General features: G+C 61.3%; 57 protein-coding genes and 2 tRNA genes (1 of these 59 running past the window's edge). 24 read left to right on the top strand and 35 right to left on the bottom strand.

Annotation, left to right across the window (positions count from 1 at the left end; genetic code table 11):
• Both FJ942_RS17115 and FJ942_RS17110 read right to left on the bottom strand, forming a co-directional pair.
• On the bottom strand, nt 1-651 hold the beginning of the coding sequence (locus tag FJ942_RS17115; protein ID WP_140517146.1) for a valine--tRNA ligase. The gene continues 2133 nt to the left of window position 1, outside the view; the window shows 651 of its 2784 coding nt (coding positions 1-651); the start codon lies at nt 649-651; the stop codon falls past the left edge of the window.
• A 259-nt stretch (nt 652-910) separates the two neighbouring features.
• A complete protein-coding gene (locus FJ942_RS17110) occupies nt 911-1408 on the bottom strand; it encodes a MarR family winged helix-turn-helix transcriptional regulator (RefSeq protein WP_140517148.1) in 498 nt (165 codons plus the stop codon).
• Between the two features lie 43 nt (nt 1409-1451).
• Between FJ942_RS17110 and FJ942_RS17105 the strand changes: the two genes are divergently transcribed.
• Nucleotides 1452-2996 (top strand): FAD-dependent oxidoreductase, encoded by a 1545-nt coding sequence (locus FJ942_RS17105; protein WP_140517150.1) that lies wholly within the window; start codon nt 1452-1454, stop codon nt 2994-2996.
• Nucleotides 2997-3189: 193 nt separating this feature from the next.
• Here FJ942_RS17105 and FJ942_RS17100 read toward each other — a convergent pair whose 3' ends face one another.
• The 4 genes from FJ942_RS17100 to FJ942_RS17085 form a co-directional block, all read right to left on the bottom strand.
• Entirely contained in the window at nt 3190-4020 is an 831-nt protein-coding gene (locus FJ942_RS17100; protein WP_140495748.1) for a PopZ family protein, read from the bottom strand.
• 258 nt (nt 4021-4278) lie between these two features.
• Nucleotides 4279-5658 carry a TolC family outer membrane protein gene (locus FJ942_RS17095; protein WP_140521260.1) on the bottom strand — a complete coding sequence of 460 codons (1380 nt, stop codon included), beginning with the start codon at nt 5656-5658 and terminating at the stop codon, nt 4279-4281.
• 178 nt (nt 5659-5836) lie between these two features.
• A complete protein-coding gene (locus FJ942_RS17090) occupies nt 5837-6505 on the bottom strand; it encodes a protein-L-isoaspartate O-methyltransferase (RefSeq protein WP_140495747.1) in 669 nt (222 codons plus the stop codon).
• Between the two features lie 90 nt (nt 6506-6595).
• Nucleotides 6596-6669: transfer RNA gene (locus FJ942_RS17085), tRNA-Cys, on the bottom strand.
• A 221-nt stretch (nt 6670-6890) separates the two neighbouring features.
• Here FJ942_RS17085 and FJ942_RS17080 point away from each other — a divergent pair.
• Nucleotides 6891-7142, top strand: coding sequence for a hypothetical protein (locus FJ942_RS17080; RefSeq protein WP_140898331.1), 252 nt, complete (start codon nt 6891-6893; stop codon nt 7140-7142).
• 55 nt (nt 7143-7197) lie between these two features.
• Here FJ942_RS17080 and FJ942_RS17075 read toward each other — a convergent pair whose 3' ends face one another.
• Complete coding sequence (locus tag FJ942_RS17075) at nt 7198-7458, bottom strand: hypothetical protein (protein ID WP_140495745.1); 261 nt, start codon at nt 7456-7458, stop codon at nt 7198-7200.
• A gap of 220 nt (nt 7459-7678) precedes the next feature.
• Between FJ942_RS17075 and FJ942_RS17070 the strand changes: the two genes are divergently transcribed.
• Nucleotides 7679-7753, top strand: a tRNA-Asn gene (locus FJ942_RS17070).
• A 159-nt stretch (nt 7754-7912) separates the two neighbouring features.
• A complete protein-coding gene (locus FJ942_RS17065; RefSeq protein WP_140898329.1) occupies nt 7913-9181 on the top strand; it encodes a tyrosine-type recombinase/integrase in 1269 nt (422 codons plus the stop codon).
• Here the strand turns inward: FJ942_RS17065 and FJ942_RS28555 are convergent.
• Entirely contained in the window at nt 9163-9336 is a 174-nt protein-coding gene (locus FJ942_RS28555; protein ID WP_181169929.1) for a hypothetical protein, read from the bottom strand. The genes FJ942_RS17065 and FJ942_RS28555 overlap by 19 nt on opposite strands.
• A 93-nt stretch (nt 9337-9429) precedes the next feature.
• Entirely contained in the window at nt 9430-9645 is a 216-nt protein-coding gene (locus tag FJ942_RS17060; protein WP_140898327.1) for a hypothetical protein, read from the bottom strand.
• A 325-nt stretch (nt 9646-9970) separates the two neighbouring features.
• Here FJ942_RS17060 and FJ942_RS17055 point away from each other — a divergent pair, with 325 nt between their 5' ends.
• Nucleotides 9971-11182, top strand: coding sequence for a hypothetical protein (locus FJ942_RS17055; RefSeq protein WP_140898325.1), 1212 nt, complete (start codon nt 9971-9973; stop codon nt 11180-11182).
• Here FJ942_RS17055 and FJ942_RS17050 read toward each other — a convergent pair.
• From FJ942_RS17050 to FJ942_RS17035, 4 genes are all read right to left on the bottom strand, one after another.
• Entirely contained in the window at nt 11112-11627 is a 516-nt protein-coding gene (locus FJ942_RS17050; RefSeq protein WP_140898323.1) for a hypothetical protein, read from the bottom strand. The genes FJ942_RS17055 and FJ942_RS17050 overlap by 71 nt on opposite strands.
• Nucleotides 11628-11711: 84 nt before the next feature.
• Nucleotides 11712-12218, bottom strand: coding sequence for a hypothetical protein (locus FJ942_RS17045; protein ID WP_140898321.1), 507 nt, complete (start codon nt 12216-12218; stop codon nt 11712-11714).
• A gap of 162 nt (nt 12219-12380) precedes the next feature.
• Nucleotides 12381-13019, bottom strand: a complete 639-nt coding sequence (locus FJ942_RS17040) for a recombinase family protein (protein ID WP_140898319.1) — start codon at nt 13017-13019, stop codon at nt 12381-12383.
• 153 nt (nt 13020-13172) lie between these two features.
• Entirely contained in the window at nt 13173-13976 is an 804-nt protein-coding gene (locus tag FJ942_RS17035; RefSeq protein ID WP_140898317.1) for a hypothetical protein, read from the bottom strand.
• A 546-nt stretch (nt 13977-14522) separates the two neighbouring features.
• Here FJ942_RS17035 and FJ942_RS17030 point away from each other — a divergent pair.
• A complete protein-coding gene (locus FJ942_RS17030) occupies nt 14523-14798 on the top strand; it encodes a helix-turn-helix domain-containing protein (protein ID WP_140898315.1) in 276 nt (91 codons plus the stop codon).
• The gene (locus tag FJ942_RS17025) at nt 14795-16645 is read left to right on the top strand and encodes a DEAD/DEAH box helicase family protein (RefSeq protein WP_140898313.1); all 1851 of its coding nucleotides are present in this window, start codon (nt 14795-14797) and stop codon (nt 16643-16645) included. Before FJ942_RS17030 ends, FJ942_RS17025 begins: the two co-directional genes overlap by 4 nt.
• A gap of 54 nt (nt 16646-16699) precedes the next feature.
• On the opposite strand, the gene FJ942_RS17020 is transcribed toward FJ942_RS17025, so the two are convergent.
• The 3 genes from FJ942_RS17020 to FJ942_RS17010 all read right to left on the bottom strand — a co-directional run bounded on the left by FJ942_RS17020 (nt 16700) and on the right by FJ942_RS17010 (nt 19437).
• The gene (locus FJ942_RS17020; RefSeq protein ID WP_140898311.1) at nt 16700-17140 is read right to left on the bottom strand and encodes a very short patch repair endonuclease; all 441 of its coding nucleotides are present in this window, start codon (nt 17138-17140) and stop codon (nt 16700-16702) included.
• 12 nt (nt 17141-17152) lie between these two features.
• The gene (gene dcm / locus FJ942_RS17015) at nt 17153-18811 is read right to left on the bottom strand and encodes a DNA (cytosine-5-)-methyltransferase (protein WP_181169927.1); all 1659 of its coding nucleotides are present in this window, start codon (nt 18809-18811) and stop codon (nt 17153-17155) included.
• 299 nt (nt 18812-19110) lie between these two features.
• Nucleotides 19111-19437 (bottom strand): hypothetical protein, encoded by a 327-nt coding sequence (locus tag FJ942_RS17010; RefSeq protein WP_140898307.1) that lies wholly within the window; start codon nt 19435-19437, stop codon nt 19111-19113.
• Between the two features lie 57 nt (nt 19438-19494).
• Between FJ942_RS17010 and FJ942_RS17005 the strand changes: the two genes are divergently transcribed.
• A complete protein-coding gene (locus tag FJ942_RS17005; RefSeq protein WP_140898305.1) occupies nt 19495-19737 on the top strand; it encodes a helix-turn-helix transcriptional regulator in 243 nt (80 codons plus the stop codon).
• A gap of 120 nt (nt 19738-19857) precedes the next feature.
• Here FJ942_RS17005 and FJ942_RS17000 read toward each other — a convergent pair whose 3' ends face one another.
• The 4 genes from FJ942_RS17000 to FJ942_RS16985 form a co-directional block, all read right to left on the bottom strand.
• Entirely contained in the window at nt 19858-20262 is a 405-nt protein-coding gene (locus FJ942_RS17000; protein WP_140898303.1) for a hypothetical protein, read from the bottom strand.
• 641 nt (nt 20263-20903) lie between these two features.
• On the bottom strand, nt 20904-21590 hold the full coding sequence (locus tag FJ942_RS16995) for an ABC transporter permease subunit (protein WP_140631171.1): 687 nt from the start codon (nt 21588-21590) through the stop codon (nt 20904-20906).
• A gap of 1 nt (nt 21591) precedes the next feature.
• Nucleotides 21592-22314 (bottom strand): ABC transporter permease subunit, encoded by a 723-nt coding sequence (locus FJ942_RS16990; protein WP_140495743.1) that lies wholly within the window; start codon nt 22312-22314, stop codon nt 21592-21594.
• Nucleotides 22315-22387: 73 nt separating this feature from the next.
• Complete coding sequence (locus tag FJ942_RS16985) at nt 22388-23173, bottom strand: transporter substrate-binding domain-containing protein (protein ID WP_140495742.1); 786 nt, start codon at nt 23171-23173, stop codon at nt 22388-22390.
• Nucleotides 23174-23730: 557 nt separating this feature from the next.
• Between FJ942_RS16985 and FJ942_RS16980 the strand changes: the two genes are divergently transcribed.
• Entirely contained in the window at nt 23731-25026 is a 1296-nt protein-coding gene (locus FJ942_RS16980) for an amidase (RefSeq protein ID WP_181169925.1), read from the top strand.
• A gap of 153 nt (nt 25027-25179) precedes the next feature.
• Nucleotides 25180-26184, top strand: coding sequence for a LysR substrate-binding domain-containing protein (locus FJ942_RS16975; protein ID WP_140495740.1), 1005 nt, complete (start codon nt 25180-25182; stop codon nt 26182-26184).
• 6 nt (nt 26185-26190) lie between these two features.
• Here the strand turns inward: FJ942_RS16975 and FJ942_RS16970 are convergent, their stop codons facing one another.
• Together FJ942_RS16970 and FJ942_RS16965 are read right to left on the bottom strand one after the other, a co-directional pair.
• On the bottom strand, nt 26191-27396 hold the full coding sequence (locus FJ942_RS16970; protein WP_246676720.1) for an aminotransferase class V-fold PLP-dependent enzyme: 1206 nt from the start codon (nt 27394-27396) through the stop codon (nt 26191-26193).
• Nucleotides 27338-28432, bottom strand: a complete 1095-nt coding sequence (locus tag FJ942_RS16965) for an ornithine cyclodeaminase family protein (protein ID WP_140898298.1) — start codon at nt 28430-28432, stop codon at nt 27338-27340. The genes FJ942_RS16970 and FJ942_RS16965 overlap by 59 nt, the downstream gene beginning before the upstream one ends.
• 121 nt (nt 28433-28553) lie before the next feature.
• Between FJ942_RS16965 and FJ942_RS16960 the strand changes: the two genes are divergently transcribed.
• The 4 genes from FJ942_RS16960 to FJ942_RS16945 all read left to right on the top strand — a co-directional run bounded on the left by FJ942_RS16960 (nt 28554) and on the right by FJ942_RS16945 (nt 31535).
• Nucleotides 28554-29900 carry an FAD-dependent oxidoreductase gene (locus FJ942_RS16960; protein WP_246674704.1) on the top strand — a complete coding sequence of 449 codons (1347 nt, stop codon included), beginning with the start codon at nt 28554-28556 and terminating at the stop codon, nt 29898-29900.
• Nucleotides 29901-29970: 70 nt separating this feature from the next.
• Nucleotides 29971-30321, top strand: coding sequence for a RidA family protein (locus FJ942_RS16955; RefSeq protein ID WP_140898282.1), 351 nt, complete (start codon nt 29971-29973; stop codon nt 30319-30321).
• Between the two features lie 107 nt (nt 30322-30428).
• Nucleotides 30429-30860 carry a cupin domain-containing protein gene (locus tag FJ942_RS16950; RefSeq protein WP_140495738.1) on the top strand — a complete coding sequence of 144 codons (432 nt, stop codon included), beginning with the start codon at nt 30429-30431 and terminating at the stop codon, nt 30858-30860.
• Nucleotides 30861-31088: 228 nt separating this feature from the next.
• Nucleotides 31089-31535, top strand: a complete 447-nt coding sequence (locus FJ942_RS16945) for a hypothetical protein (protein WP_140495737.1) — start codon at nt 31089-31091, stop codon at nt 31533-31535.
• A gap of 69 nt (nt 31536-31604) precedes the next feature.
• On the opposite strand, the gene FJ942_RS16940 is transcribed toward FJ942_RS16945, so the two are convergent.
• Both FJ942_RS16940 and FJ942_RS16935 read right to left on the bottom strand, forming a co-directional pair.
• A complete protein-coding gene (locus FJ942_RS16940) occupies nt 31605-32060 on the bottom strand; it encodes a carboxymuconolactone decarboxylase family protein (protein ID WP_140495736.1) in 456 nt (151 codons plus the stop codon).
• A gap of 122 nt (nt 32061-32182) precedes the next feature.
• Nucleotides 32183-32611, bottom strand: a complete 429-nt coding sequence (locus tag FJ942_RS16935; protein WP_140495735.1) for an SRPBCC domain-containing protein — start codon at nt 32609-32611, stop codon at nt 32183-32185.
• 199 nt (nt 32612-32810) lie between these two features.
• Between FJ942_RS16935 and FJ942_RS16930 the strand changes: the two genes are divergently transcribed.
• Together FJ942_RS16930 and FJ942_RS16925 are read left to right on the top strand one after the other, a co-directional pair.
• Entirely contained in the window at nt 32811-33569 is a 759-nt protein-coding gene (locus tag FJ942_RS16930) for a copper homeostasis protein CutC (RefSeq protein WP_140555124.1), read from the top strand.
• On the top strand, nt 33566-34060 hold the full coding sequence (locus FJ942_RS16925; protein WP_140495733.1) for a GNAT family N-acetyltransferase: 495 nt from the start codon (nt 33566-33568) through the stop codon (nt 34058-34060). The genes FJ942_RS16930 and FJ942_RS16925 overlap by 4 nt, the downstream gene beginning before the upstream one ends.
• Before the next feature lie 155 nt (nt 34061-34215).
• Here the strand turns inward: FJ942_RS16925 and FJ942_RS16915 are convergent, their stop codons facing one another.
• The 5 genes from FJ942_RS16915 to FJ942_RS16895 all read right to left on the bottom strand — a co-directional run bounded on the left by FJ942_RS16915 (nt 34216) and on the right by FJ942_RS16895 (nt 40936).
• The gene (locus tag FJ942_RS16915) at nt 34216-35595 is read right to left on the bottom strand and encodes an OFA family MFS transporter (RefSeq protein WP_140495731.1); all 1380 of its coding nucleotides are present in this window, start codon (nt 35593-35595) and stop codon (nt 34216-34218) included.
• A 239-nt stretch (nt 35596-35834) separates the two neighbouring features.
• The gene (locus FJ942_RS16910) at nt 35835-36857 is read right to left on the bottom strand and encodes an acyltransferase (RefSeq protein WP_140898280.1); all 1023 of its coding nucleotides are present in this window, start codon (nt 36855-36857) and stop codon (nt 35835-35837) included.
• Nucleotides 36858-37049: 192 nt separating this feature from the next.
• Nucleotides 37050-37847 carry a xanthine dehydrogenase family protein subunit M gene (locus tag FJ942_RS16905; RefSeq protein ID WP_140623328.1) on the bottom strand — a complete coding sequence of 266 codons (798 nt, stop codon included), beginning with the start codon at nt 37845-37847 and terminating at the stop codon, nt 37050-37052.
• Between the two features lie 155 nt (nt 37848-38002).
• Nucleotides 38003-40354: a xanthine dehydrogenase family protein molybdopterin-binding subunit gene (locus FJ942_RS16900; RefSeq protein WP_140898278.1), complete on the bottom strand. Its 2352-nt coding sequence runs from the start codon at nt 40352-40354 to the stop codon at nt 38003-38005.
• 93 nt (nt 40355-40447) lie between these two features.
• The gene (locus FJ942_RS16895; RefSeq protein ID WP_140521053.1) at nt 40448-40936 is read right to left on the bottom strand and encodes a (2Fe-2S)-binding protein; all 489 of its coding nucleotides are present in this window, start codon (nt 40934-40936) and stop codon (nt 40448-40450) included.
• Between the two features lie 305 nt (nt 40937-41241).
• Here FJ942_RS16895 and FJ942_RS16890 point away from each other — a divergent pair, with 305 nt between their 5' ends.
• Both FJ942_RS16890 and FJ942_RS16885 read left to right on the top strand, forming a co-directional pair.
• Nucleotides 41242-42378, top strand: coding sequence for an FIST signal transduction protein (locus FJ942_RS16890; protein ID WP_140656516.1), 1137 nt, complete (start codon nt 41242-41244; stop codon nt 42376-42378).
• A gap of 8 nt (nt 42379-42386) precedes the next feature.
• Nucleotides 42387-43727: a hybrid sensor histidine kinase/response regulator gene (locus tag FJ942_RS16885; RefSeq protein WP_140495725.1), complete on the top strand. Its 1341-nt coding sequence runs from the start codon at nt 42387-42389 to the stop codon at nt 43725-43727.
• Between the two features lie 9 nt (nt 43728-43736).
• Here the strand turns inward: FJ942_RS16885 and FJ942_RS16880 are convergent, their stop codons facing one another.
• Nucleotides 43737-44420, bottom strand: a complete 684-nt coding sequence (locus tag FJ942_RS16880; RefSeq protein ID WP_140495724.1) for a response regulator transcription factor — start codon at nt 44418-44420, stop codon at nt 43737-43739.
• Nucleotides 44421-44644: 224 nt separating this feature from the next.
• Between FJ942_RS16880 and FJ942_RS16875 the strand changes: the two genes are divergently transcribed.
• The 3 genes from FJ942_RS16875 to FJ942_RS16865 all read left to right on the top strand — a co-directional run bounded on the left by FJ942_RS16875 (nt 44645) and on the right by FJ942_RS16865 (nt 47174).
• Nucleotides 44645-45343 carry a fumarylacetoacetate hydrolase family protein gene (locus FJ942_RS16875; protein ID WP_140656519.1) on the top strand — a complete coding sequence of 233 codons (699 nt, stop codon included), beginning with the start codon at nt 44645-44647 and terminating at the stop codon, nt 45341-45343.
• A 4-nt stretch (nt 45344-45347) separates the two neighbouring features.
• Complete coding sequence (gene maiA, locus FJ942_RS16870) at nt 45348-45998, top strand: maleylacetoacetate isomerase (RefSeq protein ID WP_140495722.1); 651 nt, start codon at nt 45348-45350, stop codon at nt 45996-45998.
• 135 nt (nt 45999-46133) lie between these two features.
• Complete coding sequence (locus FJ942_RS16865) at nt 46134-47174, top strand: zinc-dependent alcohol dehydrogenase family protein (RefSeq protein WP_140517186.1); 1041 nt, start codon at nt 46134-46136, stop codon at nt 47172-47174.
• Here the strand turns inward: FJ942_RS16865 and FJ942_RS16860 are convergent.
• Nucleotides 47171-48070: a DMT family transporter gene (locus FJ942_RS16860; RefSeq protein WP_140555108.1), complete on the bottom strand. Its 900-nt coding sequence runs from the start codon at nt 48068-48070 to the stop codon at nt 47171-47173. The genes FJ942_RS16865 and FJ942_RS16860 overlap by 4 nt on opposite strands.
• Before the next feature lie 108 nt (nt 48071-48178).
• On the opposite strand from FJ942_RS16860, the gene FJ942_RS16855 reads away from it, so the two are divergent.
• Nucleotides 48179-49579 (top strand): PLP-dependent aminotransferase family protein, encoded by a 1401-nt coding sequence (locus FJ942_RS16855; RefSeq protein ID WP_140517190.1) that lies wholly within the window; start codon nt 48179-48181, stop codon nt 49577-49579.
• A gap of 23 nt (nt 49580-49602) precedes the next feature.
• Here FJ942_RS16855 and FJ942_RS16850 read toward each other — a convergent pair whose 3' ends face one another.
• Nucleotides 49603-50493, bottom strand: coding sequence for a LysR family transcriptional regulator (locus FJ942_RS16850; RefSeq protein ID WP_140517192.1), 891 nt, complete (start codon nt 50491-50493; stop codon nt 49603-49605).
• 136 nt (nt 50494-50629) lie between these two features.
• Between FJ942_RS16850 and FJ942_RS16845 the strand changes: the two genes are divergently transcribed.
• Nucleotides 50630-52075, top strand: a complete 1446-nt coding sequence (locus tag FJ942_RS16845; protein WP_140898276.1) for an MFS transporter — start codon at nt 50630-50632, stop codon at nt 52073-52075.
• A gap of 35 nt (nt 52076-52110) precedes the next feature.
• On the opposite strand, the gene FJ942_RS16840 is transcribed toward FJ942_RS16845, so the two are convergent.
• The 3 genes from FJ942_RS16840 to FJ942_RS16830 all read right to left on the bottom strand — a co-directional run bounded on the left by FJ942_RS16840 (nt 52111) and on the right by FJ942_RS16830 (nt 54649).
• Nucleotides 52111-52608 carry a MaoC family dehydratase gene (locus tag FJ942_RS16840; RefSeq protein WP_140495716.1) on the bottom strand — a complete coding sequence of 166 codons (498 nt, stop codon included), beginning with the start codon at nt 52606-52608 and terminating at the stop codon, nt 52111-52113.
• 247 nt (nt 52609-52855) lie between these two features.
• Nucleotides 52856-53284, bottom strand: a complete 429-nt coding sequence (locus FJ942_RS16835; RefSeq protein WP_140495715.1) for a phasin family protein — start codon at nt 53282-53284, stop codon at nt 52856-52858.
• A 69-nt stretch (nt 53285-53353) separates the two neighbouring features.
• Entirely contained in the window at nt 53354-54649 is a 1296-nt protein-coding gene (locus FJ942_RS16830; protein WP_140898274.1) for a DUF445 domain-containing protein, read from the bottom strand.
• A gap of 398 nt (nt 54650-55047) precedes the next feature.
• Here FJ942_RS16830 and rirA point away from each other — a divergent pair, with 398 nt between their 5' ends.
• Nucleotides 55048-55509 (top strand): iron-responsive transcriptional regulator RirA, encoded by a 462-nt coding sequence (gene rirA, locus FJ942_RS16825; RefSeq protein WP_140495713.1) that lies wholly within the window; start codon nt 55048-55050, stop codon nt 55507-55509.
• The last annotated feature ends 137 nt before the right edge of the window (nt 55510-55646 follow it).

Here is a 55646-nt window from a genome sequence, read left to right as displayed (position 1 = left end):
CTTCGGGTTTTCCGGATCGAAGGCCACGCCTTCGACGGGATAGCGGAAGTGCCAGAGATTGCCGTTGACCTCCTGCTGCTCGACCTCGAGATCGGAGATCGCGGTGAGCAGCTTGGGATCCCAGTTCACAAGGCGCTTGTCCTTGTAGATCAGGCCTTCCTTGTAGAGCGTGACGAACACTTCGAGCACGGCCTTGGACAGGCCTTCGTCCATGGTGAAGCGTTCGCGCGACCAGTCGGCCGAGGCGCCGAGCCGCTTCAGCTGGTTGAGGATCGCGCCCCCGGATTCGGCTTTCCACTCCCACACTTTCTCGATGAACTGTTCACGGGTGAGGTCGCGGCGATGGATCTGCTTTTCCATCAACTGCCGCTCGACCACCATCTGCGTGGCGATGCCGGCATGGTCCATGCCCGGCTGCCACAGCACGTTCTTGCCGCGCATGCGCTCGAAGCGAACGAGAATATCCTGCAACGTGTTGTTGAGCGCGTGGCCCATATGCAGCGAGCCGGTGACGTTGGGCGGCGGGATGACGATGGTGAAGGCCTCGGCCCCCTCCTCGGCGCCGGCGCCGGCGCGAAACGCGTCGGCCTCTTCCCACACCTTGGCAATCTTCGGTTCGACGGTTTTGGCGTCGTAGGTCTTTTCAAGCATGGGAAAATGGTCCGCGCTGTCGGATTTTTGCTGGTCCGGTGTAAATCGGAAGGCTTTGACCGAGTCAACCGTAGGGGCCGCCTCGGCAACCGGCACAACAGAAAGAGGATCACCGTTCAGATAGTGTCTGTCCCGTATGCGACAATCCCTGGTGGCGTCGGCACTGTCACCGGCTCCAGCCGGAGAGGCATTGCACGCCTACGCCGCCCAATCCCAAATGCCAGCTCGGGTCGTACGAAACGAGGAATAGTGCGACGTCTCAGGACGCGCTGGAGTCCTCTGGTTTTTCTTTCAAAGCTTCGGCGAACTTGCGCATGAGCCGCACGAGTTCGTCGATGTCGTGTGCGTCCCAGCTTTCGAAAACGGCGCGAGCGTTTCTCTCTCGTGCTGCGTCGATCTTGTCGGTCATCGCCTTGCCCTTTGGCGTGACGACAGCCTCATTCACGCGGCGGTCTGTCTCGCTCTGCCGGCGCACGGCCAGGCCAAGGCTTTCGAGCTTCGCCACCTGACGGCTGACAGTGGTGTAATCGCGGCCAGCCCGGTCGGCGAGGTCCACTATCCCTATCGGCCCAAGCCGCTCTATCCCGACCAGCAGAGGAAACAGTGCGCGGTCGAGCGCAATTCCGGCCTCCTTTACCATCTGCTCATCGCGCTGAGGCCGGTTCATAAGGCTGGCAATCTCGATCAGCGCTCCGTGGAGTTCACGAATCTGATGACTCCCAATATGTGTATTTTTCACGCTTTTCATTGACAGCACTCCGACTCTCCATTATGTGCATTTTACACACAAGGAGATCGACATGACAAACGGTTTTGCGGCAGATGTGCTCATCTGCGGCGCAGGAGCGGCTGGCCTGACGCTGGGGATCGAGCTTGCACGGCGCGGTATATCCTTCCAGCTCATTGAGAAGATGAGCGAACCCTTCCGTGGCTCGCGCGGCAAGGGCATCCAGCCGAGGACACAGGAGATTTTCGAAGATCTTGGCATTCTCGACAGGGTCGTTGCCGCAGGCGGCGTCTATCCGCCGATGCGCGTGTATGGCGATGACGGCAGCTATATCGAAAAGGACACCGGCGAGCGCCCCGATCCGACGCCGGCAGAGCCTTACGCCATCGCGCTAATGATTCCGCAATTCCTCACCGAGCGGATCATGCGAGAGCGGCTGGCAGAACTAGGCCATAGGGTCGAGTACGGATGTGAGTTGGTTGGGTTCGAGCAAGGTGAGAACGGTGTCATGGCACGTCTTGCGGGGCCGAATGGCGAGCAAACCGTTCGCGCACGCTATCTTGTCGGGGCGGACGGCGGGCACAGCTTCGTGCGCGGCGCGCTCGGCTTGAATTTCCCCGGCAAGACGCTGGGCGTGCGTGCGGTCGTGGCGGATGTGCTGTTGACCGGGCTGGACCGCGATGCGTGGCACCAGTTCAACGACGGTGACATGGAGCGAATGGTCGCGATTTGCCCGCTCGCCGGAACCGATCTCTTCCAGATTCAGGCACCCATTCTGCTGGACGGCGAAGTGGACCTCTCAGCAGAACAGCTGGGGCGCTTGATTAATGAGCGGACCGGCCGCGGCGACGTGCGGGTGGATTCGGTCGCCTGGGCGTCGGCCTACCTGATGAACGCCCGGCTTGCCGATCGCTACCGGGTCGATCGGGTATTCCTCGTTGGCGATGCAGCTCATATCCATCCGCCAACCGGCGGCCAGGGCCTGAACACCAGCGTGCAGGATGCCTATAATCTGGGCTGGAAACTTGCCGCCGTCCTCGACGGCGCGGATGATTGCCTGCTCGACACCTATGAGCAGGAACGACGTCCGGTCGCAGAATCGGTTCTCGGCCTTTCGACCCGGCTGCTCGACACCCAGAAACAGGGTGGAATGCACCGCGGCCGCGAGGTGCGCCAGCTCGATATCGCCTATCCGGAATCGCCGCTCTCCAGGGAAATGGCCGAACGCAGCAGCGGCCCGCACGCGGGGGACCGCGCGCCGGATGCCCAAATCAGGGGCGCGGCGGGGCAACCATGGCGACTGTTCCAATTGCTGCAAGGGCCGCATTGGACACTGCTTGTTCATCAAGCCGGGAGAGAGACGGTTGGCCCACTCAAGGGGCTGCATGTCCACCACATCGGCCCGCAAGGCGATGTCATCGATGCCTGGGGACACCTTCGCGATGCTTATGCACTGGCACCGGGCGAGTGTGTGCTGATCCGGCCGGACGGATATATCGGTGTGATGGCGATTCTTGATGCAGACCGAACCGCGAAGCTCGAAACCTATTTGGCCCGCATGGGCCTAGTCCAACCCGGAGAAGACCCGAAAGACTGCCGAGATATGTTCGAACAATGAGGTTGGCGGGCTCTATGCTTGGGTCGGGCCTATATGAAGCGTGGAGCGGCGTGGTCGTGGCAATCGCCATCATCGGAGCTATTATTGCGGCCACCGCCTCCTTCGACGTGCCGATCCTGAGATTACCGTGCCTGCGCCAGGGTGAAGGCGCAGCGGTGTCCAACTAGCCACCTAAGGCGGCCCGGGAAAATCATTACGCGCCGCGCGCCACGCGCTCGATCTCCTCGCGCACCAGGCGCTCGACCAGCGTTGGCAGGTTGTTGTCCAGCCAGTCCTGCAGCATCGGCCGCAGCATCTCCTCGGCCATCTCGTCGAATGTCTTCTTGCTGCGGCTGGCAAAGGCGTCGGAGAGTTCGCCAAAGGCCGCGGCGACCTGCCGGCCCGTATGCTCGGAAAGGATTGCCGGACGGGCCGCAGGCGTTTCATCCGCCGCCTTGCGCGCCTCGTCGGTGCTCGCCGGGGCGGCGATCGAAGGGGTCCGCTCGAACGCCGGCTCCGGCATCGGCTCGTCCACCGGCGCTTCGGGCTGGACAACCGGCTTGCGAATGCCTGGTATCGCCTTCGCCTGCTCGCCGACCGCTGCGATCTCGCGGCGCCAATCGGCGACGATGGCATCGCTTGCCGCGCCGGCCTCGGGCGTCGCGGGCCTGTCGGTCCTTTCGGCGGGCAGCGGCTCGGCGGCGATCCGGGCGCTCACCTCGGCAAGCGTCATCGACGCCCTTGGTGCCACGGGATCGGTTCGCTCCGGCGCTTCCATGCGCGCGACCGTTGGTTCGGCCGCCGATGTCTGTGCCTGCACCTCCGCCAGCGTGACCGGCTTCCTGACCTCGGGAGCGGCATGCAATTCGGCGCGGAACGCATCGACGTCGGGAGCAGCGCCCGCCGCCGGCTTCAGATCCTGCCGCAAGTCATCGGCATCGTCCGGCTGCTTGCGGCCGCTGTCGCTGTCCTCGATGATCCTCCTGATGGAAGCCAGTATCTCTTCCATGGAAGGTTCGCGCTGTGCGCTGCTTGCCGTTGCCATCGTCACATCCGCCGCCCTTGTGACCTGTTACAGACTTCCGCTCCGGTAAACGCCGGATTCGAATCATGGCGACAGCGTAACCGACGGAGCGCCGTACGAGAATCCCCATTCTGGGGACATGTGGGATTTCAACAGATTAGCGCAATTCGTCGAAAAGCATGTGACGGGTTGCCGGCGCAGTTGCGCAAACAATGAAGCGACCCGGCGTTTCGATCGAACGCCGGGTCGCTTCGAGAGAACTACTCGAATCTGTGGAGTTTAGCGGCCATCCGGCGTGCGCAGGCCGATCCACTTGTCCTTGACGGCATTGTAGTGCTCTTCAGGCCTGTACTTCGTCGCCTGCAGCGCAAGGCGCTCGGCCGAGAGGCGGCCGATCGCCGACAGGATGGCATAACTCGCCACCACAACGTCGTGCTCGGAATTTGCCTGGTTGATCTTGGCGGTGATGACGGTGGCCTGCGCGTTGAGCACATCCAGCGTGGTGCGCTGGCCGACATTGCGTTCCTCGATGACACCGTTCAGCGCCAGTTGAGCGGCGTCGATCACCTGCCTGTTGGCAGCGACGCTCTGCTGCGCGGCGGTGTATTGCGACCACGCCGAGGCGACGGCCTGGCGCACCTGGTCGCGGCTGACGTCGACCTGGATGCGGGCCTCGCCAAGCGATTCCTTGTTCTGTCGCACGACCGCCGAGGTGCGGCCGCCCGAATAGATCGGGATCGTCAGTGTCGCACCGATGTTGGCCGAGGTCGAACCGCCGTTGCTCCCCTGGAGGTCGGGATTGCGATGCAGATAATCCTCCGAAATGCCGGCCGATGCGGAAAGCTGCGGCAGCAATGCGCCCTCGGACGACTTCACCGAAAACGCGGCCGCATCGACCAGATGCTGGGTGGCGAGGATCGCCGGATGCTCGGCCGAGGCGATGGCTATCGCCGAATCGAGGCTCGGCGGCAGCAGCCTGGCCAATGGCGAGGCAGGCCTGAGCTTGCCCGGCTCGTCACCGACGATCTGGTGATAGCTCGCCGCACTTGCCAGCGCCTGCGCGCGGGCGGCGCTGAGCGACGCCACGGCGGAAGCGCGCGACGCATCGGCCTGCGCAACGTCGGTGCGCGTGCCTTCGCCGACCTCGAACCGTGAGCGCGCGGCGCGCGCCTGCTCGGTCAGGAACTGCAGATTCTGCTCCGTCAGCACCGCGATCTGCCGGTCCCGAATCACGTCCATATAGGCCGTGGCCGCGCTCAACAGCGTGTTCTCCTCGGTGTTGCGCAGGCTTTCGACGGATGCCTTGACCCGCGATTCGGCTGCCGCCACATTGTTTCTCGTTTGGAAGCCGTCGAACAGGTTCTGGTTTATGACGATGCCCACACTGGCCGACCCCGTCTTGACGTTGGCGCCGCTGGCACGGGTATTCACATAATTCGTGTCGGCCGTCCCGGTGATGGTCGGGCGCCAGCCGGACTTGGCGATGGCCACGCTCTCATCGGTGACGCGTACGCCGGCTCGGGAGGCATTCAGCGAGGAATTGTATTGATAGGCCTTTGCAAGCGCGCCGGAGATGGTTTCGGCCGAGGCGGCCAGCGGGGAAAGCGCGGTCGCCGAAACGAGGACGGCGGTGAAAAGTGACTTGCGTAGAGACGGCACCATTAAACCCTCATTCGTTTTCCATGGGAACCACGCCGCACCGGCTTCTCCTTAGAGAACCGGAGCGGCGTGTCAGAATGTTCCCTGTCGCTCGGCCCAAAGTGCCCCCATTGGGATCAGCAACGATTGTTCAAATGCAAGCGACCATGACAAAGCCTCTGCTGCAAGGCCAAATCATTCAGAATTCGAAAGCATGCTCACGTTCGAACCCGGGTAGTGGCTTAATTGCCGCATTAAATGCCCGTCTACCGGTTACAACCCCCCCTGCTTTGAAAAAAAGCCGCGCCACGCCGGAATTGCCCTGCCCTTCGACCGCGACGAGGCGGCCGCCTTCGGCGAGCTGGTCGAGCAGCGCCGCCGGCACTTTGCCGACGCTGCCGCCGACGAAGACGACATCGTAGGGCGCCTTGGCGGCATATCCCTGCGGCAGCGGGCCCTGGACCACGGTCACATTGCCGCAGCCCAGCGATGAGAGCACCGACTTTGCGGTTTCGGCCAGCGCCGAATCACTTTCAAGCGCCACCACGGAGCCCGCCAGTCGCGACAGGATGGCCGAGGCATAGCCGGTGCCGCAGCCGACATCGAGGACCGAATCAGCCTGACTGATCTCGGCCAGTTGCATCAGCTTGGCCAGCGGCGAAGGCTCCATCAGATATCGCGCGCCGCCGGGGCCGTCCGCGATGCGGATGTCTTCGTCGATGTAGGCGAGATTGCGCTGGCGTTCGTCGACGAAAAGCTCGCGGGGCACGGAAAGCATGGCGTCGAGCAGCGGCGTGCTGGTCACGTCGGTGGTGCGGATCTGGCCATCGACCATCTTGACGCGAAGCTCGGAGAAATCAGCGCTCATGTCCCAACCAATCCGCTTGCCGCGCCACATCGCGGTTCATTTAGACGGGAACGGCGAGCTCCCTGCGCTGACGCGCGGGAGCCCGGAGATTGGAGGCCTCGCCCGGAATCGAACCGGGGTGCAAGGATTTGCAGTCCTCTGCGTAACCACTCCGCCACGAGGCCTCGTTACTCCCGGCGTTCCACCCGGTTCCAATAGGTTGCGACGAAAAAGCCGTCAAGCGGCGACAATGCATTCGCGACGGTTTCGCCTGCGCCAGTCCCCGCACCCCGCCCTAAATGCGAGACAGGGCGGTTCGAGCTGCGTTAGCAAGCCGTTAAGCATGGCGGATGATTGGGAGAAACTCCGCGCACCGGGCTGCGTTGAGGCCGAGGAGGACTGCGCCATGCAGCTGGCCAAACCGGACGAGTCGACCAACAACGCGGACAGCTCGCCGCTGCTGGGGTGCGAGGAGCTGGTGCGCTACGCCATGGATTGCCTCGAGATAGAAGGCACCGGCCGGCTTTCACCGCGCGACCGCGCGCGCCTTGCCTCGGCTTCCGCCGTCCTGAAGGAAATCAGCGAGGATCTGAGAGCAGGCCAGCAGGACGCCCCGGAGGAGGCGAGCACTGGAACGCAGGATAGCGCTGCGATTTGATTCGGGCCCCAAAGGCCGCCGCGACGAAGCCGGGCAAGGTCCCCGGCGTGGCCGATCAATCCGGCCGGCGCCGCCGTTCCCACCAGACGACGAACCGGCGCCGATGGCGGCGCACCATGGCGAATTCGTAGGAGAGCACCAAAAGTCCGAGCGGCACCATCCAGAAACCGAGAATCGGCAAGAACCCCAGAATGCCGCCAATCGTCAAAAGCACGCCGATTGCAATCCTGAGGCCGCGCGAACGCGGCATGGTGAACTTGCGCCCGAAGACCGATATCTTTCGCGCCGGTGCCTGGTTTTCTTCTGCTGCCGTCATCTCGAATGGCTGGTCCGTCTGGTGGCTTGAGGATGTCACTTGACGAAAGCCGCGACCGCGCATTCGGTTCCGCGCCCTCGCAAGACGGCTAATATGAGGACGAACGCCGCCGATTGCGAGAAACGCCTGAGCGAAAAAGTCTCGGAAAAATGCGAAATGGTTCTTTGCAAAGCCGAAAAGGGTTTGCTATAGGCTGCGCCACTCGCATGAGAGCCTCTGTTCCCCGGTAGCTCAGTGGTAGAGCAACCGGCTGTTAACCGGTTGGTCGCTGGTTCGAATCCGGCCCGGGGAGCCAATTTCTGTGCCTGTCAGCACATTGCCCAATCTCCCAACGCTCTGATTTAACTACATAATTCGCTCCGCTAGCGTCAAGAAATCAGTCCGCACGCGCAATTTTGCTAAACATCCTGCTACACATATTGCCATACACGGACGCGCCGCGCATGGTAGTGGCATGAACGTCAAGCGCCGCAATAAGACCTTCCACATCGTCCGCCGAGTGCCCAAGCGCTATGCTGCAATCGAGCCGCGCACTCAAGTCTGGATCAGCCTTCACACGGACTCCGAAACGGTTGCGCGACAGAAGGCCCCAACCGCATGGGCGCATATGGTCGAAGGCTGGGAAGCTAGTCTCGCCGGCGCTACCGATGATGCCGAGCGACGGTTTGCAGCGGCGAAGGAACTGGCCGCCGTGCGCGGCTACAGCTACCTGCCCGCTGATCGTGTCGCCCAACTCCCCCGGGAAAAACTACTTGAGCGTGTCGAGTCTGCCCTGAAGCTCAATGGCGATGCTGCCAAGATCGAGGCCCGCGCCGTGCTGGGCGGCGCTCGCGAACCGGGGATCAACATCAGCAAGGCGCTTGAACTGTATTGGGGCTTTGCCAAGCAGGACACGATAGGCAAGAGCGAGGATCAGCTTCGCCGCTGGGAGCACCCCCGCAAACGGGCCATTGCCAACTTGATTGAAGAGATCGGTGACAAAGAGCTTTCCGAGATCACGGGTGACGACATGCTCGATTTCCGCGAAACATGGATGGAGCGGATAACGGCAGGCGATGCCAAGCCCGACACCGCGAACAAGGATTTCCAGCACATCGGCAACATCCTTCGCACCGTGGTCAAGATGAAGCGGCTCGGGCTGGTTCTGCCGCTGGACGGCCTCACCTTCAAGGCCGACAAGGAGCGGAGCCGCCCGCCTTTCTCGGTCGACTGGATCAAGACCAAGCTGCTTGCCCCCGGCGCATTGGACAGCTTGAATACCGAAGCGCGGTGCATCCTGCTTGGCATGATCAACACCGGCTATCGACCCGGCGAAGCGGCCGGGCTCATGCCGCACCACATTCGGCTTGATGTAGACGTGCCGCACATATCGATTGAGCCGGAAGGCCGGCAGCTAAAAAACAAGGTCAGCCAGCGTGTCATTCCGCTGGTAGGCGTGTCGCTCGAAGCCTTCAAGCAATGCCCGCAAGGCTTTCCGACCTATCGTTTCAAGGACAAGATCAGCGACACGGTGAATAAGTACCTTCGGGAACATGACCTCTTAGAGACACCGGAACATGTGCTCTACAGCCTGCGGCACTCATTTGAAGACCGGATGATTGCCGCCAAGGTCGATGACCGTATCCGGCGCGACCTGTTCGGTCATTCGTTAGGCAGGGAACGCTACGGCGAAGGCGCGACACTGGCGCACAAGCGCGACATCCTTCAGAGCTTCGCCCTTTGAGCCGCGACGATTGCCCGCGCCCGGGCGATGGGGTCTCCCCTCGCCTCTTCGGCCGCGATTTCCGCCTCTAGCCGCGTGAAGATCGGCGCGTAGATTGCATCCTCGACCACAAGCCCCGCAACGAACGCATGGGCAGCTTTGAGTCGGGCCAGCATGGACCCGTGATCGTCGGCTATGGTCGAAGAATACAGCATGGCTGGGCGACTATTTTGAAACTGGGTGCAAACTCCCGCACGCGCGGCGGGGCTTCAGCGGATGTGCGCTGCAATCCAGACGGCCGGCCAGACCACCAAGAACAGCATCGCCGTGACCAATGCGGCTGGCCGGAGCCTTAGGAGATCATCGACCACGGCGCGGCTGTTAGCGGCCACGGCGCGGTTGGCGTTGGGATTGGTAATGATGGCTTGAAGGAAAAGAACGCCCCCGGCCAACCAGAGCGCCACAACCGGCAAAATCAAATCCATCGGAAAAGCCCCTTCCGTTTCTGATCACGGTCGGAGTATATGGCGGTTCGGAGGGAAGACAATCCCAAGTCAATACTGGTCTAATAGCCTTAGCACCAACATACGAAGTCTTCGTCAACAGAGTATTTAGCCGATATTTTGCACCCCGTTGCAAACTATTTCTGCAACCTAAACCTCCGAAATACTGGGCTAAGCCGGCCGAGCGTGCTATCGATGGGGTGCGCTGGTTCACGTTGCGCGACGTGAGCTTCTAGGAGGCGGTGCGGCTCCTTTTCCGTGGTTGGGAGGCCTGCATCGCCTCCACACCAAACCACGGAGTCAAATCATGTCAGTAGTCCCTTTGCGCCCGCATTCCGCCGACGCTAGCAATTCCCTCGACATCGACAAGACGGAGGAGCCGGCACAGAGGGACTGGCGAATGCACGCCCACCATAGGCCGGACAACAGGCCGTTGCGCGACCCGGTTTCACAACAGGGCATGATACGGCAATTCTTCCGCGAGTGGCGTTCTTATATGCCCTTGGCCGAACGCGACCTATTCTGCATCATCCTCGACAAAACCGTAAACTGGGGGGAGAGCAAGTGCCGGCTTACCTACAGGCAAATCGAACAGGCGAGCGGGCCGGGGGAGACACAAGCCCGAGTGCTCGTCAAATCGCTGGAGGCCAAGGGCTTCATTAAGGTAACGCGCTTCCCCGGCGACGCCAAAGGCATGCGCATTGAGCTTAACCTTGATTGGGAGCCGGTAGGCCAGCGCCAAGCCCAGAAGAGCGCCCCGACCGCCAAGCGAAAGCCCATCACGACGAGCGCAATCGATCACGCGTTGCACTACGCTTACGATGCCTACGTGTATGACGTTACACCGTGGCCGGATGAACTGCGGCGGGCGACCGCACAATGCATCGTGGCGAACTGCCTCAAAACCAAGATGGATCTGGAGACCGCCAGCGAGTTCACGCGCTGGCTTGTGTCCGTGTGGTCTCATCTGGTCAACCACTATGAAGCCCCGACCTACCCGGAACCCGGCTACATCAATCGCCACAGTGAATGGCTGTTCGACACGTTCCAGCAGCACCGCTCGACACCCCCACGGAAAACTGAGGGGGCAACCCCCACGGAAAGCCGAGGGGGCGCCCTGCCTGCCCCCACGGAAAACCGGCGGAGTAGCCCCACGGAAAACCGAGGGGGCACCCCCATGGAAAACCGAGGGACATTTAAGAAGAACATCTCAGAAGAAGACTCAGGAGAATTTCAAGACTCAGGAGAAAGATTACCGGTCACCTGCCGGCGACCGGGGGTCGGCCCCTCTTCGATTTCTGTCCGGGTACGTGTTCGCCAAGTCGCCAACGCCGCTTCCGGGGAAAAAGACGCCTCCGGCGAAAGAGAGAACCCCCCGGTTCCGGCCGCCCCCCTTTCCGAGATCAGGGTACGCCAGCGCCCCTCCCCTATCGGCGGTGCTGTCTCCCTCAGAAGTCGTGCGGGCTCCAATCCGTCCGGGCGCGTCCCGGTTGCCGGATCGGCGTGTCGCGGAACTTGAAGAAATGCGCCTTGTCGGTCTGGCAAATCTTATAGTCATCTTCACCAGTGATATAGCTGAAGAGCTTGTCGCGGTTCAGGCAAACCGGGCAAACGAAGTGGATGGGCTGACCGTGGGCGACATCCTCTTTCAGCTTGAACACCATGTCGCGTTCGCCGGTCTCGAAGAGCGAGTATCGAGCCTTTTCCTTCTCGAAGTCGTCTTGCCTCTTCAACTCACGGCTAAGTTCCCTCAGTGCTTCGCTGAGTTGGACATTCATCATGTTCACGGCAGTAAGTTCGGTCGCAAGCGTGTTGAGGAGGTTTGCCGCTTCGTTGTTGTCGTCGGGCTTCTTGTCGCCCTTCAACAGTTTCTTCACGGCCTCAACAGTGGACACGGCCTTTCCGGTCGCGCCCAAGGCAGTGCTCGCAAGCCCAAGCACGCTTTCAATCTGACTGAAGTCCATTCGCTATTCCCCCGGCAATTGTCGAAACACTACTCCGGCAGCACAGACGGTCACAACGGCTGGACGAGTGAGGAACGGTGGATGCTACAACTTTTTCGCATCCTTCAATTCTTTCTCGGGTTGACGCTTAGGTATTCGTGCCATGTAGGGCCGGTCTCTATCGGTTGTGTATATCGCCGCCCACATCCTACCTGTCTGAATATCTCCAAGGATATCGGGCCTGTGGTCTGCCATGCCCATCCATCTCTGTCCCGGCGAAAGCTGTTGCGGGATGACTGGCGGGCTTCCGGGCGGTTGAGGATGCGGAATGACGAAGGATCGGGCTGGCTTCCGCCGCCAACGCCCCCATGCGTTCGGGTAGTCGAGAAGGCCGAAATTGATGATCGTCGTAGGCGTATCGCCTCTGTTGACCACATTCACAACCAGAAGGTCGGGAGTCTCCTTCACGCCATCGAGCAAGGTCATGTTCGGGCTAGCTTTGACGTAAATCTTCGGTCCGGACTCAAACCAGCGTCGAACCTCCAACGCCAACGCACCGGTCGCCACCACCGCAGCATAGACCGCCACCAACGTCCCCGGATCAACAGCCATTCCCTGCCCCTGTTGCACGTGCCCAGATCGAATATGGATAGCCGGGGGGTAGCAATCAACTTTCCAACAATTCGCGGGGACCGGCGTGGGGAGCTTCGGGCACTTGACGCCCGAGTTTGCCACACACCTTGCAACCTGTTGCAAAGAATTGCTGCCCGGAAATTAAGCTTGGGGCATGACACCAGTCTTACCCGCCACTCGCCTTGACAGCCTCGCTAGCGTGGACCGGGAACATCCCGTTGCCGAGATGATAGTGCTCCAGCTTTGCCCGCTGGTGAGCATACTTTGGATCGCCTTGTTGCGTGCCTTGTCCTCGGGGCGACCCCGATATTTGCCCTCGCCCTTTGCCTTTTCGATACCCTGCGCCTGCCTCCGCCGGCGGTCCTCGTAATCCTTGCGGGCAATGGCTGCCAGCATGTCGAGGAGCATCGCGTTGATGGCCTCGAACATCCTTCCAGAGAAGTCGTCGGCATCTTTGACCATCATCATATGTGAGGTAGGCAAGTCGAGGGCGACAACTCGAACCTTGCGGTCGTAAATCTCACGCTTAAGCCGACCCCAATCCTCTGCATTCAGTCTGCTCAAGCGGTCGACTTGTTCGATCAGAAGAATATCTCCCGGCTGACAGTCCGACAGCAACCGAAACAACTCAGGACGCGCCAGCGACGCGCCGCTTTCATTCTCGACGTAGTTAGTCGCGATGGGCAGATCACGCTCCCTCGCAAACGCAAGTAAATCGCCCTTGGCACGAGTTGCGTCCTGCTCTTTGGTCGAGGCTCGGAGATAGGCGCGTACGAACATTATGAGACCCCAGTTCGATATGATTGGTCTCACATTGGCCGGTACGATTAGAGTGGTCAAACGTTATTATCGAACCAGCCTACAAAGCGGTCCGCTAAAGGCATACTCAAATGACGCCAAGTCGTCGGGGTATGCCGGCTCGCAAGGGGCATGTCAGGAAATCGCCCGAAGAACCTCCACGGGCGACATGATTGTTATCCCCTGCTGGTTCAAGTTTGCGCGGTTGCCGTGAAATAACAGGCTATTTGAGCCCGCACCCTTGCCCTCGTCCGCCGTGCAAAAAATATCGTTGCCGTATCCAACATGCGAACCCACGATCAGGGTGTCGCACCACTCCCCTATGATTGGACCGACCTGCCTGCGCAGTTTCTTTCTCCCAGCCTCGTCAGCGTTGTCCCACTCACGCTTAATCGCGATAGCCCAGCCTTGGGGGATCTCCACACCTAAAGAAGTGGGTCCTTGACTTATGGTGCGCCCGGCCGGCACAGGCGGCTGTCCTGCAAGGAGGCTATTGCCTAGCGTTATTAGGGGCTCGTGGCGCGGATAATTGCGACAAAACGCGAAAAACCGGCCCTGACGGTCGCTCTGGCTATAAACGACGTCTTGCGCCCATTCCATGTCCGGGATGAAAATTTCGGCTCCAATCAAAGGCGCATGGAGAAGTTTGATGCCAATGGACGCCAAATCCACAAAGACTGCTGCTCTGCGAGGATCTGGTACCGGCCGAGGGTTTCGAGTGCCGGCAACGGCCAAATACGCAAGCTTGTCAGCAAAACCGAGACACTCGACGAAGAGAGTCGCTTCCGAGACGAAGGCGAGCACTTCACCGTCCGCAATAGATTGACGGAGACGCCGCGCATCAGCGGGCGGCATTATCTCAGGCCGCTTGTCGGGATCGTGGATAATGTCGCAGGCGTTGGTGTCCAGCGTTATCCGTGGCGTGGTGCGCGAAGTCATTAGTAGCTCATGAGGCAAAGGGCTTTTTTAGTCAAACGACATCAAAAGAGGATAGTTGCAGTGCCTTCACAACGTCGCTGAAACAGCATGAAACGAGGAAGGCCGTTCGTGTGACCCAAGCGACGGTAACCGATCCTAAGCCCGCTCTGGCCTTACTCAAACCAGCTTATGTCAGCACAGTTTCCATTGACGTCCGGGGCTGAAGGTTCCAACCTGAGGCGGGCCGGGTGAAATGAACAAACCAACACTATTGCGGCATATCTACGCTGAACTTCGCAGAAGTGCTTCTGCGGATGTGCCTGCCGGTGACTTGTTGAAGTTGGCGCACCATATTCTGCGCGCTTACACCGAGGAGAGTGACCTAGGGGCAACTCAAAGCGAGGGTGGACCGAGTCGCTCTTTGTTTAACCTTGAAGTGGATGTCGCAATGAGGGACGGTGGCTGGAGGGTTTTGTCATTCGAGAATAACCTAGCGTCGGGCGACGACGAAATTCCGATAAACGCAAACGAGCTTAAGGCTCTAATTCAACAATATGTAGGACCTTCATGGCGGCTTCGTATTCCACGGGAACTGCTCTAGCAGCGCGCGAACACCTCCTCAGCGGACGGCCACTGACTCGGCTGGAAGCGCTGGTGCTGTTCGGGTTATCGAACTTACCTGAATTGATTTATGAGATGAAAGGTCAAGGTTTTATAATAAAAAAGCGCAATGTGCCTTACGCGGCCGCGATGGTTCGCGTTAACGAGTTTGCAGTTCTAAAGCCCCCCGCTAATCTTCCAATTCGCGAAATAATGCTGACTGAGTATTGGGTTAGCAAATGAGGCGATTTTTCTCCCGGCGTCAGCGCTACATTCTGGCGCTGATCAGTGGAGGGAAATGCTTGATTTGTGGCAGTAAACTAAAGGCGGGGTTTCACGCCGATCATATCGTTCCTTTTAGAGCGAAAGGGCGTACCCTCCTATCCAATGGGCAGGCGCTCTGCGAAAGATGCAATTTAGAGAAGGGAGGCAAGTACATGCAACTTAGGCCGTGGCAAACTGAGGCTCTGAAGAAGGCGCTAAAATGGTTGGTAGAAAAAGCCGAAGATAAGCATTTTCTTATCAACGCGGCTCCGGGGGCCGGCAAGACCATCGCGGCCTGTACAATTGCAAAGAGTCTTTATGACCTTGGACAAATCGACCGCGTTGTCGTCATCGCGCCCCGGGTCGAAGTTGTTAAACAGTGGGCTGATGACTTCAAGACGGTCGTGGGTCGCTACATGGGCCGAATTGTGGGTTCCGTGGATAAAATCGAGTTCGATGTCTGTGCAACTTGGGCTGCGGTCCAGAGCCTTCAGGATGCTTTTCAAGCAGTTTGCAAAGCGTCGCGCGTCTTGGTGATTTGCGATGAACACCATCACGCGGCTGTGGCGGCAGCTTGGGGGAGCGGCGCGAGCGGCGCTTTTTCAGATGCCAAATACGTCGTCGTTTTGACTGGCACCCCAATTCGCTCCGACGGCAAGAAGTCGATTTGGATGGCTTATGATGATCAGGGTTCCATCGATCAACCGGAAGAAGGCTCCTACACGTTGAGCTATGGTGAGGCAGTAGATCTCGGATACTGCAGACCAGCAACCTTTCATCGCCATGAAGGCCATTTTACCGTCGACTTGGAGGACGGAGAAAAGGTGTCGGTTTCTGGGCAACAGCCTGCAACCCTAACGCCGACTCTCAAGCGAATACCGGGCCTCCAGAGAGCATTGGATTTCTATCGCCTCGCCTGCACCCCTCAATTCGAACCAAACAGCGCTATCCCCCGCGTCGACGGGTACCAAGGCACAATGGTGGAGTGGGCCAGCGCGAAGCTAAGCGATCTTCGCTATCGCATGCCGAACGCCGGTGGTCTGGTCATCGCCCCGACGATAGAGATGGCTGAATATATGGTGAAGCTAATTGAGAAGATGGAGGGAGAAACTCCAATCATTGTCCATAGCCATATGAACAACCTCGACGGAAAGATCGAAAGCTTTCGACATATCGATAAGCGTTGGATAGTTTCGGTTGCCATGATTTCAGAAGGTGTTGATATTGCACGCCTTCGCGTTCTAATTTATCTGCCTAGTGCGCTGACAGAACTTGCCTTTCGTCAAGCAATAGGCCGCGTGGTTCGCACTGCTGGCCCAGATGACGATACCCGTGCGTATGTGGTCATGCCTTCTTTCGACGTATTGGAAGAGTTTGCTCGTCGAGTTGAAGATGAAATGTCCCCATCCGCGCGCAAAGACAGCGGCCCACCAAAGACGAAAAAGTGCCCCGTTTGTGCGACAGAAGCACCCTTGGGTTCGCGATCTTGCGAGGCATGCGGATACGAGTTTCCGATGTCGCCGCCAAAGTTCAAGCCCTGTGCAGAATGCGGCGGACTAAATCAGATGAGCGCTAAAAGTTGCCAGCACTGCGACGCGAAGTTCGGCACGGATTTTGTTCTCACGCTCGACGAGGCTTTGCGTGCCGGTGCGATTGTTCGAGGGATGGATGTTCAAGAGGAGGAAGTGAAGGAAGGGGAAGCTATCGCGGGTTCACTCCGAAAGCTTGTCTTGGCAAGTGGCGATGAGAAATTGCTAAAAGTTATCAGGCAGCTTCCCGAAGAAAGCTGGGCTCGCCTTAAGCGGATGATGAGCGAGCAGGATTGACCCCTGATACATCACTATCTAGCGCAGGCCATGATGCAGATCAAACCTAGCGGATCATGGCCTGCTGCCGAGTCGAGGGGGACCAAGTGCTCGGCGCAGCCTTCCAGCGAGGTCCGACGGAGCATCCACCTCGCACTCCCAGACTGTCAGGCATTCCCAGCCGGCAGCAAAAGCAGCGTCAGCTAGCCGCTTGTCTCGCTCACGGTTTGCTGCAAATTTTGCACGCCAAAACTCCGTCCTTGTCTTTGGCATTCGGAATTTCGGACAATCGTGGGCATGCCAGAAACAGCCGTGGACCATGATAGCTTTTTTCCGGGCGGGAAAAGCAATATCCGGCCGACCGGGCACGCTTTTATATTGAAGCCGAAATCTGTACCCCTCCGCGTGTAGGATTTGCCTAACGATGCGCTCGGGGCGCGTGTGTGACCTCTTGATTTTCGCCATGTGGGCGCTTCTCTGCGCCGGCGTAAGCCTGTCAACCACTTCGTACCCCATAGACCGACCGCATCAAACAGGACTGACCTTGCTATTGCGACTGCCAACAGCTTGCATTCTTTTCGCTATCTCCTGATTTGCTAATGAGCCCAAAATCAAACCTGCAAGGATCAGAGGCGCGTTGCGTATCAGCTTCGCGACCCCGGGTACGTCAGAAAGATTTTCTTGAAACTCACGCTGAAGTGCTCGTTCGACAACCTGTTCCGAAACTTCACGATCTGTTTCCAAAATGGCCGTCGCAATCTTACCAACTTCAGCCAACTCATCGAGCAGCATGAAAGGTCGCGTTGCGCCCGGACCACGATGGCTCCATATGTTTTGCATATTTTCAAAATCAGCGCGGCCGATGAATTTACTGAGGCGCTGAATAGGTAAAGCAAGTGCCTCAGCCATCGGCGAAGGTAGGTTTGCCATCAGAGCCGAGTGCTGCCTCGCGTCGAGTTCCAACGTTTGGATAGATTTTGAGTTGCCGAACCAGAACACGACCTGCCACGCTATAGGGCTGATTGAGGGCACATTTGCCAACTCGAACCGTACACCACTTTTAAGTCTCAAACTGGCTATTGAGAACCGGAACTTCCGATTTTGGGGATACTTTGCTCCCTCGCTATCGGTCACGGTGATTGGAGGTGGGGGAGATGGCGCGTTCAAGTTTGCCGCCACGTCCTTCAAAGATTTCAGTACCGAAACGTTTCGTCCAATAAACGCCTGACCCATCATGAACGCGAAAGCCGGAGGAATGGCATTGCCTATCATTCGCAGCTTTTGAGCATGACTTGCGCCGTAAAATTGAAAGGTGATCGGGAAGCCTTGAAGGCACGCGCGCTCTCGTAGAGTGAGCCGCCTCACCTCGGAACTATTTAAGGGATTTGCAACCACGACGCTCTCGCGAGACACGCGCGTGCAAGTGGCCGTAATAGTCCGAACGGATCTGTCCATCGGGTCCGGGAAGGGCATGGCGTTGTAAATTGGATGGGCGAGTTTGGCGGATCGGTTGATCCGGATTTCTTCCTCGTTCAGGCAATCTTCTTGATGGTTGTCCGAGACTTCGACCCGTGGTTTCGACAATCCATAAAGCGGGTCGATCACAGGATCAGCGGAAAGCGCCTTGATCACTTCGCCCAAAGTGCATGCGGTCGCCTTTTCGACATACGTCTCCAATAGCCCAAAATCGAAATTGCCCGCGATGCAACGCCTTCGGCGCTGAGGGACCCCAAAATCCTCCATATTCACTACATGGGCTTGCAGCCCCAAGTGAGAGAATTTGTGGAGACGCCCTCCTTCCTTAAGTTCCTTCTCTATGATCGACGCTACGCGCGGAACATTCTCCATCGCCCAAACTTTGGGACGGATATGATCGACCACGCTCAAAAAGCGTATAATGTCTTCAAGACCGTCATCAAGGTTTCCACTACCGCCTCGGTTCGAGAATGAAAACTGCGTACAGGGTGGGCTCCCGACGACGATATCGATGTTTTTCGGCAAGTCATCGAACGATAGCCGCCGAATATCCACCGTCTGGGCTTGGTGGAGGTTGTTCTTAAAGTTGGTCTCGTTGGCTGGTCCCCATCGTTCGTACGAAGCTACCACTTCGATACCCGCCAGCCTAAGGCCTAGCGACCATCCTCCCACCCCCGAATAGAGATCGATTGCTCGCAGCTTACCGGACATGCAGGAACCCCTCTTTCGCGCGAGGACTGCACTACCCCCATTAGCAACACAAGACAAGATCCGTAGCCTCTGCCGATTTTGTGGCCATGCCTCGCTGATCTTGGTTTCAACGTTCAACCTGAGAACGTACATAGTTTTGAACCTCGTAGCTGCGGCACACAGAGGGCGGAGTTTGCACCCCGTTGCAAAGTTGCGAGGGCCTATACGATATCTTCGTGATCAGCGGCTGTGGGGGTTAGGCAGGTTCCGGCATTGTGAGGGCCAAATTCCGGCTTCGCTCGCGCGCCGCCCGATGCGGCCTATCTGATAGAGGGCTCTACCCGAGCGGGGCTCGGACTTTTCTGGCGCTTACGTGTGTCATCGGCGATGAACCGCAAATGCTTTTCGATTAGGCAGAGCGCGGCAAGGCCACCACAGAGGATCGCGGCGACAATGAAGCCGAGAGCCAAGCCGATCAGCCCTCCGCTGCTGCCTAAGAGCACGCCGCCGCCAAACGCGAAGATCAGTATGATGCCGACAGCCAATATCGCGTTGATTGCCGACAGAGTGTTGACGAGTGATCGGTTCAATTCTTCCCCCAATATTTTCTTGCCGCGATCGCGGTCATGCGGCCAAGCGGTATCCAATTTTTGGATAATCCAAAAATCGGATTACCGGCAGGTTGATCACTGGTCAACCGTTCAATGCCGAAGTCGGTTCACTCCGAACGCCACAGGATGATTGCAGCGGCGCTAGCAAGTCAGCGGCGGGCAAAAGGGCTATCGCAAGCCGAGGTCGCCAGAGCCCTCGGCAGGCATCAGCCGTTCGTTGCAAACATCGAAAGCGGCGAGCGTCGAGTCGATCTCGTTGAACTCATGGATATCGCCAAGATCATCGATTTGGATGTAGTTGCGCTGGTGCGCGACCTCCAAGGGAGCACGGATTGACGCTTTCAGCGAGTAGGCAACGTGCACAAGGTGGATGTCCGACCCCCTTGTAACTTTCAGCAGACACAAACTATTTGTCTACCGCCATCACGCTTGCCGATAGGGTCGTGGCGGGCCGTCCTAGCCCCGCTGGGCAGCGGCAATATTGTTCGGAGGGAACGGGGCTCTCCTGAAAACATCGACGATATGAGCCCCGTGCTGGGCGCGTAGCATTGCGGCTAAGTCAATTTGCTTTAGCGCGAGGGTACAAAACCACTCATCACCGGTCACGGCGTGTATTTCGACGATCCGGTTCCAAGGATCGGGTTGCCGGAACCGGCGATGCAAGGCCATGTGGATCGACCGGCTGACCGGATACGGCGACCATGGGGAGTAATAGTCCTCGCAGTGCATCTGGAGGTTTTCCGAGGAACCCGTGATCGAGCATCGCTCGGGCTTTGCCAGCCAGCCGCTATCGATGCAGAAGTGTATGAGTTGCCAGCCGCGAACTCGCTCTTCGTGAGTGAAGCCGTTGTAGACAGGCATTCGAGGCCACTTCCAAACTGGTAGGCCGGTGAGTTCAAAGAAGCTCATAGAGTTTGCAACCGGGTTCAAAACCCGACCTAGGCGATTGGATTTAGCTAACCATATTGCTATACAAAACGCAATAGCGCTACCCCTTAAGTGATTGAATTTACTACGATATTTATTATGCATGGCTCTGGCCCGGGGAGCCACTTAATCCAGAAAAGTCTTTAAACCCAAGCACTGCAAGGGTTTCCGCCTCCCAGAGGTACACTGCGCGGTACACTGGGCTATGACGATCGGCGTGAACCACATTCAGAAGCGCGGCAAGGCCGGATGGGGCTACAGGCGCAAAACCCCTGAAGAACTTTGGACCATTTTGGGCACGCGAGAACACCTCGTGCCCGCTTGGTGCCACTTACCAGGAGGCGCTAAAGAAATACCCTGCGGTTCATGCAGAGGCCGAGAAGTTTTTTGTCCGACGCGGTCAAGCGCGCCAACGGCACCGACAGCGTGGGATCAGTTCCGCGACGAAATAGCCGCTGCTGGCAAAATGGGATTTGGCGAGGTCATCGAAGCGGCGCGATCCTATGGCGCATTCGGCGTGGCCTGAAGGTCACGTCGCCTTCCACGCAGCGGCTCGATATGCCGATCCGTTCCGCTCAATGTCGTCGAGCAAGCCGTCTCTCGAAGAAACCAAAGCCGATAGTGATCAATGCCGCCAGCAGGAAATATCCTAGCGCGGCGGCGAACAGAGGCTCGTAGACCCGAAATGTCTGCGCGCGAACGAGGTTCGCCGCACCCATGAGTTCGAACACCGTGATCGTCGACGCCAGTGCGGTCCCCTTCAAAAGCAGGATATTCTGGCCGCCGATCGCAGGCAAAGCCAACCTGAAAGCCTGCGGGAGAAGGACGGAAATCATGATCCGTGTTTTCGACAGGCCAAGCGATTGGCCGGCCTCACGCTGCCCTTCTGGAATGGCCTGTATCGCCCCTCTCCAAATCTCGCCACAGTAGGCCGCGGTGTTCAGGGAAAGGGTAAAAAACGCATAGAAGTCCGCGCCTCGCAAAATGGGCCAGAGCGGGCTGTAGCGGATCGAGGGGATCCCCGAGAGAATTTGGCCGATACCGAAGTAGCAGAGGTAAAGCTGGACCAGGAGCGGGGTCCCCCGGAACGCGAGGATAAACGCAACCGCTGGATATTGCAGCCATTTGCTGTTGGATAGCCGGGCCAGTGCAACCGGGATGGCAAGCAAATTGCCGACCACCGCACAGCCGAGGAACAGGATTATGGTGACCTCGACGCCGGCCAGAAGCTGATTGGCAAGGTAGGCTCCAAACTCAGTCACGCTAGCCCCGCCTCCCGCCACGGACGGTGGCTGTTTCGAGGGCATGGAAAAGCATCGCCGATATGCCGGACATGGCGAGGAACACGAACGCGATCGCGCAATAGAACATGAAGTAATCGCGCGTCGCGCCGGCAGCCATCTTGCCGGCGAGAACGAGCTCGGTAAAACCGATCAGGCTGACCAGTGAGCTTTCCTTCAAGACGACCAGCCACAAATTGCCAAGCCCCGGCAAGGCCAAGGGGACCATTTGCGGCACGGTGACCAGGAAGAAGGTCTGGCGCCGTGTCAGACCGAGTGCATGGGCTGCCTCGACCTGACCTCGCGGGATGGCCACGATCGCGCCGCGCAGGACCTCCGTGCTGTAGCCGCCTTGAACGATCCCAAGCGACAGGGTCGCGGCGACAAACCCATTGACCTGGAATTCGGAAGTCAGTCCCGCCAGGCTCACGGCCCAGCGCAACGCGTCCGTCGCGGTATAGTAGACGAGGAATATGATGAGAATGTCCGGTACGGACCGGATGATTGTCGTATAGGCAACGGCTGCGGAGACCGCCACGCGGTTCTTCGAGATCTTGGCCACCGCACCCATGAGGCCGAGGGTCAGGCCCACGAGATAGGCGCTGATCGAAATTCCAAGGCTCAGGCAAGCGCCAAGAAGCAATTCGTCGCCCCAGCCCTTGTCCCCGAAGCTGAGCAGGGTTGCCCAAGACACGGTCGAGTTCATACAGCGCGTTCCAGTTCAATGAAGATGGCGACGGCCGCCCCGTGGCGGCCGTTCCCGGGCCTGAACCAGATGATCAATCGCCGTAAATGTTGAAATCGAAATAGCGCTTGGTGATCGTCTCGTACTCGCCGCTGGCGCGCACCGCCTTGAGTGCTGCATTGAGGCGGTCCCTCAGAGCGGTGTCTTCCTTGCGCAGGCCGCCGCCGTCGCCGTATCCAAACATTTTCTCATGCGGCAGCGTCACCTTGATTTCATAAGCCTGGCCCTCCGGCTTCTTCAAGAAATCCTGGATCTGGATGCCTGCCGCAGCCATGAGATCCACGCGTCCGGCCTGGATGTCCGCGATTTCGTCATCGAGTGTTGGATAGATCTTCACTTCGGCAATGCCGTTGAACTTATCCTGCATGTAGGTCGCCTGCAGGCTGGCACTCTGTGCCGCGACCGCAATCCCCTTGAATGTCTCCGGCTTGGTCACGTCGAACTGCCGCGTATCCGCCTTGGCGCCGACAAGCACGTTGGGCGAATAGTAGTACTTGTCGGTGAAATCGATCACCTCCTTGCGCTTGTCCGTGATCGACATCGAGCTCCAGATGACGTCGAACTTCTTGGCCAACAGCGCGGGAATGATGCCGTCCCAGGCGATATCGACGATCTCACATTTCGCCTTCATCTCTTTGCAAACGGCATTCATCAGGTCGATTTCCCAGCCCTGCCAGGTGCCGCTGGCATCCTTGACGGAGAAAGGCGGGTATGGCTCCGCGGCGACACCGAAACGGATGACATCGTCGGCCGCCGACGATGAATTGGCGGCGCCAAATACCGCCACGATCAGTGACAAGGCGAGTGCAAGCTTTTTCATGATTGTTCCCCTTTTTGTTTATGTGGATTTGTATCTTCCGCAATGATGATGCTGGTAGCCGGGCATCTGCCGATCTTTCGACGTCGGCCCGTGGCCAGCCGGCAGCATCGAGCATCGTGGACTGGTTCGGATGTCGGCGATGCGAACTTGGCCATTCGGCTCAGTCGACCTTCTTTCAGGGCGGTGTTTGAAAACGCTAACAGTTCAAATGATCTCGATCTAATGCCCCCTGCCGTGCGGTTCATCACCAATAGTTATGACAGCGATAGCCCCTTCGAGTGACGCAGTCCGGCGACCGGCAAACGATCGCCGCTCGTTGATCCGCGCGTGCGAGGACAGGGCTGAATTGAACGGTTCACGACGCCGCCATTGATCGCGACTATGAGTTTTCAGCGATAGTCCCGCGTCCACGGGAATAAGCTCGCGACTGTCCACCAAATTTCTGATGTGGCATCGTCGGCCGGTTCCGGGATGGCCGGCCGCAATGCAGTCGGCCCGCGGCCCGTTCGCTCTAAGGTCGTCACATGAATAGCAGCCCTTGCCGGTCCATCGAGGAGATGAGCGAAAAGATCGCTGCCGGCCTGTCGCCCGTGGAAATCATGGAGGGCTGCCTCGAGCGCATCCAGGAGCTGAATGAACACATCAAGGCGATGATATTCGTGGCCGAAGCTGATGCCCTGGACGCCGCGCTTCAGGCCACGCGCGAAATCAGATCCGGTCACAGGCGCGGCCCGCTGCATGGCGTGCCGATCGCGCTCAAAGACGTTATCGATGTCAAGGATTGGCCGACAACGGCTGGCTCCCGGTTGTTTCGGGATCACGTCGCGACGGAATCGGCAACATGCATTGCCAATCTTCAGGCGGCCGGCGCCATCATCATCGGCAAGACGAACCTGCACGAACTGTGCGTCGGCGGTCATGACAACCCTTGGTTCGGCAAGGTCGCCAACCCGCTTGATCCGGACCGTGGGACAGGTGGCACGAGCAGCGGGTCGGCCGCAGCGGTCGCGGCCGGTTTTTGCCTGGCAGCGGTTGGCACAGACAGCGGCGGGTCAAACCGATCCCCGGCTGCTGCAACCGGCTTGTTCGGTTACAAGCCGACGAATGATCTGATCGCCGTACAGGGCGTCATGAGCATAGCGCCTTCGCTGGACTGCATCGGCGTTCTTGCACGCTCGGTCAGGGACGTTCGCCTGATGACCGAGGCGCTTGCCGGAAAACGGCTCGCCCCGTCGGCAAGCGGGGGCAGCAAAACGACAACGGGCATCACGATCGGCACCTGCCCCGAACTGCTTGGCGCTCACGTCGACACGTCAGTCGATATCGCGTTGGCTACCATGCTCGATCGTCCTGAAGTGCGCACGGTCGAGATCGCCTTCGACGACAGGGAGGCGTTCGTTGCCGCGGGACTGACAATCCTCCAATGTGAGTTCGCGCGAATCTACCGCAATGCAATCGAGCAGAAGCCGGACATGGTCGGCGACGCGGTTCACTTATTCCTGCAGGGCGGCATTCGCATCCATGCCGGCGCCTATGATAGCGCCATCGAAATCCGTAACGGCGTGCGAGGCCGGTTTCTGGAGAAAATCGCGGGCCTGGACGCTTTTGCCATTCCTACGGCGCCTGGATCGGCGCCGCGGCTTTCCGACGAACTTACCGAGGTGAATGGGGAAATGGTGCCGTGGGGACTGGCCGGCGGCCGCTTGCGCCGCTGGGCAAATATGCTTGGCATGCCGGCGTTGGCTATTCCTTTGCCGGTTCCTGACGGGCTTCCGGTGTCGGTGCAACTGGCCGCAGGTCCGGGTCAGGACGCCGGTTTGCTCGATCTCGCCGAAATCTTGACAAGCAACTGAAATCAGTTCCGCCAAATCGCTGAAAGTTCATAACCTCCAGGAATAAACTTCCTTCGCGCGCCTCTTGGAACATCCGGCCCTTCCCATTAATCTTGGCGTTCGCAGCTCGCTGTTTCGGCACAGCGATCCAGCTGCCTGGCAAGGTAAGCGGGCATGAAATTTGGCGAAAAGGACACCGTCACGAAGGAGGCAGAGTTTACGCCTCGCGAGATCGAGGTCTTCGCTTCGGTCATGCTGCATGGAACAACCACCAAGGCGGCCGACGCACTTGACATCACGCAGCCGGCTGTCAGCAAGATGCTCCAGCAACTCAGCGAGAAGGCGGATTTCCAGCTGTTCAGGAAAAGCCGGCAGCGGCTGATCCCCACTCCTGAAGCGCACATGCTCTATGCCGAGGTTAAGCGCGTTTTCGAGTCCGCGCGCGGCATCTCGCGCGCCGCGAGGGAAATACGCGAGTTGCGAAGTGGCAGGCTGAACATCTGCGCGCTCCCGGCCTTCGGGTCCACGCTGCTGCCATCCATCATCACGAGCTTCTCAAAACAGCATCCATCCGTGTCGATTTCCCTGGATATCCGCAGCTCCGCCACGGTGGTGCAGCGGGCGAGCCGCAATCAGCTCGACATCGGAATAGGCGTAACGGCATCGGACGAGAATTCTTCAATCGTCAGGCGAGCGCTGACGGCGACCCCACCGGTTTGCGTCATGCCGGCGGGTCACCGTCTGGCCGAGCTCGACGTGGTGCAGGCAGAAGATCTCGACGGTCTCGACTTCATCTCGATGGGCTCCGCTGATCCGATGCGGCAGCAGCTCGATGCCTTGTGCGAAGAACGCGGAGTGGGACGTCTGTTGAAGATAGAGGCCAGTCTGTCCAGTGCGTGCATCGCCCTTGTCGCGTCCGGGGCGGGCGTGAGCGTCGTCGACAGGCTTTCGGCGTGGCTGGCACGCGACCTGCCGATCGAGATCAGGGATTTCCGGCCACGTCTCGATCTGAACCTCAGCGTCTACCGGCCTTGGGGTGTCATTGCATCGACGGCGGCGGACGCCTTCACCGAGCATCTTATCCAGACGACGCGAAGCTTTATGAACGGCGTAGAGGCAGGAATCACCGCCCTGGGTCCTCGCCGCCAGGCCGACAGAACTGTTTTCATTCACCGCTGAAAGCCTCTAGCGGAGCGGCAGGCATTCGAACAGGCGGCCGATATCGGCTTCGTCATTGTAGACATGCGGCGACACGCGCATCTTCGTGCCGCGCAGCGTGACGTGCACGTCAGCCCGCTTCAGCTCTTGTGCCGCATTCGGCGCGAGACGGCCCCCTATGTCGAGGATCGCGATATGGGGCGTTGGGTGTCGCGGACGCGCGACCGGCAGCCCTCTGCTTTCCGCCTGCGCCCAGACAAGCTCATTAAGGTGACGCAGGCGCTCAAACACGCGCCCGACGGTCCAACCGCGGATGAGCTTCATTGCGGCGATTGCGATAGGCAGGACCGCGAAATCGGAGCGTTCCCCCATGTCGAACCGCCGCGCGCCGGGAAGAAACTCGGCCACGGCCACCTTGTAGAAGTCCGATTTGTCCCCGCCCATCCGGTTCCATGAATGATGCTCCAGAGTGCGCCCCTCTGTGTGCCAACGCCGGTCGGCGTAAAGGAATGCGAGGCGATATGGCCCCAGAAGGAACTTGTAGGTGGCAAAGACGAGAAAGTCCGGTCGGACGCGCCGGACATCGAAGGGTATCGCGCCAACCCACTGGGTTCCGTCAACGACAAGACTGGCGCCCGCTGCCCGTGTGGCGGCGGCCACCGCCTCCAGGTCGATCGCCACGCCCTCGAACCAATGCACCAGCGTCCCCGCAACGACCGCGATGGGACGGCTCGAGTCTTGGATTGCCGATACGATCGCGCTGGTCCAGTCGCCGTCGGCTGGTTGCGGGACGATATCAACGCAGGCGCCGGCGCGTTGCGCGAGGTCATACCAGACATATCTGTGCGAGGTGTGTTCGTTCTCCATCAGAAGGATGGCCGAACCTGCCGCAACCAAAACGTTGGCGGCTGCGATAGCCATGCCATAGCTGGTGGCGGCCACAATGGCGATCTCATCGGCATCGGCGCCCACCATTGATGCGGCGAGCTGCCGAGCCTCTTCCACCTCGTCGTAATAGGAGGCGATGGTCATTTTCCAGGGTTCGGCTTTCACCCTGACGCCGGCCTCGCCGGCCGCGACGGCGGCGGTCGGGATCGGAGACATGTATGCGACATCCAGATAAGCTGTCTCGCGGGGAATGGAGAAGAGATCTCGTTGGCAGCTCAGCATGGCATCACAACCTGAAATCAATTGAGGTGCCGAGTCCGGCGTTGCGGGCGGAGATATAGACAAGATTGGCAAGCTCGATGTCTTGCGCGGGAACGCCGAGAGACCGGAAAAGCGTGATCTGATCGTCGCCAGTGCGGCCGGGTTTCGCACCTGCCAGCACGTCGCCGACCTCGCCACGGATATGATCGACGCCGATCACGCCGGTTTCAATCGCCTCGATCAGTTCTCCCGCGGCCGTCAGCGCCATAGGCAGGTAGTCGACCCAGATCTGCGCTCTGCGCACACAGTCGAGGTCGAGCTCGCGGCATGAAGCGACGCTCGCCCCGACCGCATTGATATGGACACCAGGCGGAAGCCATTCGCCGCACAGCACCGGCTTTTCGGAAGATGTCGTGGTGCAGATGATGTCGGCCTCGCGAACGGCCTCGCCAGGGTCGCGATGTGCCTTCGCCTGGAATCCGGCGGCTGACTGCTCCTCGGCGAAGTGCTGCGCCTTTGCAAAGTCGCGACCCCAAACATGGATCGCATGGATCGGCCGGACGTCCGCAATAGCCGCGACATGCCGGCGCGCTTGCTCGCCATATCCGAACAGTGTCAGCGAGGTGCTGTCTTCGCGCGAAAGTGCCCTCGTCGCGACAGCACTGGCCGCCGCGGTCCGCCAAGCCGTAAGCTCTCCCCCGTCGATCAAGGCTACAGGCCGTCCATGATCCTTGTCGAACAGGAAGACACCGCCGCGATGAGACGCGAACCCATGCGCGAAATTGTCAGGAAACACGGAAAGCACCTTCGCCCCGAACAGCGGCCGGTCATCCAGCGCAGCATACATAAGCGACAGACAACTCCCGGCCGCACCCGGCAGCTCAAGTGTGCGCCTGATCTGCTGGCGCGCCATGCCGCTCGATGTTTTGCGCAGTGCGGCCTCGGTCGCTTCAAGAGCCAGGGATAGGCTCAAAATGTCCCGGATCGCGTTCTTGTCGATCAGGAGGAATTCCGGCTCGCCACTCACCGTGCAGTCTCTTCCATTCCGCGATCCCCGATGCGCCGATAAGCGTAGCATTGCTCTCGCAAACGGTTGCGCCCGAATTTGATAACTTCGCACGAGAAGTTGCCCGTGCGGGCTAATGGGCCGACCTGGGCAGCCGCAGATGGCTGGGACATTGGTTCATAACTTTTGGCCATGAACGGCAGCGACCAGTTCAATTGACCGCAGTTGGCACCCATTGCAATGTTTTCAGGCAACCGAGGATGTTGTGCGGGGTTGCAAACACATCGCAGGCGCCGATCGAATTAAGAAGAGCGGCGTCAGCAGTACTGTCAAGAACTCCAGCAACATCTCTCAACGATATAGCGGCATTTGCATCGATTCGTCTTTCAGAGATTACTCGTATCGGATGACGTCATTAGCCCGGGAATTTTTGGAGGTCATTTTTATGCGTGTCGTGGTCATTGGTTCCGGTATCGTCGGCAGTTCCGCCGCCTATGAATGCGCCAAGGCGGGAGCAAGCGTCGTCGTGCTGGAGGCCGGACGGATAGCAGGCGGCACGTCGGCGGTAAGCTTTGCCTGGACAAATGCGACGACCAAGCAGCCCCGGCCGTATTTCGATCTGAACGTCTCGGGAATGCGCGCCCATCTTGAACTCAAGCGCGACTTCGGCGTCGCTCCCTGGTTCACCCAGACCGGCAGTTTCGATTGGCGAACAGTGCCGGAGTCGATGGACGATTATTTCGAGAACTTCAGGCAGATGAAGGAATGGGGCTACGGCGTCGAGTGGATCGACAAGAAGCGCGTCGCCGAGATGGAGCCCGATATCGATGCCTCCGCCTTCGGCGATTGTCCAATCTCCTACTATCCGGAAGAGGGCTGGGTCGATCCGGTGCTCTACTCGGCCTGGCTTTTGCGGGCGGCGAAGGAGCGCTGGGGAGCACAGGTCAAACTCGGTTCACGCGTGACCGAGATCGAGACCGAAAGCGGGCGCGTACGGGCAGTTCGGACGGCGAACGGAGGCCGACACGCTGCGGATGCCGTCGTGAGCTGCACCGGCGGCTGGTCTAGTGAGAGGCTCGGCGATGCCCAGGGTATTCCACTTTCCTCGACCATAGGCGTGCTCGCCTTCACCCCGCCGGTGGCGTTGACGCTCCGAAGCCAGCTGCATGCCGACGATCTGGATATCCGTCCCGACGGAGCGGGGCGCATCATGATCCATAAGGTCTCGGTAGACATGACCCTGGAGAAGCCGGAGGTGCTCAGCCCTGCCGGGAACGAGGCGGCGACGCTCCTGGATGCGGCGACCAAGGTCCTGCCTTCGCTCCGCGACGCAGGTGTGGAAGCCATTCGCACGACGGTCCGGCCGTTCCCGGAGGACGGCTACACCTGTGCCGGCGCCATGCCGGATATCGTCGGCCACTACATGGCCGTAACGCACAGTGGTGTGACCATCGGCCCGCAATTGGGCAAGGTGGTCGCCGACGAAGTCGTGCGCGGCAAAATCCATGACGAAATGGAAACGTTTCGTCCGCAACGCTTCTTCCAGGCCCACGCCCAGCGCTCCGCTGTCGCGCACGTCTGATCCCGCTCAGCAGACCGCTGGATTGCGTACGGCGGCCTGCTTTTGACCAACGCAACCAGGGGCCTCCGCCATGGGGAACATCGAACGATTCGACAAGAACGAACGGCTTAGCCGTATCGTCGTTCACAACGGCACGGCCTATCTCTCGGGCTTGACGGCCGATGACAAGAAAACCGGCACGTCTGAGCAGACGAAGGAGATATTGGAAAAGGCGGATCGCCTTCTGGCGAGCGTCGGTTCGGATAGATCGAAGCTGCTGGTCGCGCAGATCTGGTTGAGGGATGTCGAAGACTTCGACGCGATGAACAAGGCTTGGGTCACATGGCTCGACGGCGTGGAGCCCCCGGCACGCGCCACGGTCGGGGCGAGCTTCGCCTTGCCCGAGATCCGTGTCGAGATCCAGCTTACCGCAGCGATTTGACACGTCGCCCGCCACGTCCAGGCCAGCGAGTCCAATCAGATTCGTCAGGGACATGCTTGCGCACCGGCCTTCGCGGCGCGATAGATGCGGCGGTTTGGGGAGGAATCATGCGAAAAGTCCTGGCATCGGCATTGCTGCTGGCGGCTGCGGCGTTCGCGACCGGCGCTCATGCGCTGGACAGCAGCGGCACACCCGTCGTCGTGACACCCCTCGCCTCGCGCACGACCACCGCTTCCGGCCAGCCGATCACGCTGCCGCAGAAGAACGTGCAGGTGCTGGTGTCGACCTACGACATAGCGCCGGGCGCGACCTTGCCGGTGCACAAGCATCCGTTCCCGCGCTACGCCTATGTCGAGGCCGGCACGTTGAAGGTCACCAATGTCGAGACCGGCAACAGCAACACCTACAAGACTGGCGATTTCATCATCGAGATGATCGGGCAGTGGCATCAGGCCACCAATATCGGTGAAGGCCCGGTCAAGCTGCTGGTGATCGACCAGGTCGAGGAAGGCACCAAGAACACGGTTTTGCGCCAGTAAGCCACCGCTGCTCCGGCTCCTCGAACTGTCTCGCCACGGGAGCGCGCCGCGTTAAGCGTTGGCCCAGCTCTCACATCCGGTTCCGCACGACCGGGCTGACGATGCTACGCCGGTTGCCCGCCTTACCGGCGGAACCGGATTCCCCCCGTTGGGTTTTTCGCGAAATCCCTTTGCTTGGTGAATGCCTTTTCCTGGAGCAAACTCCCTGCCGGGGCTCAAGGAGCAGAAATGAGAGCACGAACAGCGACGGTCGGCGATCTGGAAGACGTGTTTCGCCATTTGTCCAAGCGGATGTCCGACGAATACATCGCCGCGGGCAAGGACAGCAAGGTCGCCTACGACAATCTGATGATGAACCTGAAGGAGGGCCGCGCCCATGCCCTTGTCGACAGCGACGGGACCGTAGCAATCGTCGCCTGGCACGAGCATGGCGACGCCGCGGACACGCTGTTCGCGGCGCGCGAGGGCTTTTTCAGGGCCGCGACCGTGCGTTTCTGCAGGCGGCATATCAGGCAGATCCAGGCGCTCGCCGGCAATCTCCCTATTCACTCCCGCAGTTGGCTCACGGGACCGGAAATCGCAAAATGGTTTCGCACCATCGGCTATGTCGAACGCGGCGAGGAAAATGGCGCCAAACTGTTCGAATTGCCGCCGGCCGCGACCCGGCCCGGCTAGGCAAGCAGGTTTGGTGCACCGCGAGTCCAGCCGCCATTGCACCGTGGCACGGCTCGCCTTCGCGCGGCCTTAGCCCCAGGCGCCGACCATTTGGCGTGTCGTGGCGTTCAGCCGGTTGAAGGCGTTGATCACGGCGATCTGGATGACGAGCCCGGCAAGCGCCTTTTCGTCATAGTGCCGGGCGGCCTCGTCCCATACCTCGTCCGTCACGGCATCCGTTCTGTCGGCCAGCCTTGTGCCGGCTTCGGCAAGGGCAAGCGCGGCGCGTTCGGCATCGGTGAAGTACGGCGTCTCCCGCCAGGCCGACAAGGCAAAGATGCGTTCGTCCTTCTCGCCAGCCTTCTTGAGTTCGCGCGCATGCATGTCGACGCAAACCGAGCAGCCATTGATCTGGCTGGCGCGCAGATGGACGAGCTTGCGCGTCACATAGGGCAAATCGGCCGCCTCGGTCGACTTGTCCAGCGCCAGCAGCGCCTGCAGGGCGCCGGGGATGAGCATCACGGGGTTCTTGAGCCTGGCTTCCATGGTCTTTCTCCGTTTGAAACCTTTGAACATGGCGCGGTTTGCCATGCCCGGAAGCGGCGCATCCGGGAGACTTGTTGTGGTTCGCCGGCCATGGCGACCGGTTGGTCGAGGAGAGTCGGCGCTCAGCCTTGCTTCGCAGCCACCTGCTCAAGTCGCTCAAGAATACGCGGCCAGCCGCTTCCCATGCCGACATATCCACGCTCGTCGGCCGGCCGGAACCCCGAGTGCTCCATCCGCACCCGGGTCGCCGCGCCCTCAGGCGTGAGCGACCAGGTCACCACGGTTTTCAGTCCGCTGTCGGATTCGCTTCCGTCGCCCCAGCTATAGGCAAGCAGGCGTGGCGCCTCGACTTTCAGCACGACGCAGTTCGTCACCCCGGACCAGCCCGGTACCGGTGAAGCGCGGAACGTGAAGCGATGCCCCTCTTGCGGCGCGAAGTCATTCTGCATGAGCCATTCTGCGACGAGTTCGGGCACTGTCAGCGCACGCCATATCTTCTCCGCCGAATGCGGAATCAGCCGTTCAACGACGATCGATTTGGTCTGTGTCATGCCGTGCTCCTCTTAGTCGTCGTCGAGCCACCGCTCGCGATCAATAACTCGATGGCTATGGGTTAACTCATAACCATGTAGTTATAAGACTGTCAAGCAGGGAAATGCCCCCTGGTCCAATGCGCCGTGCCGTTCCTGCTTTCGCGCCCGCCGCGCGGGTGCTACGGGCTTCTCACAACATCATGGACAGGATCACACCTTGACTGAAGAAGCCCGCCCGCCGCTGATCGAAATCTGTGTCGAGGGCATTGATGGCCTTCTGGCCGCACAGGCCGGCGGCGCCGACAGGGTCGAACTGTGCGCCAGCCTCGTCGAAGGCGGCATCACGCCGAGCTTGGGAACCGTGCGCGCCGCGCTCGACCAGGCGATTGTGCCGTTCCATGTCATGGTGCGGCCGCGTGGCGGCGATTTTCTCTACAGCGAAACCGAGTACCGTTCGATGCTGGCCGACGTAGCCGCCCTGCGCGACCTCGGCGTGCCCGGCGTGGTGTTCGGCTGCCTCACCGCCGAAGGCACCATCGATGAGCGCCGCATGAGCGAACTGACGGAGGCCGCCGGCGGCCTTAACGTCACGTGTCACCGCGCTTTCGACATGACGCGCGACCCGGCCGAGGCTTTGGAAGCGCTGATCCGTTGCAAGGTCGGCCGCGTGCTGACCAGCGGCCAACGCGACACGGCGATGGAGGGCCTGTCGCTGCTGGCGGACCTGGTGCGACAGGGGGGCGACCGCATCGTCATTCTCGGCTGCGGCGGGCTCGATCTCGGCAACATTGCCGAGGTGCGGCAAAGGACCGGACTGTCCGAAATGCATTTCGCCGTCCTTAAGGACGTGCCCAGCGCCATGCGCTACCGCAATCCCAAGGTCGGCATGGGTGGCTCCGATCTCGACCGCGAGTATCGCAATACGCTCACCGATACGCCGCTTGTGGCAGCGACGATCGCGGCGGCCAAGGCATGACCGCCCTCTCCCCGATCAGCCGTGTCAGGCAAAGCGACGAAGCGGCCATACTCGCGCTCAACAACGAGCATGCCGCCGAATTGTCGTGGCTTGAGCCCGAGCGCCTGTCTTTCCTGCTTGGCGAGGCGTTCTATGCGCGCCGCATCGGCGCGCTCGAAGCCTTCATCATGACCTTCGATCAAGGGGCTCGGTACGACAGTCCGAATTTTCTCTGGTTTCGCGAACGCTACGAGCGCTTCGTCTATGTCGATCGCGTCGTGGTGGCGGCGCAAGCTCGTGGCCGCGGCCATGCCCGCCTGCTCTACCAAGACCTGTTCGAGCACGCCACGCGCGCCGGCCATGCACTGGTCACATGCGAGGTCAATGCCGACCCGCCCAACCCGGCTTCGGACGCCTTCCATGCAGCGCTCGGCTTCACCGAGGTCGGCGACGCGGTGATCCATGGCGGCAAGAAGGCGGTGCGCTACTACGTCAGGCGGATCATCGCCTGAGCGCTGCTCCTTTCCAGGTCTCTGCCACTACTGGAACAACGCCGCTGCACTGACCAGCGTCGTCCAGAACCCCCACAACAGCGGGATGCCGACCAGCAGCCAGGCAAGGACCAATTTGACAGAATTGCTGTTGTCTTGCGCCATGATCACTCTCCTTACGCTGCAGCCGGTTCGGCCTTCATGTGGAACCGTGCATCCACCGGCCGCATCATCAGGTTGAGCAGGAAACCGACGACGAGCAGGCCGGCCATGATGTACATGGTGACCGTGTAGGCATCGGCCTTCGCTACTCCTGCATCGATCTGGTACTGCCTGATGTAGTTGACCAGGACCGGCCCCAGCACGCCCGCCACTGACCACGCCGTCAGCAGGCGGCCATGGATGGCACCGACATACCGCACGCCGAAGACATCGCGCAGATAGGCCGGAATGGTGGAAAAGCCGCCGCCATACATGCTCAAGATGACGCCATAGAACAGCACGAACAGGAACACGTTGCCCGACTGGCCCGTCCACGGCACCACTGCATAAAGGATCACGCCCAGCACGAAGAAGACCGCGTAGGTCGTCTTGCGGCCGATATAGTCGCTGGTCGACGCCCAGAAGAAGCGGCCGAGCATGTTGAAGATCGATAGCAGGCCGACGAAGCCGGCGGCGGCGGCCGGCGTGATGCGTCCCGGGAACATCTCCTGGCTCATGGCGGAGGCTTGGCCGAGGACGCCGATGCCGGCCGTCACGTTGAGGCACAGCACGCCCCACAACAGCCAGAACTGCGGTGTCTTCAACGCGTCGTCGAGATGGACGTTGGCGGTTGTCACCATCGTGTTTTGTGTCGTCGGCGGCGTCCAGCCGGCCGGACGCCAGCCATCGGGCGGCACCCTGACGATGACAGCGCCGATCAGCATGAAGATGAAGTAGACAATGCCCAGCACGATGAAGGTTTCGGCGACACCGATATGCTGCGGGGTCGAAAACAGCTTCAGCAGATAGACCGAAAGCGGCGAAGCGATGAAGGCTCCGCCGCCAAACCCCATGATCGCCATGCCGGTCGCCATGCCCGGCCGGTCGGGAAACCAGGTGATCAGCGTCTTGACCGGCGAGATGTAACCGAGCCCGAGGCCGATGCCGCCCAGGACGCCGTAGCCGAGATAGATGATCCACAGTTGATGCAAGGTGACGCCGAGCGCCGACACGATGAAACCGCCGCCGAAACAGCAGGCGGCCGCGACCATCGCCTTGCGCGGGCCGACGCGATCCAGCCAACCGCCGCCGAAGGCTGCCGCGAGGCCAAGAAACAGGATCGCGATCGAAAAAATCCAGCCGAGTCCGGTCAGCTTCCAGTCGTCGGGCGCCGAATCGGTGATACCGATCAGTTTCGACATCGGCAGGTTAAAGACGCTGAACGCGTAGGCCTGACCGATGCAAAGATGAATGCACAACGCCGCCGGCGGCACCATCCATCTGCTGAAACCGGGCTCGGCGATCGTGCGCGAGCGGTCGAGCCAGCCGCCGGCGTTTTCCCTGGTCGTTGCCATTCCATCCTCCCATGCAATGCTCCGATTCGAATAAACTAGGCGGAGCACGGGGCGGGACAACAAGGAATAGCTGCCATAATACCAATGTCTAAGGACATCGGGCTATCCGGCAAGCAGATCGCCAGGTCACCCCTGGCTATATTAGGACGAACTTACCAAACAAGCTGCCGGACAGGCGGCATCGAGCGAGGCTGACCTTGGCCGCTAGGCAACGCAAGGGAGGGACACTGCGGCGTCACTCACCAGTTGCGGTTCAGCCACTCACGCGACGGCCGCTCGATGACATAATAGCTGCAGAGCGCGCAGGCAAAGACCCCAGCCAGCATCAGCCATGGGTCGCTGCCTCGCTCATAGACGAATTTGTAGAATGGCTGCTGCCACAGATAGAGCGAATAGGACCATAGACCCAACGTCGCCATAGGCCAGGACGACAGCAGTCCAGAAAACAATCTCGTGCTGAAATCGAGAGCGTTGACGGCAAGCGCCAGGAGCGGCACGGCGACCAGATAGTGGATCGGGGTTGGTACCGGGTCCATGAACAGAAGCACCGCCGCGATGGCCGCCGCCACCGCCACATAAGGGCCCTTCAACAGGGCCGGCAGCTTGCCGTCGGTCTTCAGCAGGCAGATGGCGGCCGACAGCAGGATCGACGCAATATGCACGTCGGTGCGCCAGTATGTGGTCTCGTAGTCCATGTGCAGGAACCAGTACGAAACCGCACCGTTTGCCATGGCCAGCACCGCCAGCACCAGGAGCAGCGGGATGACGCGGCTACGGCTTGCGACAAGTGCGCTGATCGCTGCCAGGATGATGTAGGCATGCTCTTCGACACAGAGCGACCAGATGTGGTCGAGCGCGCCAGCGCGGTTCACGAGAATTCCGGCATAGTTGTAGGTGAATGTCAGCGCCGTCAGCGCCGCCTTCCATTTGAAGGCGACGAACGTGCCCGACAACGCAATCATCGAAACGATCACGAACACCAGCAGCGCGGGATAGATGCGGGAGAAGCGGCGCTTGAAGAATTTCTTCAGCGGGTAGCGCTCGACGAACAGGATCTCGGCCATCAGCCGGCCGCTGAGCACGAAGAAGAATTCGACGCCCAGTACGCCGAGATTGATCCCTGCAACGGGAAAGAAATGGCCGATAAGCACCAGCGCGATCGAAAGTCCGCGCCAGCCGTCGAGATAGGCCAGTCTTGTCCTGGCGGATCTGTCGGCGACGGATCTTGGCGGCACAATATGCGTCGCGGAGATGTCGGTCATGCCGCTCCCTTCGCATTGAAACATGCGAATAGGGTCGCAGGTCGTGATGAACACTCCGAACCCGGCTCGCGTTTGATCGCCGGCATAGTGCAGTGCAATATCGCTTTGTGCAAGTGCGAGATTGCCAAAATGCGCCCGTCTGCGGAAAAGGGGCGAGAAGTCCCTCTCCTGCCTGACAGGAGCAGGAAGGAATCAGGCGTTGGCGGCGGCCACCGCGCGCTTGGCCATGACCGCGACCAGATTGGCACGGTAGTCGGCGGAAGCGTGGATATCGCTCATCAGCTTGGTCGCCGGCACCTTGACGCCGTCGAGCGCCGAAGCCACGAAGTCCTTCGCGAGCGCGGCCTCGATCTCCTTCGAGCGGAAGACGCCATCGTCGCCGGCCCCGGTCACGGCCACCCTGACGCCGTCCACACCCTTGGCCACGAACACGCCGACAATGGCGTAGCGGGAGGCCGGATTGCGGAATTTTTTATAGGCTGCCTTTGCCGGCGCGGTGAAGGTGACGGCCGTGAGGATTTCGCCGTCCTCCAGCGCCGTCTCGAACAGGCCCACGAAGAACTTGTCGGCCGCGATCTGGCGCGTGTTGGTAATGATGGTGGCATTTAGCGCCAGCATGGCCGCTGGATAATCGGCCGCCGGGTCGTTGTTGGCGATCGAGCCGCCGATCGTGCCCCTATAGCGTACTGCCGGATCGCCGATCAGCGATGCCAGATGCGCGAGCGCCGGGCAGGCGTGTTTCAACTTGTCGTCGCTGGCAACATCGAAATGCGTGGTGGCGGCGCCGATCGTGACCGTCCTGCCGGACACTGTCACCCCTTGCAACTCCTTGATCCGCGACAGGTCGACGACATCGGAAGGGGCCGCCAGCCGCGTCTTCATGGCCGGGATCAGGGTCATGCCGCCCGACAGCAACTTGGCGTCGCCGCCCGTGACGAGCTTCGCGGCATCGGCGACTGAGGCGGCGCGGTGGTAATTGACTGCGTACATTTGGAGGCTCTCCCTGGTGAAGAGTGGATAGTCAGTAGTCAGTAGTGATTAGTGAGTAGGCATTGGTCGGTAATGTGGTGAATAGCGGGTGATCAATTGCCGCGGCAACCGCGTTTTTGTTCACTACTCACTATTCACTACTCACTCTCCTTTTTTCAGTGCTTCGCCGTCGCACGGATCGCGGCCCACACCGTAGACGGCGAAGCCGGCATGGCGATATCCGCGATTCCTATGGCGTCGGTGATGGCGTTGATCACCGCCGGCGGCGAGCCGATAGCGCCGGCCTCGCCGCAGCCCTTGATGCCGAGCGGATTGCCCGGACACGGCGTGTTCGAGGTCGAGACCTTGAACGAAGGCAGGTCATCCGCACGCGGCATGGTATAGTCCATGTAGCTCGCTGTCAGAAGCTGGCCGTCGGCATCATAGTGGGCGCCTTCGAGCAGTGCCTGGCCGATGCCCTGCGCGATGCCGCCATGCACCTGGCCCTCGACGATCATCGGGTTGATGATGTTGCCGAAATCGTCGGCCGCGACGAACTGGATAATCTCGGTCGTTCCGGTCTCCGGATCGATCTCGACCTCGCAGATGTAGCAGCCGGCCGGAAAGGTGAAATTGGACGGGTCGTAAAACGCCGTCTCCTTCAATCCCGGCTCCATGCCACCGGGCAAATTATGAGCGGTATAGGCCGCCAGCGCCATCTGGAACCACGGCACGTTTTTGTCGGTGCCGGCGACCTTCAGCGCGCCGTTCTCGATGACGATGTCGCCCTCGTCGGCCTCGAGCAGGTGCGCCGCGATCTTCTTGGCCTTGGCCTCGACCTTGTCCAGCGCCTTGGCAATCGCCGACATTCCGACCGCGCCCGAGCGCGAGCCGTAGGTACCCATACCCATCTGCACCTTGTCAGTGTCGCCATGGACGATCGAGACGCTGTCGATCGGCACCCCAAACCGTTCGTTGACCAGTTGCGCGAAGGTCGTCTCATGGCCCTGGCCATGGCTGTGCGAGCCGGTCAGCACCTCGATGGTGCCGGCGGCATTGACGCGCACCTCGGCCGATTCCCAAAGGCCGACGCCGGCGCCGAGCGAGCCCACCGCGGCCGACGGCGCCAGGCCGCATGCTTCGATGTAGCAGCTCATGCCGATGCCGCGCAGCTTGCCGTTCCTGGCGGCCTCCGCCTTGCGCCCGGCAAAGCCGGCATAGTCGGCGGCCTCCATGGCCGCGTCGAGCGAGGCGCCATAGTCACCGGCGTCATAGTTCATGATGACCGGCGTCTGGTGCGGAAACGTGGTGATGAAGTTGGTCCGCCGAAGCTCCGCCGGCGAGACGCCGAGTTCCCGCGCCGCGGTCTCCATCGTGCGCTCGATGAGATAGGTGGCTTCGGGCCGCCCTGCCCCCCTATAGGCATCGACCGGTGCCGTGTTGGTGTAGACCGTGCGGACATTGGCGTGGATCGCCGGGATATCGTACTGGCCCGACAGCAGCGTCGCGTAGAGATAGGTCGGCACGCAGGACGAGAACAGCGACATGTAGGCGCCAAGATTGGCCAACGTGTCGACCTTGAGACCGGTGATCCTGTTGTTCTTGTCGAAGGCCATTTCCACTGTCGAGACATGATCGCGGCCATGCGCATCGGAGAGGAAGCTCTCGGTGCGGTCGGCCACCCATTTCACCGGCACGCCGGTTTTCTTGGACGCCCACAGGCAGACGATCTCTTCGGGATAGATATAGATCTTGGAGCCGAAACCGCCGCCGACATCGGGCGCGATGACGCGCAATTTGTTTTCCGGCGCGATGTTGTAGAAGGCGCTCATCACCAGCCGGGCGACATGCGGGTTCTGCGAGGTCGTCCAGCAGGTATAGTGGTCTTCCGCCCTGTCATAGTGGCCCAGCGCTGCCCGCGGCTCCATGGCGTTGGGCACCAGCCGGTTGTTGACGATTTTCATGCGGGTGACGTGGGAAGCCGCCTTGATCGCCGCGTCGGTCGCCTTGGCGTCGCCGATCTCCCAGTCGAAGATCAGGTTGTTTTCGGCTTCCGGATGGAGTTGCGGAGCGCCCTTTTCGAGCGCCTTCGTCGCATCCACCACCGCCTCGAGTTCATTGTAGGTGATCTCGACCGCTTCGGCGGCGTCGCGCGCCTGGCCCTTGGTGTCGGCGACCACGACGACGACCGCATCGCCGACATAGCGAACCTTGTCGACCGCCAGCGGCGACCAGGCTCCCATCTTCATCGGGGAGCCGTCCTTGGAATGGATCATCCAGCCGCAGATGAGATTGCCGATGCCATCGGCCTTCAGCTCCTTGCCGGTCAGCACGCCGATGACACCCGGCATGGCTTGAGCTTTGTCGACGTCGATCTTCACGATCTGGGCATGCGCGTGCGGGCTGCGCACGAAGGCCGCATGCTTCATGCCGGGCACCACCATGTCGTCGACATAGCGGCCGGCACCAGTGATGAACCGCTTGTCTTCCTTGCGCGCCACGCGAGCGCCAACACCTTCAATGCCCATCAGAAATTCCTCCCGAATTGTAAGGCAGTAGGTGAGTAAGGCAGTAGGGCAGTAGGGGAATTGGCTCTGGTCCGTACTGCCGTACTGTTCATCTCACGCCGCTTGCCTGACCTTGCCGCTCATCCCCTCCGATGCGGCGAGGATCGCCTTGACGATGTTGTGGTAGCCGGTGCAGCGGCAGATGTTGCCCTCGAGCTCTGCGCGCACCGTCGCTTCGTCGAGGCCCTCGGGGTGGCGCTTGATCATGTCGGCCGCCGTCATGATCATGCCCGGCGTGCAGAAGCCGCATTGCAGTCCGTGATGCTCCTTGAACGCCGCCTGCACGGGATGCAGGTCGGCACCGTTGGCAAGTCCCTCGATCGTCACCACGCTCGATCCGGACGCCTGCACCGCGAGCATCGTACAGGACTTCACCGCCTTGCCGTCGACATGGACGACGCAGGCGCCGCATTGCGAGGTGTCGCAACCGACATGGGTACCGGTGAGACCGAGATTCTCCCGCAAGAAGTGAACCAGCAGCGTCCGGTCCTCGGCCGCACCGCGGACCTGTTTTCCGTTCACCATCAACGAAACGTCCGACATGAATCCTCCCTGGGTATCACCTTGGTCATCACGCTGCCGACGCAGTGTTGGCTTCGGCCATGCGTTATTCGTACACCGCACAAGCCGTAAAAAACAGCGCAGCGCAAAGCCGGATCATTGTACTTTCGGCCATGGCAGGGCGAAACACGCATTGCCCTCGCCCCATTGCCAAAATGCCGATTGGCGGCAACAATGGCTTTCGACGTTGGCGCGCAAGAAGCACATAAACAGCCACGCACAGGCAACGTCGGAGGAAATGCGGGAGAACGTCGCTGACCGTTTCACGGACGCGCTACGCATGCGGTTTGTCGGCGCTGACCACGGACGAGCCCGACCCGGACGTCTTCGCACGCGCGGTGGCGGCGGAGGCGGCCGCCATCGAGGCCGGCTTCGCCCTGTTGTTCTTTTCCCAGCGCCTTGTCGAGGCCGGCGCCCTTTCGCGCGCAATCGCGGCCCATGCGCCGGCGCTCCACTACGCCGGCTGCTCGACCGCCGGCGAAATCACGCCGCAGGGCCTCGAGGAGGGCCATATCCTCGCCATGCTGCTCCCTTCGGCGTCGTTTACCGCGGTCAGCACCACGGTCGACAACCTGTCGTCATCGGGCTTGGACAGGGTCACTGGTGATGTCGAGGATCTGCGACGCACGCTGCATGGGCGCATCGGCGGCGAGCGGGCTGGGAACACCTTCGCGCTCTGTTTCATCGACGGACTGTCCTATGCCGAGGAAGCTGTGAGTTCAGCCATCCATTGGGGCCTCGACGACATTCCGCTGCTCGGCGGTTCCGCCGGTGACGACCTGAAATTCGAGACGACGAGCCTGATCTCCAACGGCAAGGTCACCTCCGACAGCGCCATCATCGTGCTGGTCGCCACGGAAATCCCTTTCCATGTCTTCAAGACCGACAATTTCGTTCCCACCGACGAAAAGCTGGTGGTCACCGCGTCCGATCCCGATCACCGCATCGTGCGCGAGTTCAATGCCACCAATGCGGCCGAGGAATATGCCGCTTCGGTCGGCATCGTCGCGCAGACGCTGACACCGCTGAGCTTCGCCTCGCATCCGGTGGTGGTGAAGGTAGGCGGTGAATATTACTGCCGCTCCATCCAGAAGATGCATGCGGACGGCTCGCTGTCGTTCTTCTGCGCCATCGACGATGGTGTCGTGCTGTCGATCGCCCAACCCAAGGACATGGTGGAATCGACCCGCGCGGCTCTGCTCGACGTCGAGGCGAGGCTTGGCGGCATCGACATGATCATCGGCTTCGACTGTGTCCTGCGCCGGCTGGATGCGCGCAACCGCCAGGTCTTTCGCGAGATTTCCGAACTCTACCGGGTCAACAACGTCATCGGCTTCGGCACCTATGGCGAACAATACCGGTCGATGCATCTCAACCAGACCTTCACCGGCATCGCCTTCGGCGAGCGCCCGGCCGCCGAGTGAGCGCTGCCGTGCCCCTCAAGGACATAGACGATCCCGACAGGCTGAAGAAGATCAACGCTGCGCTGGTCAGCCGCGTCGAGCGCTCGATGGACCAGCAAGGCAACGCCTTCTCGCTGTTCCAGACCGCGATCTCACTGGAAAGCAGGGTACGCGCCCGCACCGAGGAACTGCACTCGACCTTGCGGCGGCTGGAACAATCGAACATCGACCTCAGCGCCGCCAAGGAAAATGCCGAGCAGGCGAACCTGTCCAAGACCCGCTTTCTCGCGGCGGCCAGCCACGACGTGCTGCAGCCGTTGAATGCGGCGCATCTGTCCGTCTCCGCCCTTGCCGAAGTGCAGACCAGCGACGAGGGCCGGAAACTGGTACGGCAGGTCGAGCGCTCGCTGGAGACGATGGAGGACCTGCTGCGCACGCTGCTCGACATCTCCAAGCTCGATGCGGGTGTGGTCCAGCCCGACATTGGCGACGTCAGCCTGGAGGCGCTGTTCTCGTCGCTGCGGTCGGATTTCCAGCCTGTGGCCGAACTGAAGGGCCTGTCGCTGAAATTCCGCGCCGTCAACGCCGTGGTTCGCTCCGATCGCACGCTGCTGCGCCGCATCCTGCAGAACATCCTCTCCAATGCGCTGGGCTACACCCGCTCGGGCGGTGTCCTTGTCGGCACCAGGCACCGCGGCGATGCCATCCGCATCGATGTCGCCGACACCGGCTGCGGCATTCCCGACGACCAGCGCGAGGCGGTGTTCGAGGAATTTCATCGCGGCATCATGCCTGCCAATGCCGAACTCGCCGGCGGCGGCCTCGGCCTCGGGCTGGCCATCGTGCGGCGCATCGCCGGCGCGCTCGGCCATCCCGTGACGTTTTCCTCGAAGGTCGGTCGCGGCACGATTTTTCACATCGATGTCCCCGTCGGCATCGGTGCCACGGCGGACGCCGTCGCCAGCGCTGCAAGCCTGGAGCGGCCGCGCGGCTATGGCTTGTTCGGCACCAAGGTTCTGCTGGTCGAGAACGATGTCGAGGTGCTGCAGGCGATGACCTCGTTGCTCGAACGCTGGCAATGCCTGGTGCGCGCCGCGACCTCGACCGACGACGCGCTCGACATGCTCGGCGACACGGACTGGGTGCCCGACATCGTCATAGCCGACCAGCATCTCGACGGCGGCGATCTCGGCACCGCCACCATATCGAAGGTCCGCCGCTATCTCGGCCGCGCGGTGCCGGCGCTGATCGTCACCGCCGACAGTTCCGAAGCCGTCGCCAAGGCGGCGCGGGCCGGCGGCATCGAGTTGATGCGCAAGCCGCTCAAGCCCGCGCAACTAAGGGCGCTGCTGGCACATCTGCTGGCTTAGACCTGCCCCTCAAAACCCCGCCTGATCCCTGAAAAGCTCCGCATTATCAAGCTTCGAAACCTCGATCACCGCTTGCGTGCGGCTGTAGACGTTGAGCTTGCGCAGGATCTCCGAGACGTGCGCCTTGACTGTGGTCTCGCCCACTTGCAGCTCATAGGCGATCTGCTTGTTGAGCAGGCCCTGGCGTAGCATCTGCAACACGCGCAACTGCTGCGGCGTCAATGTCGAAAGGCGCTGCACCATGTCGGCGCGGTCGGTGCTGTCGGCGTCGGGCGGGCGGCCCTCATAAGTTTCCGGAACATAGATGGCACCTTCCATCACCGAGCGTATGGCGTTGGCCAGATCGCTCTTGCGCGCCGATTTCGGGATGAAGCCGGCAGCACCGTAGGACAGCGCCTCGGAGATGATCTTGGGCTCCTCGTAACCGGATACTATGACCACGGGCAGGCGCGGATAGCGGGTCCGAAGCTGCAGCAACCCCTCGAAGCCGTGCACCCCGGGCATGCTGAGATCGAGCAGGGCAAGGTCGAACGGCTTTGTCCCGGCCAGCAGGTCGAGTGCCTCGGCGATCGAGCGCGCCTCCACCGTGTCGACCTCCGGGTAGGCCATCTGCACGGCGCTGTGCAGCGCCTCGCGAAACAGCGGATGATCGTCGATGATCAGGAACCGGGCGCTGTCAGTGGCTGCTGTCATGTGGCTCGTTTCGGTTTGCCGCCCGCAGTATAATCCCGCGACCATGGCCGACTTATTGGCAAATAGTCTATCCCAGCGGACGATGCATCGCCCCGAAAGTGATGGAAACTCCGGATTCCTTATACGGCCGGCCGGCCAATGCTTTATGAAAAGCGACGCCTTGCCCGGCCTCTCAATTCGGCCGAAGGTGCCCGCGGCCCGACATCCAACTGCAGAGACAGACCATGACCGCCTTTGTCCTCCCCGCTCCGCCAACGCCCTCGGTCGCGGTGGCCGGCTCGAACGAGCGATTTGCGGTGCGCCGCATCTTCTGCGTCGGGCGCAACTACGCCGCGCATATCAGGGAGTTCGGCAATGACGAGCGCGATCCACCCTTCTTCTTCACCAAGCCCGCCGATGCGGTGGCAGACTCCGGCGCTACGATCCCCTACCCGCCGCTGACGACCAACCTGCACCATGAGATCGAACTGGTGGTCGCGATCGGCAAGTCGGGCTTCCGCATCCCGCGCGCCCAGGCGCTGGATCATGTCTGGGGCTATGCCGTCGGCATCGACCTCACCCGCCGCGATCTCCAGGACGAAGCCAAGAAAGCGGCGCGGCCATGGGACTGGTCGAAGGCTTTCGACCGCTCCGCGCCGTGCGGTCCTCTGGTTCCCGCGCAAAAATCCGGCCATCCGAACCAGGGCCGTATCTGGCTGGCTGTCGACGGCAAGATCCGGCAGGACGCCGACCTCGCCGAGTTGATCTGGCCGATCTCCGACATCGTCTCGATCTGCAGCGAAGGCATGGAATTGCAGCCAGGCGACCTCATCTTCACCGGCACGCCGGCCGGCGTCGGCGCGGTCAACCCCGGGGAGACGATGACCGGCGGCGTCGACGGCATCGGCACGATCGAAGTGACCATCGGCCAACCAAATCGGTGAATGCATGAGCGACATCGTCCTTCACAACTACTACCGCTCCTCCACCTCCTACAGGGTGCGGATTGCGCTGGAGATGAAGGGGCTGACCTATGACTACGTGCCGCATCACCTGCGCCATGGCGAGCATCTCGAACCGGCCTATCTCGCGGTCAACCCGCAGGGCCTGGTGCCGGCGCTGATCCTGGGCGACGGCACCCTGCTGACGCAATCGCTGGCGATCATCGAATTTCTCGACGAGACGACGCCCGAACCGCCTCTGCTGCCGAAGGACGCAGTTGGGCGCGCCCGCGTCAGGATGCTGGCGCAGATGATTGCCTGCGATATCCATCCGGTGAATAATTTGCGTATCCTGACCGCGCTGCGAACCCTGTTCGGCGCCGGCGACGAGGATGTCGCCAACTGGTTCCGGCACTGGGTCAAAGAGGGTTTCAAGCCACTCGAAGACCTGTTGATGGCTTCGCCCGAGACCGGCACCTTCTGCCACGGCGACACGCCGGGGCTGGCCGATATCTGCCTGGCGGCACAAGTCACCAGCAATGCCCGTTTCGGCGTCGATATGGCGCCCTACCCGACGATCTCGCGCATCAATGCCGCTTGCATGGCCCTGCCGGCCTTCCAGAACGCCGCGCCGCAAAACCAGATCGATGCCGAGTAACCTTCATTCGGCGACGCGCAGCGTCGCCATCGGCGTATGCCCAAACGGCCGACTTGTCTGGCGGAATCGATTTCCGCTTGACCGGCCAGGGAATCGGCTATCGTTTCCCGAAGTGCGCGCAAGGTGGAGTTGCCGATGAAAGCCGTCGTCTTCGAAAAATTCGGCGAGGCGCCGACGATCCAGACCGTTCCCGATCCGAAGCCGGCGCCGGACGGCGTCGTCATCAAGGTCGAGGCGACAGGCCTGTGCCGCAGCGATTGGCACGGCTGGATGGGCCATGACGCCGATATCCGCTTGCCGCATGTCCCCGGTCACGAGCTGGCCGGCGTCGTGGTAGCCGCCGGCAAGCAGGTGACCCGCTGGAAGGCTGGCGAGCGCGTCACCGTCCCGTTCGCCGTCGGCTGCGGCCATTGTTTCGAATGCACGTCCGGCAATCACCAGGTCTGCGAGCACCAGTCCCAGCCGGGCTTCAACGCCTGGGGCTCGTTCGCCGAATATGTCGCCATCGAGCACGCCGACACCAACCTCGTGCGCCTGCCCGACGAGATGGAATTCGCCACTGCCGCCAGCCTCGGCTGTCGCTTCGTCACCTCGTTCCGCGCCATCGTCGACCAGGGCCGGGTGAGGCCGGGCGAATGGGTGGCGGTGCATGGCTGCGGCGGCGTCGGCCTGTCGGCGATCATGATCGCCAGCGCCATGGGTGCCAATGTCATCGCCATCGACCTCACCGAAGAGAAGCTGGACTTTGCCAGGAAGATCGGCGCGGTGGCGACCATCAACGCGGCGACGACCCCGAACGTCGTCAAGGCGGTCAAGCAGATCACCAATGGCGGCGTGCATATGTCCATGGATGCACTCGGTCATCCCACGACCTCGTTCAATTCGATCGCCAATCTGCGCCGGCGCGGCCGCCATGTGCAGGTCGGCCTGATGCTGGGCGATCACGCCCGCCCGCAGGTTCCGATGGACAAGGTGATCGCGTTCGAGCTCGAAATCCTCGGCAGCCACGGCATGCAGGCCTACCGCTACCCCGCGATGATGGAGATGATCCGCACCGGCAAGCTGAAACCCGAGCTTCTGGTCGGCAAGAAGATCAGCCTTGAGGAAGCGCCGGCTGCACTGATGGCGATGGGCGGCTTCGAAGGCATCGGCATCGGTGTGGTGACGAAGTTTTAGCCAGCGGCGCCGGTTGCGGGCCGTGGCAAATCCCGCCTGGCAAACTTTTTGGCGCCGAATACGCACAGCACCACGCCGAGCGTGATGACGACCATCAGGGGGCTGACCTGTTCATGCAGCAGGGACGCCGCCAGGGCGAGGCCAAAGAAGGGCTGCAGCAGTTGCAACTGCCCCACGGCGGCGATGCCGCCTTGCGCGAGGCCGCGATACCAGAACACGAAGCCGATCAGCATGCTGAACAGCGAGACATAGGCAAGCCCGATCCATGCATTGGTCCCGACCGTGGCGAAGGACGGTGGCAAGGTGACCAGGGTCACCACCAGCATGACCGGCAGTGACAGCACCAGCGCCCAGCAGATCACCTGCCAACCGCCCAGCCTGCGCGACAGCGCGGCGCCTTCTGCGTAGCCCAGGCCGCAAACGACGATTGCGGCGAGCATCAGTGCATCGCCAACCGGCGAGGCCGTCACGCCTTGCGCAAGGGCAAACCCGCCCACCAGCGCGCTGCCGAGGCATGAGAACAGCCAGAAGGCCGGTCTCGGCCTCTCGCCCCCGCGCAGCACGCCGAAGATCGCGGTCGCCAGCGGCAGCAGGCCGACGAAGATGATGGAATGAGCAGAGGTGACATGCTTCAGCGCCAAGGCTGTCAGCAAGGGAAAGCCGACCACCACACCCAACGCGACGATGACAAGCGACATCAGGTCATGACGCTCCGGGCGCTTCTCGCGGAAGACGAGCAGCAGCGCGAGGCCAAGCAAAGCTGCTATCACCGCGCGCGCCGACGTCAGGAATGTCGGATCGAGATCCATCACCGCCACGCGCGTTGCCGGCAAGGAGCCGCTGAAAATCAACACGCCGATGAATCCGCTCACCCAGCCGCTCGTCGTCTTGTCCATTGCAGGCACTCCATCCGTTGCGCCCTCTATCGGGCCCATACCCATGGCGTCACCAGAGACAATGCAGTACAATTCAACAAAACTGTAATGGTTTGCCGGAAGGTACAGATGAACGTATCAGCGAGATTCGACAACAGCGGAACCCTTGTCGAAGGCGTCATGTCCACCATCCGCCAGCGAATTGCCGCGCGCAGCCTCACGCCCGGCGCCCGATTGCCCTCGATCCGCGCCTTCGCCAAATCCATGCAGGTTTCCAAATCGACAGTGGTCGAGGCCTATGAGCGACTGGCGGCGGAAGGCGCGATCCGTTCCCGGCCAGGCTCCGGCTTCTATGCCGCCGGATCGCTGGCGCCGCTGTCGCTGGCCGAGATCGGCCCCCGACTCGATCGCGCCGTCGATCCGCTCTGGGTTTCGCGGCAGTCGCTGGAAGCGGGCGATGAGATGCTGAAGCCCGGCTGCGGCTGGCTGCCCGCCTCGTGGATGCCGCAGGCAGCGCTACGTCGCGCGCTGCGCAACGTGGCGCGCGCCGATGATGTGGCCCTTGCCGACTACGGCACGCCGCTCGGGCTGCCGCCGCTGCGCCAATTGCTGGCGCGGCGCATGGCCACGCATGGCATCGAGGCTTCCCCCGAACAGGTCATGCTGACGGAATCGGGCACGCAGGCCATCGACCTCCTGTGCCGGTTCCTGCTCGAACCCGGCGATACAGTGCTGGTCGACGATCCCTGCTATTTCAATTTCCACGCACTGTTGCGTGCCCATCAGGCCAAGGTCGTCAGCGTCCCCTATACGCCATCGGGACCGGATATCGACTTGTTCGCGCAGGCGCTGGCCGAGCATCGGCCGCGCCTCTACATCACCAACTCCGCCATCCACAACCCGACCGGCGCGATCCTGTCGCCGGTCACCGCGCACCGGCTGCTCAAGCTCGCCGATCAATCGGACCTGACCATCGTCGAGGACGACATCTTCGCCGATTTCGAACACACTCCTGCCCCGAGGCTTGCGGCTTTCGACGGTCTCGAACGTGTCGTCCATATCGGCAGTTTCTCCAAGACGCTTTCGGCCTCGATACGCTGCGGGTTCATCGCCGCGCCCCGTGACTGGATGGAAGGGCTGGCCGACCTCAAGATCGCCACCACTTTCGGCGGCGGGCGGCTCGCGGCCGAATTGGTGCTGACCCTGCTCAGGGATGGCAGCTATCGCAAGCATATGGACCTGCTGCGCGCCCGGCTCTCACGTGCCATGATCGAGACAAGCGCTCGGCTGAAGGCGATCGGGATCACGCCCTGGATCGAGCAGCCTGCCGGTCTGTTCCTCTGGTGCAGCCTGCCGGATGCAGTGGACGCAGCCGAGACTGCCCGCCGCGCGCTTGCGGCCAATGTCGTGCTGGCGCCCGGGAACGCGTTCAGCCTGTCGCGATCAGCCAGCCGATTCCTGCGCTTCAACGTTGCGCAATGCGAAGACGAGCGGATTTTCAAGGTGCTGGAGGCAGCCATGCCGCGTTGACGGCCGGGGCGCGGCTTGCGCGATCAGGACTTCACGCAAATCTCGCGCACACAACTCCGCAGCCAGCGCTGCGCCGGATCGGCATCGAGCCGCGGATGCCAGAGCATGGAAATGGTGACCGCCGGAATGTCGACCGGCAGGGAAAAAGTCTGCATGCCGGCGCGCGCGCCTTGCGTATGCCGCTCGGGCACGCTGGCGATCAGTTCCGAGGCGCGCGCCATCGCGAGCGCGGCCGAAAAACCGGAAGTCATGCACACGACCATTCGTTGCAATCCGAGCCGGCTCAAGGCCTCGTCGATCGGCCCCCTTTCGCGGCCCCGCCGCGAAACATTGATGTGGCGGCCGGCCGCATAGCGTTCCGGCGTCATCGCGCCCTGGCCGAGCGGATGGCCACTGCGCACCGCGCAGACGAAACGGTCGCGAAAAAGCGCCTGGATGCGCACCTCCGGCCCGGTCTCGCCGGCCACACCTACTTCCAGGTCGATCGCCGCTTCGCGCAGTGACGCCATGTCCTTGTCCGACTTCGGCGCGAAACGCAGCCGCACGCCCGGCGCATCGGCCTGGATGCGGGCGATCAGGCGCGGCCCGAACTCCTCGACGAAGCTTTCATTGGTGCGCAGCGTGAAGGTCCTCTCCAGGCCCGGCAGATCAAGCAGCCTCGCCGGGCGCAGCAGCGTTTCCGCATCCTGAACCACACGACCGACCTGCTGGCGCAGTTCCTGCGCGCGTGGCGTTGGAACCAGACCGCGACCGGCCCGCACCAGCAGCGGATCTCCCGTCGCCGCGCGCAGGCGCGCCAGCGTGCGGCTCATCGCCGAGGGGCTGAGCCGTAATCGCGTCGCCGCACGCGCCACGCTGCCTTCGTCCAGCAGGACATCGAGGGCGACGAGCAGGTTGAGATCGGGCGGCGACATGGTTCGATCCTAGCACGAAATCCGCTGATGTGGCGTGCAACGCACGAATAGAATGCAAATGCTGCGCGTTCCGCCACATCATACAAACGATTAGATCTTCGAAGCTTCGACCTGAAGCCGACAAAGGGAGATCGCCGTGGCAGTCACTGAGCAACATCGCAACGAGCACGCATCGGTCGCACAGAAAATCCCATCGGCTGGATGGGCGCTGGCGAGCCTGTCGCTGGCCACGCTGCTGTCGTCGCTCGGCACCAGCATCGCCAGCGTCGGCCTTCCCGCGCTGATGCAGGCATTCGATGCCTCGTTCCAACAGGTGCAATGGGTCGTGATTGCCTATCTGCTCGCCATCACCATCCTGATCGTCAGTGCCGGGCGCCTCGCCGACATGCTCGGGCGGCGGCCGCTGCTGCTTTTCGGCATCGCGCTGTTCACATCGGCGTCGGTGCTCTGCGGCCTCTCGCCGGCTTTGTGGCTGCTGATCGCGGCGCGGGCGGTGCAAGGGCTTGGCGCGGCGCTGATGATGGCGCTGACATTGGCCCTTGTCGCCGAGACGGTGAGCAAGGCCAGGACCGGCAGCGCCATGGGCCTGCTCGGCGCCATGTCGGCCATCGGCACCACGCTCGGCCCTTCCATAGGCGGCCTGCTGATCGCCGCTCTCGGCTGGCGTTCGATTTTCCTGGTCAACGTGCCGCTCGGCATCCTGACCTTTGCAATGGCCTGGCGTGCTTTGCCTGCCGGCAACCGGACGGCGTGGACCGGTCAAGCCGGCTTCGATGGTTTGGGCACGGGCCTGCTGGCCCTGACATTGGCGGCCTACGCGCTGGCGATGACGCTGAGTAGAGGCAGTTTCGGGCTCATCAATATCGGCCTGCTGGTCGCGGCTGGCATCGGCATCTTCCTGTTCGCCACGGCGCAAAGTATGGCGAAAAACCCATTGGTCGAGCTTTCCGCCTTCCGTGATCTCTCGCTGAGCGCCAGCCTGGCCATGAACCTGATCGTCGCCACCGTGATGATGGCGACCTTGGTGGTTGCGCCGTTCTATCTCTCGCGCGGGCTCGGACTGGACGCGGCAAACGTCGGACTGGTGCTCTCGACAGGCCCGCTGGTTTCGGCGCTGTCGGCGTTGCTCGCCGGACGCCTTGCCGATCGCTTCGGAGCCAAAAGGATGATGGTCGCGGGCCTGCTCGGCCTTGCCACGGGCACGTTCCTCCTGTCCCTGGCGATAACGACACTCGGCATCGCCAGCTATGTCGTCCCCATCACCGTGACCTGCTTCGGTTATGCCCTGTTCCAGACAGCGAACAACGCCGCCGTCATGCGCAGCGTCGGCGCCGGTCAACGCGGCGTCATCTCCGGCCTGCTCAATCTCTCGCGCAACCTTGGCCTCATTACGGGCGCCTCCGTCATGGGCGCCATATTCGCCGCCGCATCGGCCGGAGGACGTGAAGCCGGCGGCCAAGGCATGCTGACGTCAGCGGCGGCGGCCAGCGGAATGCAGGTGACCTTCCAGACGGCAACGGCACTGGCGGTGGCGGCGCTGGCGCTCAGCCTTTTGCCGAGCCGGCGGGCGGAGAATGCCTGACGAAGATCAATTCAGGGGGCTTGGGCGAATGCCGCTCAGGCCCCTGCCCGCTTGCGGCGCTCATAGAGCATGACCAGCGTCTCGGCCGTCAGCGCCGGCTTTTCCTCGCCCTCGATCTCGACGGTGTTGGCGGCCTTCATCAGGTATTGGCCCGGCCCCCTGTCCTCCATGGACAGCAGCGTGGTGCGCAGCCGGATGCGTGCGCCCACCTTGACCGGCGCCAGGAAACGCACCTTGTCGAAGCCGTAATTGAAGGCGGCCTGCGTGTTCTCGGGCACGATTCCCATGCCGAGCGCCAGCGCGCCGATGATCGACAGCGTCAGATAGCCATGGGCGATCGTCGTGCGGAACGGGCTTTGCCGCCGCGCCCGTTCGGGGTCGACATGGATCCATTGATGATCGCCGGTGCATTCGGCGAACTGGTTGATACGGTTCTGGTCGACTGTCGTCCATTCCGAGACGCCAAGCTCCTGCCCGGACATCGTCCTCAACTGCTCGTAGGTCGGCGGCGTCTTAGGCCGTATTTCGGTCATTCCTGTTTTCCCGATAGCTTCCAACGCTTCCGGACCACGAACCGGCGGCCTCTGTCAATTCGCCCTGCATGATTCGGTCCCCTTGGGATCGATGCGAATCCTGGCATCACTCTACGTCAAGCCGTGTTCGCCCGGCCTTGGCATTTGAGGGTACCCATGGTGTAAAGGCATAGCGGCCGATGAAAGAGCATCCGAACAAACTTCGCCTGGCGCAGGGTTGGCAGGCAACCGGTCTTTGTCACGCAAGCTACTTCTTCTCGTAGCCGGCGCGGATTTCCTCCATCGCCTCTTTGATGCGCATGCGCAGGATGTCGACCGATTCGGTGCCGGATTTCCTGACCAGCTCGGCCACTTCGCTGGCATTCTTCAACGTAGTCTCGAAGGATTTCCTGGCGAACTCAGTCTGTTTGGCCATCAGGTCCTGCGGCGTGCCGGGCGCTCTGTAGCCTTGCGTCATGTCGGCAATTTCGCGCAGCGTGTCCTGCAGCATCTCGCGTTGCCTGGAGAACAGCGACGACGCGCCGGCGGCACTTGCCCGCGCCGATTTCTCCAGTGCTTCAAGGTTCTTGCGGTGGTGCGCGAGGATCGCCTCGACATCGACATTGGGCAGTTTCAGGTCACGGCCGAACCGGCCGAACATGTCCGTGAAGGAATCGGAATCCGGTTGTTTGGCCATGCTCATCTGCTCCCCTGTTGCCGCGACTGCTGATGCCCGTCCATGAGAATAGGGCATGGCGTGCGCCCGTCAATTGACGAGAAACAGCCGCTCAGCTGTGTAAAGCGCGATGCCAGCCAGACCGCCGATGATCATGCCGTTGAAGCGGATATATTGCAGGTCCCGGCCGATATTCATCTCGATCAACCGCGTCAGCTGCGCCAGGTCCCAGCGCTTGACCTGGTCGGCGATGAATTTCGATACGCCGCTCTTCTGGCTCTCGACGAAAGAGGACAGCGCCACCACGAATCCCTGGTTCATGTCGGCCCTGATCTTGGCGTCTCCGGCCAGATGCCGGCCGACCTCGACGAACATGTTGGCAAGATGCGCGCGGATGATCGATCGCGGCGCCTTGGCATCCTGCTCGATGAACAGGCTGAGGCTTTCCCACATGTCGCCGGCCAGCGCCTTGACTTCCGGCCTGGCGAGGAAATCGCGCTTCAGCTTCTCGGCGCGCCTTGCATACTGCTTCGACGTTCTCAGCCGCTCGACGAAGCCCTGTGCGAAACGGTCGAATTCGGTGCGCATCGGGTGGTCGGGATCGGCTCTCACCTCGTCGAGCAGCGAACCGGCCGAGGCGACGATCTTCTTCAGGAGATAGGCGTCGGCCCTGAACAGGTTGAACAGCGACGGCAGTTCCTCGCGGATCTTTTCGCGCATGGTCGTCAGCGCCTGTTCATCGTTGAGGAACCGGCCGATCACCTTGATGAACTCATCGAACAGCCTCTGGTGACGGCGATCGTCGGTCAGGGCCGAGAGCAATTCGGCCGCCAACGGCGCCAGCGGCACTTTTTCGATCTGCTCCAGCATCCGGCTGGTGACGAAGCCGCGCAGCCCCGATTGCTCGACGGCGGCAAGCGTCTGCGGAACCAGGCGCACGACGAAACGCGACAGGCCCGCGGCACGTTCGGAATCGGCCAGCCAGTCGGCGACGAGCGCCGAGAAATCGACCTCGGCCAACTTTTCGCGCACCGGCTCGGGGGCAAGGAAATTGGCTTCGATGAAACGGCCGAGACTATCGGCGATACGGTTCTGGTTCTCGGGAATGATCGCGGTGTGCGGGATCGGCAGACCGAGAGGCCGCTTGAACAGCGCGACCACCGCATACCAGTCGGCCAGGCCGCCAATGGTCGCCGCCTCGGCAAAGGCGGCGACGAAGCCGAGCCAAGGATAGGTGCTCTCGAAGGACTTGGCCAGAGCGAACACGGCGACGCAAAGCGCAAGTGCCGCCGTGGCGACGAATTTGGTCCGCCGCAGCATTGTAAGCTTGGCATGCGCGTCGGCATCGTATCCGCCGGAAGCCAGGGCCGTGGCTGATTGTGACATGTCAGAGCCGCTCCTCGTCGATCTCTGATCTATTTAGAGCATTCCAGGAAAGGTGTGTAACGCTGTTCTCTGGAAAAGCGCCTGGCGCTTTCCCCAGGGAATTGCGTGAAAACAAAGAGTTAGGGCGGTCGGCCATTCTGCCAATCACTGGACCGCTCTGGTGTTTCGCCCGAGAAAATGCGCGTGACAGCCGATTCGGCCCGCGTCTTGCCGCCTTGCGCACACAAAGTTGACGGGAATATTCAGCTATTAGGCGAAGCTAGTCTGGAATTATTCCAAGGTATAGGCCATATTCCGCCGAGGCCAGTGTGGCGAATCCGAAAGCTCGGAGCAAAGCCGCACCAGCAAAGTTCAAAATCTGGCGTGATCGCAGCTCGCCGGCGCTTTGTGAGGACAAGATGCGACTTACCCGCCAGACCAATTACGCCATGCGCATCCTGATGTATTGCGCGGCCAATACCGATCGGCTGAGCCGCATCCCCGAGATCGCCGCCGCCTATTCGGTGTCGGAGCTTTTCCTGTTCAAGATCCTCCAGCCACTGGTCGAGAATGGCCTTGTCGAGACGGTGCGTGGCCGCAATGGCGGCGTCAGGCTTGGCCGTGCCGCGGAATCGATCAACCTGTTCGACGTCGTGCGCGTGACGGAGGAAAGCTTCGCCATGGCCGAGTGCTTCGAGAACGACGCCGCGGAATGCCCTCTGGTCGACAGTTGCGCGCTGAATTCCGCGTTGCGCGAGGCGCTCAACGCCTTCTTCGCGGTCCTTGCCCGCTATACGATCGCCGATCTCGTGGCGGCGCGTCCGAACGTGCGCAACCTGCTCGGCATTGACCTGCTGGAGCGCCGCGCACCGGCGGCCTGATCCGGTTCGCCGCAGGCTGGACCTGCGGCGAACGTCCAGAATCTAGGCCGCTGCCAGAATCTAGAGCGTTTCATATCTTGACGGAAGCGTAGCCTGCGTTTTCGAAGTAGTTCCTGCATTCGGCTGCCTCGATTGTT

The organism is Mesorhizobium sp. B2-4-2, from assembly GCF_006442845.1.
Taxonomy (GTDB): domain Bacteria; phylum Pseudomonadota; class Alphaproteobacteria; order Rhizobiales; family Rhizobiaceae; genus Mesorhizobium.
The sequence above is the reverse complement of the archived record's forward strand: the minus strand, read 5'-3'. Positions and strand labels throughout refer to the sequence as shown.

Excerpts from the sequence above, each read along its gene's own strand:
- FJ942_RS16990 (WP_140495743.1), bottom strand. The coding sequence starts at position 22,314 with ATGAACTCGACCGTGTCTTGGGCAACCCTGCTCAGCTTCGGGGACAAG.
- FJ942_RS16875 (WP_140656519.1), top strand. The coding sequence starts at position 44,645 with ATGACCGCCTTTGTCCTCCCCGCTCCGCCAACGCCCTCGGTCGCGGTG.
- FJ942_RS17065 (WP_140898329.1), top strand. The coding sequence starts at position 7,913 with ATGAACGTCAAGCGCCGCAATAAGACCTTCCACATCGTCCGCCGAGTG.
- FJ942_RS17055 (WP_140898325.1), top strand. The coding sequence starts at position 9,971 with ATGTCAGTAGTCCCTTTGCGCCCGCATTCCGCCGACGCTAGCAATTCC.
- FJ942_RS17060 (WP_140898327.1), bottom strand. The coding sequence starts at position 9,645 with ATGGATTTGATTTTGCCGGTTGTGGCGCTCTGGTTGGCCGGGGGCGTT.
- FJ942_RS17000 (WP_140898303.1), bottom strand. The coding sequence starts at position 20,262 with ATGCCTGTCTACAACGGCTTCACTCACGAAGAGCGAGTTCGCGGCTGG.
- FJ942_RS17025 (WP_140898313.1), top strand. The coding sequence starts at position 14,795 with ATGAGGCGATTTTTCTCCCGGCGTCAGCGCTACATTCTGGCGCTGATC.
- FJ942_RS17035 (WP_140898317.1), bottom strand. The coding sequence starts at position 13,976 with ATGACTTCGCGCACCACGCCACGGATAACGCTGGACACCAACGCCTGC.
- FJ942_RS16895 (WP_140521053.1), bottom strand. The coding sequence starts at position 40,936 with ATGTCGGACGTTTCGTTGATGGTGAACGGAAAACAGGTCCGCGGTGCG.
- FJ942_RS17090 (WP_140495747.1), bottom strand. The coding sequence starts at position 6,505 with ATGAGCGCTGATTTCTCCGAGCTTCGCGTCAAGATGGTCGATGGCCAG.
- FJ942_RS17100 (WP_140495748.1), bottom strand. The coding sequence starts at position 4,020 with ATGGCAACGGCAAGCAGCGCACAGCGCGAACCTTCCATGGAAGAGATA.
- FJ942_RS16910 (WP_140898280.1), bottom strand. The coding sequence starts at position 36,857 with ATGACCGACATCTCCGCGACGCATATTGTGCCGCCAAGATCCGTCGCC.
- rirA (WP_140495713.1), top strand. The coding sequence starts at position 55,048 with ATGCGACTTACCCGCCAGACCAATTACGCCATGCGCATCCTGATGTAT.
- FJ942_RS17050 (WP_140898323.1), bottom strand. The coding sequence starts at position 11,627 with ATGGACTTCAGTCAGATTGAAAGCGTGCTTGGGCTTGCGAGCACTGCC.
- FJ942_RS16880 (WP_140495724.1), bottom strand. The coding sequence starts at position 44,420 with ATGACAGCAGCCACTGACAGCGCCCGGTTCCTGATCATCGACGATCAT.
- FJ942_RS16905 (WP_140623328.1), bottom strand. The coding sequence starts at position 37,847 with ATGTACGCAGTCAATTACCACCGCGCCGCCTCAGTCGCCGATGCCGCG.
- FJ942_RS28555 (WP_181169929.1), bottom strand. The coding sequence starts at position 9,336 with ATGCTGGCCCGACTCAAAGCTGCCCATGCGTTCGTTGCGGGGCTTGTG.
- dcm (WP_181169927.1), bottom strand. The coding sequence starts at position 18,811 with ATGTCCGGTAAGCTGCGAGCAATCGATCTCTATTCGGGGGTGGGAGGA.
- FJ942_RS17030 (WP_140898315.1), top strand. The coding sequence starts at position 14,523 with ATGGCGGCTTCGTATTCCACGGGAACTGCTCTAGCAGCGCGCGAACAC.
- maiA (WP_140495722.1), top strand. The coding sequence starts at position 45,348 with ATGAGCGACATCGTCCTTCACAACTACTACCGCTCCTCCACCTCCTAC.
- FJ942_RS16865 (WP_140517186.1), top strand. The coding sequence starts at position 46,134 with ATGAAAGCCGTCGTCTTCGAAAAATTCGGCGAGGCGCCGACGATCCAG.
- FJ942_RS17080 (WP_140898331.1), top strand. The coding sequence starts at position 6,891 with ATGCAGCTGGCCAAACCGGACGAGTCGACCAACAACGCGGACAGCTCG.
- FJ942_RS16835 (WP_140495715.1), bottom strand. The coding sequence starts at position 53,284 with ATGGCCAAACAACCGGATTCCGATTCCTTCACGGACATGTTCGGCCGG.
- FJ942_RS16830 (WP_140898274.1), bottom strand. The coding sequence starts at position 54,649 with ATGTCACAATCAGCCACGGCCCTGGCTTCCGGCGGATACGATGCCGAC.
- FJ942_RS17040 (WP_140898319.1), bottom strand. The coding sequence starts at position 13,019 with ATGTTCGTACGCGCCTATCTCCGAGCCTCGACCAAAGAGCAGGACGCA.
- FJ942_RS16985 (WP_140495742.1), bottom strand. The coding sequence starts at position 23,173 with ATGAAAAAGCTTGCACTCGCCTTGTCACTGATCGTGGCGGTATTTGGC.
- FJ942_RS17045 (WP_140898321.1), bottom strand. The coding sequence starts at position 12,218 with ATGGCTGTTGATCCGGGGACGTTGGTGGCGGTCTATGCTGCGGTGGTG.
- FJ942_RS16950 (WP_140495738.1), top strand. The coding sequence starts at position 30,429 with ATGCGAAAAGTCCTGGCATCGGCATTGCTGCTGGCGGCTGCGGCGTTC.
- FJ942_RS17075 (WP_140495745.1), bottom strand. The coding sequence starts at position 7,458 with ATGACGGCAGCAGAAGAAAACCAGGCACCGGCGCGAAAGATATCGGTC.
- FJ942_RS16925 (WP_140495733.1), top strand. The coding sequence starts at position 33,566 with ATGACCGCCCTCTCCCCGATCAGCCGTGTCAGGCAAAGCGACGAAGCG.
- FJ942_RS17005 (WP_140898305.1), top strand. The coding sequence starts at position 19,495 with ATGCCGAAGTCGGTTCACTCCGAACGCCACAGGATGATTGCAGCGGCG.
- FJ942_RS16940 (WP_140495736.1), bottom strand. The coding sequence starts at position 32,060 with ATGGAAGCCAGGCTCAAGAACCCCGTGATGCTCATCCCCGGCGCCCTG.
- FJ942_RS16955 (WP_140898282.1), top strand. The coding sequence starts at position 29,971 with ATGGGGAACATCGAACGATTCGACAAGAACGAACGGCTTAGCCGTATC.
- FJ942_RS16850 (WP_140517192.1), bottom strand. The coding sequence starts at position 50,493 with ATGTCGCCGCCCGATCTCAACCTGCTCGTCGCCCTCGATGTCCTGCTG.
- FJ942_RS17105 (WP_140517150.1), top strand. The coding sequence starts at position 1,452 with ATGACAAACGGTTTTGCGGCAGATGTGCTCATCTGCGGCGCAGGAGCG.
- FJ942_RS16980 (WP_181169925.1), top strand. The coding sequence starts at position 23,731 with ATGAGCGAAAAGATCGCTGCCGGCCTGTCGCCCGTGGAAATCATGGAG.
- FJ942_RS16935 (WP_140495735.1), bottom strand. The coding sequence starts at position 32,611 with ATGACACAGACCAAATCGATCGTCGTTGAACGGCTGATTCCGCATTCG.
- FJ942_RS16945 (WP_140495737.1), top strand. The coding sequence starts at position 31,089 with ATGAGAGCACGAACAGCGACGGTCGGCGATCTGGAAGACGTGTTTCGC.
- FJ942_RS16840 (WP_140495716.1), bottom strand. The coding sequence starts at position 52,608 with ATGACCGAAATACGGCCTAAGACGCCGCCGACCTACGAGCAGTTGAGG.
- FJ942_RS16860 (WP_140555108.1), bottom strand. The coding sequence starts at position 48,070 with ATGGACAAGACGACGAGCGGCTGGGTGAGCGGATTCATCGGCGTGTTG.
- FJ942_RS16900 (WP_140898278.1), bottom strand. The coding sequence starts at position 40,354 with ATGGGCATTGAAGGTGTTGGCGCTCGCGTGGCGCGCAAGGAAGACAAG.
- FJ942_RS16855 (WP_140517190.1), top strand. The coding sequence starts at position 48,179 with ATGAACGTATCAGCGAGATTCGACAACAGCGGAACCCTTGTCGAAGGC.
- FJ942_RS16975 (WP_140495740.1), top strand. The coding sequence starts at position 25,180 with ATGAAATTTGGCGAAAAGGACACCGTCACGAAGGAGGCAGAGTTTACG.
- FJ942_RS16915 (WP_140495731.1), bottom strand. The coding sequence starts at position 35,595 with ATGGCAACGACCAGGGAAAACGCCGGCGGCTGGCTCGACCGCTCGCGC.
- FJ942_RS17020 (WP_140898311.1), bottom strand. The coding sequence starts at position 17,140 with ATGGGGTACGAAGTGGTTGACAGGCTTACGCCGGCGCAGAGAAGCGCC.